The sequence below is a fragment of the Paraburkholderia sediminicola genome (assembly GCF_046026855.1).
Classification (GTDB): Bacteria; Pseudomonadota; Gammaproteobacteria; order Burkholderiales; family Burkholderiaceae; genus Paraburkholderia; species Paraburkholderia sediminicola_A.
In genome coordinates this window covers 57,500-115,170 of sequence record NZ_JAQQET010000003.1, presented here as the reverse complement: position 1 = coordinate 115,170, position 57,671 = coordinate 57,500, and the positions used below count along the sequence as shown (strand labels likewise).

At 61.9% G+C, this 57,671-nt stretch carries 46 protein-coding genes and 1 pseudogene (2 of these 47 running past the window's edge); 35 read left to right on the top strand and 12 right to left on the bottom strand.

All coding sequences use genetic code 11. The features are described from left to right. From PQR40_RS04465 to PQR40_RS04445, 5 genes are all read left to right on the top strand, one after another. Positions 1-98, top strand: partial view of a porin gene (locus PQR40_RS04465; RefSeq protein WP_408508498.1) — the end only. It extends 973 nt beyond the left edge of the window; only the last 98 of its 1,071 coding nucleotides appear in the window; its start codon lies beyond the left edge, outside the window; the stop codon is at positions 96-98. A 104-nt stretch (positions 99-202) separates the two neighbouring features. Continuing rightward, positions 203-1,702 carry an FAD-dependent monooxygenase gene (locus PQR40_RS04460; protein WP_408508497.1) on the top strand — a complete coding sequence of 500 codons (1,500 nt, stop codon included), beginning with the start codon at positions 203-205 and terminating at the stop codon, positions 1,700-1,702. Positions 1,703-1,706: 4 nt separating this feature from the next. Continuing rightward, positions 1,707-3,044: an amidohydrolase family protein gene (locus PQR40_RS04455; protein ID WP_408508496.1), complete on the top strand. Its 1,338-nt coding sequence runs from the start codon at positions 1,707-1,709 to the stop codon at positions 3,042-3,044. Between the two features lie 11 nt (positions 3,045-3,055). Then, positions 3,056-4,030 carry an alpha/beta hydrolase gene (locus PQR40_RS04450; RefSeq protein WP_408508495.1) on the top strand — a complete coding sequence of 325 codons (975 nt, stop codon included), beginning with the start codon at positions 3,056-3,058 and terminating at the stop codon, positions 4,028-4,030. Positions 4,031-4,100: 70 nt separating this feature from the next. Further along, positions 4,101-4,745 (top strand): hypothetical protein, encoded by a 645-nt coding sequence (locus PQR40_RS04445; protein WP_408333425.1) that lies wholly within the window; start codon positions 4,101-4,103, stop codon positions 4,743-4,745. A gap of 49 nt (positions 4,746-4,794) precedes the next feature. Here the strand turns inward: PQR40_RS04445 and PQR40_RS04440 are convergent, their stop codons facing one another. Next, positions 4,795-5,661 carry a LysR family transcriptional regulator gene (locus PQR40_RS04440; RefSeq protein ID WP_408508494.1) on the bottom strand — a complete coding sequence of 289 codons (867 nt, stop codon included), beginning with the start codon at positions 5,659-5,661 and terminating at the stop codon, positions 4,795-4,797. A 217-nt stretch (positions 5,662-5,878) separates the two neighbouring features. Here PQR40_RS04440 and PQR40_RS04435 point away from each other — a divergent pair, with 217 nt between their 5' ends. The 3 genes from PQR40_RS04435 (at position 5,879) to PQR40_RS04425 (ending at position 8,923) form a co-directional block, all read left to right on the top strand. Next, entirely contained in the window at positions 5,879-6,085 is a 207-nt protein-coding gene (locus PQR40_RS04435; RefSeq protein WP_408227424.1) for a hypothetical protein, read from the top strand. Between the two features lie 49 nt (positions 6,086-6,134). Continuing rightward, positions 6,135-8,303, top strand: coding sequence for a phosphocholine-specific phospholipase C (locus PQR40_RS04430; RefSeq protein ID WP_408508493.1), 2,169 nt, complete (start codon positions 6,135-6,137; stop codon positions 8,301-8,303). 116 nt (positions 8,304-8,419) lie between these two features. Next, positions 8,420-8,923, top strand: a complete 504-nt coding sequence (locus PQR40_RS04425) for a M48 metallopeptidase family protein (protein WP_408508562.1) — start codon at positions 8,420-8,422, stop codon at positions 8,921-8,923. 26 nt (positions 8,924-8,949) lie between these two features. Here the strand turns inward: PQR40_RS04425 and PQR40_RS04420 are convergent, their stop codons facing one another. After that, the gene (locus PQR40_RS04420) at positions 8,950-10,380 is read right to left on the bottom strand and encodes a spinster family MFS transporter (protein WP_408508492.1); all 1,431 of its coding nucleotides are present in this window, start codon (positions 10,378-10,380) and stop codon (positions 8,950-8,952) included. A gap of 433 nt (positions 10,381-10,813) precedes the next feature. Here PQR40_RS04420 and PQR40_RS04415 point away from each other — a divergent pair, with 433 nt between their 5' ends. Then, positions 10,814-11,908 carry a porin gene (locus PQR40_RS04415; RefSeq protein ID WP_408227415.1) on the top strand — a complete coding sequence of 365 codons (1,095 nt, stop codon included), beginning with the start codon at positions 10,814-10,816 and terminating at the stop codon, positions 11,906-11,908. A gap of 42 nt (positions 11,909-11,950) precedes the next feature. Here PQR40_RS04415 and PQR40_RS04410 read toward each other — a convergent pair whose 3' ends face one another. Both PQR40_RS04410 and PQR40_RS04405 read right to left on the bottom strand, forming a co-directional pair. Further along, the gene (locus tag PQR40_RS04410) at positions 11,951-13,006 is read right to left on the bottom strand and encodes a LysR family transcriptional regulator (protein WP_408227412.1); all 1,056 of its coding nucleotides are present in this window, start codon (positions 13,004-13,006) and stop codon (positions 11,951-11,953) included. 30 nt (positions 13,007-13,036) lie between these two features. After that, the gene (locus PQR40_RS04405; protein ID WP_408227409.1) at positions 13,037-14,020 is read right to left on the bottom strand and encodes an AraC family transcriptional regulator; all 984 of its coding nucleotides are present in this window, start codon (positions 14,018-14,020) and stop codon (positions 13,037-13,039) included. A gap of 212 nt (positions 14,021-14,232) precedes the next feature. Between PQR40_RS04405 and PQR40_RS04400 the strand changes: the two genes are divergently transcribed. Together PQR40_RS04400 and PQR40_RS04395 are read left to right on the top strand one after the other, a co-directional pair. After that, positions 14,233-15,339 (top strand): NAD/NADP-dependent octopine/nopaline dehydrogenase family protein, encoded by a 1,107-nt coding sequence (locus tag PQR40_RS04400; RefSeq protein ID WP_408227406.1) that lies wholly within the window; start codon positions 14,233-14,235, stop codon positions 15,337-15,339. Next, positions 15,336-16,331, top strand: a complete 996-nt coding sequence (locus tag PQR40_RS04395) for a 3-hydroxybutyryl-CoA dehydrogenase (protein WP_408227403.1) — start codon at positions 15,336-15,338, stop codon at positions 16,329-16,331. The genes PQR40_RS04400 and PQR40_RS04395 overlap by 4 nt, the downstream gene beginning before the upstream one ends. 70 nt (positions 16,332-16,401) lie before the next feature. On the opposite strand, the gene PQR40_RS04390 is transcribed toward PQR40_RS04395, so the two are convergent. Then, entirely contained in the window at positions 16,402-18,726 is a 2,325-nt protein-coding gene (locus PQR40_RS04390) for an FdhF/YdeP family oxidoreductase (RefSeq protein ID WP_408508491.1), read from the bottom strand. A 169-nt stretch (positions 18,727-18,895) separates the two neighbouring features. Here PQR40_RS04390 and PQR40_RS04385 point away from each other — a divergent pair, with 169 nt between their 5' ends. The 4 genes from PQR40_RS04385 to PQR40_RS04370 all read left to right on the top strand — a co-directional run bounded on the left by PQR40_RS04385 (position 18,896) and on the right by PQR40_RS04370 (position 22,695). Then, positions 18,896-20,329 (top strand): aminotransferase-like domain-containing protein, encoded by a 1,434-nt coding sequence (locus PQR40_RS04385; RefSeq protein WP_408333407.1) that lies wholly within the window; start codon positions 18,896-18,898, stop codon positions 20,327-20,329. A gap of 42 nt (positions 20,330-20,371) precedes the next feature. Next, positions 20,372-20,680, top strand: coding sequence for a winged helix-turn-helix domain-containing protein (locus PQR40_RS04380; protein ID WP_408391781.1), 309 nt, complete (start codon positions 20,372-20,374; stop codon positions 20,678-20,680). 292 nt (positions 20,681-20,972) lie between these two features. After that, positions 20,973-22,103 carry a BMP family ABC transporter substrate-binding protein gene (locus tag PQR40_RS04375; protein WP_408391784.1) on the top strand — a complete coding sequence of 377 codons (1,131 nt, stop codon included), beginning with the start codon at positions 20,973-20,975 and terminating at the stop codon, positions 22,101-22,103. Between the two features lie 43 nt (positions 22,104-22,146). Next, positions 22,147-22,695, top strand: a complete 549-nt coding sequence (locus PQR40_RS04370; RefSeq protein ID WP_408391787.1) for a nucleoside deaminase — start codon at positions 22,147-22,149, stop codon at positions 22,693-22,695. 96 nt (positions 22,696-22,791) lie between these two features. On the opposite strand, the gene PQR40_RS04365 is transcribed toward PQR40_RS04370, so the two are convergent. Further along, on the bottom strand, positions 22,792-23,355 hold the full coding sequence (locus PQR40_RS04365; protein WP_408391822.1) for a lysozyme inhibitor LprI family protein: 564 nt from the start codon (positions 23,353-23,355) through the stop codon (positions 22,792-22,794). A gap of 333 nt (positions 23,356-23,688) precedes the next feature. On the opposite strand from PQR40_RS04365, the pseudogene PQR40_RS04360 reads away from it, so the two are divergent. Continuing rightward, positions 23,689-23,931: pseudogene (locus tag PQR40_RS04360) on the top strand (SH3 domain-containing protein); the annotation flags it as partial. A gap of 253 nt (positions 23,932-24,184) precedes the next feature. Then, the gene (locus tag PQR40_RS04355) at positions 24,185-24,565 is read left to right on the top strand and encodes a hypothetical protein (protein WP_408508568.1); all 381 of its coding nucleotides are present in this window, start codon (positions 24,185-24,187) and stop codon (positions 24,563-24,565) included. 137 nt (positions 24,566-24,702) lie between these two features. Here PQR40_RS04355 and PQR40_RS04350 read toward each other — a convergent pair whose 3' ends face one another. Then, positions 24,703-25,311, bottom strand: a complete 609-nt coding sequence (locus PQR40_RS04350; protein WP_408508561.1) for a LysR substrate-binding domain-containing protein — start codon at positions 25,309-25,311, stop codon at positions 24,703-24,705. Positions 25,312-25,333: 22 nt separating this feature from the next. Here PQR40_RS04350 and PQR40_RS04345 point away from each other — a divergent pair, with 22 nt between their 5' ends. From PQR40_RS04345 to PQR40_RS04305, 9 genes are all read left to right on the top strand, one after another. Next, positions 25,334-25,516 carry a hypothetical protein gene (locus PQR40_RS04345; protein WP_408227385.1) on the top strand — a complete coding sequence of 61 codons (183 nt, stop codon included), beginning with the start codon at positions 25,334-25,336 and terminating at the stop codon, positions 25,514-25,516. 113 nt (positions 25,517-25,629) lie between these two features. Continuing rightward, on the top strand, positions 25,630-27,939 hold the full coding sequence (locus tag PQR40_RS04340) for a putative bifunctional diguanylate cyclase/phosphodiesterase (RefSeq protein WP_408508490.1): 2,310 nt from the start codon (positions 25,630-25,632) through the stop codon (positions 27,937-27,939). Between the two features lie 242 nt (positions 27,940-28,181). Continuing rightward, the gene (locus PQR40_RS04335; RefSeq protein WP_408227379.1) at positions 28,182-28,370 is read left to right on the top strand and encodes a hypothetical protein; all 189 of its coding nucleotides are present in this window, start codon (positions 28,182-28,184) and stop codon (positions 28,368-28,370) included. 186 nt (positions 28,371-28,556) lie between these two features. Then, complete coding sequence (locus PQR40_RS04330; RefSeq protein WP_408391799.1) at positions 28,557-29,957, top strand: FAD-containing oxidoreductase; 1,401 nt, start codon at positions 28,557-28,559, stop codon at positions 29,955-29,957. A 148-nt stretch (positions 29,958-30,105) separates the two neighbouring features. Further along, the gene (locus PQR40_RS04325; RefSeq protein WP_408391802.1) at positions 30,106-30,423 is read left to right on the top strand and encodes a hypothetical protein; all 318 of its coding nucleotides are present in this window, start codon (positions 30,106-30,108) and stop codon (positions 30,421-30,423) included. Between the two features lie 120 nt (positions 30,424-30,543). Next, positions 30,544-30,930, top strand: coding sequence for a DUF488 domain-containing protein (locus tag PQR40_RS04320; protein ID WP_408227370.1), 387 nt, complete (start codon positions 30,544-30,546; stop codon positions 30,928-30,930). Positions 30,931-31,585: 655 nt separating this feature from the next. Further along, positions 31,586-35,482, top strand: coding sequence for an autotransporter outer membrane beta-barrel domain-containing protein (locus PQR40_RS04315; RefSeq protein WP_408508489.1), 3,897 nt, complete (start codon positions 31,586-31,588; stop codon positions 35,480-35,482). 272 nt (positions 35,483-35,754) lie between these two features. Continuing rightward, entirely contained in the window at positions 35,755-36,330 is a 576-nt protein-coding gene (locus tag PQR40_RS04310) for a TMEM175 family protein (RefSeq protein ID WP_408508488.1), read from the top strand. Between the two features lie 98 nt (positions 36,331-36,428). Next, positions 36,429-36,917: a metallophosphoesterase family protein gene (locus PQR40_RS04305; RefSeq protein WP_408508487.1), complete on the top strand. Its 489-nt coding sequence runs from the start codon at positions 36,429-36,431 to the stop codon at positions 36,915-36,917. 143 nt (positions 36,918-37,060) lie between these two features. Here the strand turns inward: PQR40_RS04305 and proP are convergent, their stop codons facing one another. After that, complete coding sequence (gene proP, locus PQR40_RS04300) at positions 37,061-38,575, bottom strand: glycine betaine/L-proline transporter ProP (RefSeq protein WP_408227358.1); 1,515 nt, start codon at positions 38,573-38,575, stop codon at positions 37,061-37,063. A gap of 435 nt (positions 38,576-39,010) precedes the next feature. On the opposite strand from proP, the gene PQR40_RS04295 reads away from it, so the two are divergent. After that, positions 39,011-39,328, top strand: a complete 318-nt coding sequence (locus PQR40_RS04295; RefSeq protein ID WP_408227355.1) for a hypothetical protein — start codon at positions 39,011-39,013, stop codon at positions 39,326-39,328. A gap of 10 nt (positions 39,329-39,338) precedes the next feature. Here PQR40_RS04295 and PQR40_RS04290 read toward each other — a convergent pair whose 3' ends face one another. Both PQR40_RS04290 and argA read right to left on the bottom strand, forming a co-directional pair. Further along, a complete protein-coding gene (locus PQR40_RS04290) occupies positions 39,339-39,614 on the bottom strand; it encodes an oxidative damage protection protein (RefSeq protein ID WP_082855080.1) in 276 nt (91 codons plus the stop codon). Between the two features lie 56 nt (positions 39,615-39,670). After that, positions 39,671-41,059 carry an amino-acid N-acetyltransferase gene (gene argA, locus PQR40_RS04285; protein ID WP_054043361.1) on the bottom strand — a complete coding sequence of 463 codons (1,389 nt, stop codon included), beginning with the start codon at positions 41,057-41,059 and terminating at the stop codon, positions 39,671-39,673. 23 nt (positions 41,060-41,082) lie between these two features. Here argA and hrpA point away from each other — a divergent pair, with 23 nt between their 5' ends. Continuing rightward, positions 41,083-45,342 carry an ATP-dependent RNA helicase HrpA gene (gene hrpA, locus PQR40_RS04280; RefSeq protein WP_408508486.1) on the top strand — a complete coding sequence of 1,420 codons (4,260 nt, stop codon included), beginning with the start codon at positions 41,083-41,085 and terminating at the stop codon, positions 45,340-45,342. Between the two features lie 235 nt (positions 45,343-45,577). Here hrpA and PQR40_RS04275 read toward each other — a convergent pair whose 3' ends face one another. Next, positions 45,578-48,676: a YadA-like family protein gene (locus PQR40_RS04275; RefSeq protein ID WP_408508485.1), complete on the bottom strand. Its 3,099-nt coding sequence runs from the start codon at positions 48,674-48,676 to the stop codon at positions 45,578-45,580. A 621-nt stretch (positions 48,677-49,297) separates the two neighbouring features. Here PQR40_RS04275 and PQR40_RS04270 point away from each other — a divergent pair. From PQR40_RS04270 to PQR40_RS04255, 4 genes are all read left to right on the top strand, one after another. After that, on the top strand, positions 49,298-50,317 hold the full coding sequence (locus PQR40_RS04270; protein WP_408333386.1) for a YVTN family beta-propeller repeat protein: 1,020 nt from the start codon (positions 49,298-49,300) through the stop codon (positions 50,315-50,317). Between the two features lie 46 nt (positions 50,318-50,363). Next, the gene (locus PQR40_RS04265; protein WP_408227343.1) at positions 50,364-51,365 is read left to right on the top strand and encodes a sterol desaturase family protein; all 1,002 of its coding nucleotides are present in this window, start codon (positions 50,364-50,366) and stop codon (positions 51,363-51,365) included. Positions 51,366-51,548: 183 nt separating this feature from the next. After that, the gene (locus PQR40_RS04260; protein WP_408227340.1) at positions 51,549-52,379 is read left to right on the top strand and encodes an EI24 domain-containing protein; all 831 of its coding nucleotides are present in this window, start codon (positions 51,549-51,551) and stop codon (positions 52,377-52,379) included. A 30-nt stretch (positions 52,380-52,409) separates the two neighbouring features. Further along, the gene (locus PQR40_RS04255; protein ID WP_408227337.1) at positions 52,410-53,240 is read left to right on the top strand and encodes a competence/damage-inducible protein A; all 831 of its coding nucleotides are present in this window, start codon (positions 52,410-52,412) and stop codon (positions 53,238-53,240) included. Positions 53,241-53,501: 261 nt separating this feature from the next. Here PQR40_RS04255 and PQR40_RS04250 read toward each other — a convergent pair whose 3' ends face one another. After that, positions 53,502-53,966 (bottom strand): rhodanese-like domain-containing protein, encoded by a 465-nt coding sequence (locus tag PQR40_RS04250; protein ID WP_408227334.1) that lies wholly within the window; start codon positions 53,964-53,966, stop codon positions 53,502-53,504. A gap of 439 nt (positions 53,967-54,405) precedes the next feature. Between PQR40_RS04250 and glnA the strand changes: the two genes are divergently transcribed. The 3 genes from glnA to ntrC all read left to right on the top strand — a co-directional run. Then, the gene (gene glnA, locus PQR40_RS04245) at positions 54,406-55,821 is read left to right on the top strand and encodes a type I glutamate--ammonia ligase (protein ID WP_408227331.1); all 1,416 of its coding nucleotides are present in this window, start codon (positions 54,406-54,408) and stop codon (positions 55,819-55,821) included. Between the two features lie 202 nt (positions 55,822-56,023). Next, entirely contained in the window at positions 56,024-57,166 is a 1,143-nt protein-coding gene (gene glnL, locus PQR40_RS04240; RefSeq protein WP_408227328.1) for a nitrogen regulation protein NR(II), read from the top strand. A 115-nt stretch (positions 57,167-57,281) separates the two neighbouring features. After that, positions 57,282-57,671: the beginning of a nitrogen regulation protein NR(I) gene (gene ntrC, locus PQR40_RS04235; protein WP_408227325.1), read on the top strand. Its footprint extends 1,128 nt past the window's final position; 390 of the gene's 1,518 nt are visible here — the first part of the coding sequence; it begins with the start codon at positions 57,282-57,284; the stop codon falls past the right edge of the window.

Sequence of the window (57,671 nt, the reverse complement as noted above, 5' to 3'; positions counted from 1 at the left end):
TAGCAGGCAGCGGACAACTGGCGGTGCTTCGAAACCAGGCGCCGGCGTCGTCGTCACGACAACTCGAACTCGAGGCCGGGATGACGCATCTTTTTTAAGTCGAGTGGCCCGTTCGGCGCTTTCGTCACATAGGCGCGGCCGGGCTCGGCATTACAGGATCGCGATGCAGGATCCAAATTCACAAGGCAGATGGAGAAATACGATGCAGTGGGATGTCATTGTGGCCGGCGGCGGTCCGTCGGGCCTAACGGTTGCTGCGGAACTGGCGGGAGCGGGCGTCAAAACGCTGGTGCTGGAGCGACGTACCGAAGGTGTCCAGTCACGCGCCGGCACGATCCTGCCACGCGTGCTTGAGTTGTTCGATGCGCGAGGTATTGCGGACAGGTTCATCGAGAAAACGCGCAAGATTGCGGAGTACCCATTCCGTCCGTCCCATATCTGGGCGGGCTTCCATCCTATCGAATGGAAGTATCTGGAAACGCGCTTTGGTTTCACGTTGGGCCTGCCGCAGAACCTGACCGAAGAGGTGCTGTGGGATTGGGCGGTGGAAAGCGGTGTGAAGGTGCAGCGCGGCGCCGAAGTGCGGGACGTCCGCCAGCATGCAGACAGTGTTGAGGTCGATGTGGCCGATGCCTCTGGTGTCATCTCGACGCTGCGCGCGCGATACCTGATCGGCGCCGACGGCGGCCGCAGTACCGTGCGCTCGAAAGTAGGCCTGCCGTTCGAGGGGCGTTCCGGCACATTCCGCGGCATCGTGCTCGACGCCGAATTGAAAGCACCGTGGCCGGGCGGACGGATCAATGTCGATAACGAAATGGGCTGGGTGCGCGGCTACACCTTTGGCGAGGGGATTACCCGATTCAATATCGTGCATCGTGATCGCCGCCATGCGCCGAAAGACGAGCCCGTTACGCTCGAGGAAGCACTGCAGTGTATTCGTGATGTGCATGGTACCGATTACGGCATCGAGAAATATCGCTGGGCATCACGATTCGACGACCAGATGCGCGCGGTGCCGAGCCTGCGTCAGGGACGTACTTTCCTCGTGGGCGAATCCGCGCGTATTCATTACCCGGCAAGCGGCGTGGGCATGAATTTCTGTTTGCAGGATGCGTTCAATCTCGGCTGGAAACTCGCCAACGTTATCAACGGCGTCGCGGATGTGGCTACGCTGGACACTTATGACACGGAACGTCTTCCCGTCATGCATGCGTTGCTCGATAGCGTGAAGGCGCAGTGCGTGCTGCAGTTTAACTTCGAGCCCGAGGCGGTGGCGCTCAAGCGTCGGATGCAGGAGCACATCGTTCCGTTGCCTGATGTGCAACGCAAACTGGTGCTGGAGCTATGCGGTCTGGAAGCGCCTTATCCGTGCGACGCGGATAGCCATCCGTTGACGGGCCTGCGTTGTCCCGATTTCGACCTCGTGTTGCTTGACGGACGTTCCGTCGCGGTGACGGAGACTTTGCGAAGCCGGCACTTCGTGTTGCTGGATCTCGAAGGATTCAGCCGCCAGTTCGGGGCACTCGATGTGTCCGGGCTGCCGGTCACGGTATTGCCGGTGCGTGCCGCGCATATCCCCGCGTCGATGGATGGTGTGAAAGCACTGCTGGTCCGTCCGGATGGATACGTGGCATGGGCAAGCATGGAGGTGGCGCGTGCCGGCGAAGCCGAAGCGCAAATCGGCAAATGGCTCAAGCGGTGACATCATGAACGAACCACGAATTCTGCTGACAGGCGGCTGGATCCTGAGTATGGATCCGGCTATCGGCGACCTGCGTAAAGGTGACATCCTCGTCGAGGGGACGGACATCATTGCCGTCGAGCCCCACATCGACGCTCCCGATGCCGGGCATGTCGACGCGCGTGGCATGATCGTGCTGCCTGGGTTTGTCGATACGCATCGCCACACGTGGCAAACCTGCGTGCGCCATCGCTATGCGGATATCGATCCGCAGATTTACTTCGCCGAGATGCTGGGCGCCAAAGGCGCCGCGTTCCGGCCGGAGGACGTCTACATTGGTACGATGCTCGGCGCCGTTTCCGCGCTGGACGGCGGCATCACCACGATGCTCGACTGGTCGCACGTGCAGAACACTCCGGAACATTCGGACGCGGCTATTCTAGGCCTGCGTGATGCGAACATTCGCGGCGTGTTTGCCCACGGCTGGCCGCTGGTGGACGGTGCTTCGTGGATGTTCGACAGCCAGCGTGGCCACCCCGATGACATCCGGCGCCTGCGCGAGCAATTCTTCTCGTCAGACGATCAACTGCTCACGCTGGCCATGGCGGCACGCGGCCCCGAAATGGCGTGTCGCGACGTCTGGCTTGCTGATCTGCGACTCGCCCGCGAACTCGACATCCGCTCGACCGTCCACATGGGCGCGTACGCGCGCAACGCGTCTGTGAAGGCCATTACGCAGATGCATGACGCCGGTGTATTGAGCGACGACCTGACGTTCGTGCATTGCTGCTTTTGCGGTGCGGATGAGATTGCGATGATGGCCGATGCCGGGGTCAGCGCTTCGCTCGGCGTGCATTGCGAATTGAATGCTCAGGGCATCGGCGACATTCCGCTAGATCGACTGCTGGCGGTTGGCATCCGGCCCAGTCTGAGCGGCGACACCGAAACAAAATGCTCAGGCGACATGTTCACGCAGATGCGGCATGCGTTCGCCTATTACCGCTCGTGGATGGGGGGCAACCATTCGAGCGTTCCGAATGCACCGGCCACGCTGTCGATGCGCGACGTGCTTGAATTTGCCACCGTCGCGGGTGCGCGAGCGAATGGTCTCGATCACAAAGTCGGTTCGCTCACGCCGGGCAAACAGGCCGACATCATCATGATCCGCTGCGACGACCTCAATCTCACGCCGGTTTCCGACGCGGTGGGGGCTGTTGTGCTGGCCGCCCATCCGGGCAACGTGGACACGGTCTTTGTCGCGGGGCGGGCTGTGAAGCGGCATGGCCACATGCTGGATGTCGACCTCGACGCGCTACGGCAGCGCGCGCTGGCGTCCCAACAGTACATTCTCGGATTGCAATGAGAGACGCCGCCATGCCTTTACCGCTCGATCCTGAACTGGCTGGCATTGTGTCGGCCATGCGTGCCGCTAACGCACCGCCGCCGTTTTCCGGCACGCCTGAGCAAGCGCGTGAGCGGATGCGGCGCGCCATCATGGCGGCGCGCGAACGGTCTGCGTTACCCGTCGTCGGCGTGGTCGAAGATGCGCTTGCCGGGTTCGACGGTGCCCACGTGCCGGTGCGTGTCTATCGTCCGCAAGATGCGCAACCTGGGTTGGCGACGGTGGTGTTCTTCCACGGCGGCGGATTCGTGCTCGGCAGCGTCGAGTTGATGGACGACATCGCACGCAAGCTATGTCGGGACATGAACGCGGTTGTGGTATCTGTCGAATACCGGCTGGCGCCGGAGTACCCGTTTCCTGCCGCCCATGATGACGCGTTGACGGCCACGCTATGGGCCATTCGCAACGTCGCGGCACTGGGGGGCGATGCGTCGCGCGTCGCGGTGGCAGGGGAGAGCGCGGGTGGCAACCTCGCTGCGTCGACTGTTCTGACACTGCGCGATCGGGGAGAGCGTCTCGCGGCACAACTGCTCGTGGTGCCCGGTGTCGATCTGGCTCGTGATACCTCGCGGATCGAAGCGAAACAGAGCGACTTCCCGATGCTGTCGCCGTCGGATCTGCGGGATATTTCGCGGCTTTACATGGGGGCAAACTCGGCACAGGCGGGGATGTTTCCGCCATCGCCGTTGCACGCAGCGGATTTTGCAGGGTTGCCGCCCGCGGTGATCGCCGTTGCCGGGCACGACCCGCTTTGCGAGGAAGGACTCGCCTATGCGGAACGTCTTGGCGCGGCCGGCGTTCCGGTGCAGGTGCACCGATTCGACGATATGTTCCATCCATTCTTTGGGTTCTTCGATGCTTCGGCAGCGGCGTGCCGCACGAATGACGAGATTTGTCAGGGCTTTGCCGCGTGGCTCGATCAATACGCGTTGCCTGTCGCCCGGTGAAAGAGACACCTCAAGCTCACGATTAATGTAAATTGGTCGTACTTGAGAGTGCCTTTCAGCGGAGAGACCCATGAAAAACGGAAAACCAAAACGGACGCGTCAGGATGCGGACAATCTTTTCCCCGACCTGCAGCAAAGCGGCACCCATCTTGCGAGCCGGCCTGACAACCCGTTCGGAGAAAAAGTATCTGAGCCAATCGCTCGACGTGATCGTGACGAGGCATCGTTGTGGAAAGATAATCTCGTCACCTTGCCGACAGCGATCGAGTTGCCTCCGGGATATCAGTCGGTGCCGCACGTGCGCCAGGCGATGGAGAAGGCATGGCGTATGAAATGGGTCAGGGAAAGCGGCAATGAGGTCGTCGCAGAATTTCCTGAGGGCTGGGCGGCCATTCGGCCCCCGAGCGGCGCAGTGGAATTGAGGGACGCGACCGGCGTGGTCCGAGCCGTGTACGGCTGGGCAGAGGATGCTGAAGTGAGACTACTGCCGCGGTATAGGGTCGAATCGCAGGCGAACAGCTCGAGCGGTCTCGGCAGCCTGGTCGTGCGTGATCGCGAGAACGGAAACATTCTTGAGAGGTCGTCGATCTGGTCTGCTCAGACCGGGACAAACCACCCCGATTGGGCGAGGCTTTCGGCATGGCTGGACAAGCAGTATCCTGGCCACCGCGATCCACTGCGGCTGTGGGCGGATTGCGAAGACAACCTCAGTTGAATTCTTCTCATCGAGAGTCCGGCTCCCAAAGAAGCCGTTCCGTACGAAATCAAACGCTGCTATCTCGTGCGATGCACGCAAGAAAAGCGGCAATTGCGGGACTCTGCCCGCGTTCTTTCAGGTAATAGATGTATTCGTCGATCGTCGTGCGTACGCCGCGCAAGCCAAGCACGCACAGATCGGGATGTTTTTCGACCTCGCCGAGCGGAAACAGGCTGCCGCCGATCCCACGCAGGATCGCTTCCCGAATGGCCTCCCGGCTGCCGATCTCCGCGACTCGCGGTGGCGCGACCCCCGCGGCTGCAACGATCTCTTCAGTGCGCTGACGTGTCACCGAACCATCTTCGCGCATCAGCAGTCGCACCTCGGCCAGCATTGACGCATCGATCTCGGTGAAGCGCGCCAGCGCATGCGTGCGGTGGACGACCAGCACCAGTGGATCCGTTGAAATCACACGCCGCGCCAATCCTTCAGCAGCGTTGAGTTGCGAGGACACCGCAAGATCAATGCGGAATTCGTGTAGCGCATTGAGCATTTCTTCCGAATTGCCGATCCGGCAGGTCAACTCAATTGTCGGATAGGCCTCCGAAAAGCGGCCGATCGCATCCATGATGTAGTACGGCCCGGTCGCCCCGAGCCGCAGATGACCTTCGAACAAGCCGCCTGCATTACGCAGCGTCGTCCCGGCCTGCGCTTCGAGGTCGATCATTTTCTGGATCACTGGCAAGAGCTTGACGCCTGTCTCGGTCACTTCAAGCCTGCGTCCACTCCGATAGAACAACTCCGCACCGTAGGTCTGTTCGAGTTGTCTGATCTGCGCCGCGATGGTCGGCTGACTCAGGCCGAGATGCCTCGCTGCGCGCGTGATGCTGCCCTGTTGCACGGTCGCGTGGAATGCTTTCAGCTGATCGTACAAACTCCGTCTCCTTCATTTTCACAACCCCTCAGCTTAACGGCGCGTTATGTCGAGCATGTGAAACGGTCTCTATCTCGACGACCGCAAAGGTTTGCGTTGCCACCTTTACCCCAGAAAGCTTGGGTAGCTACCCAGGAAACCTCGGGGAACTGGTCAAGTCCGCGACATGTGCGGCAAGTACTAATAGGGGTGTTCTAAACGACTGGACCATTCAACCATGCACAGACTCAGATCGGCTGCGCTCTGCGCGGCTTTGCTCCTCACGGTCGCGCTGGCGGCTTGCGGGGACGGCAGCAGCGGTTCGTCGGCCGCGCCTGCCGCTAACAGCCAGACGCCCGCTTCTGACGCAAATGCACAGGAGCCATCGTCCGGCACGCCCGTCGTGCATTGGGCGCCGGATTCTGGCGCGAGCGCCGCCAACTGACCCGTGAATCGGGCCCTGCATCGCCTCTTCCCACATCACCAGGTTTCTCATGTCCTCTAAAAACAGACGCGACTTCCTGCGCCTTGCCGCGACGTCGGCCGGTGCGCTTGCCACTTATGCAGGCTTTCCCCCGGCGATCCGCAAGGCGCTCGCCATGCCCGCGGCATCGCGCACCGGCACGATCAACGACGTCGAGCACGTCGTGATCTTCATGCAGGAGAACCGTTCGTTCGATCACTATTTCGGTGGCATGCGGGGTGTGCGCGGGTTCAACGATCCGCGTCCGCATCTGCTGCCCAACGGCGCACCTGTGTGGCAACAGCCGCCCGCCACGGTGCAAACGCAACGCTACAACGCGCGCGGCCTCGATCCAGCCGCGCCGTACGTGATGCCTTTTTATCTCGATCCGGCGCGGACGAGCGAATTCCAGCCGGGCACCGATCACGGCTGGAGCAGCGGCCACCTCGCGTGGAACGGCGGGAAATGGGATCAATGGGTCAACCAGAAGCAGGACGTGCTGACGATGGGCTACCTGAAGCGCCACGATCTTTCGTATCACTACGCGCTCGCCGAAGCGTTCACCGTGTGCGACTCGTACTTCTGCTCAGTGAACGCCGATACCGCGCCCAATCGTATCTATCTGTGGACGGGCACTATCGATGCCCGCAACGCGTACGGCACGAAGCCGAACGGTCCAGGCCTCGGCGAGCGGGACGGCACGAATGGCTATACGTGGACGACCTATCCGGAGCGGCTCGAAGCGAACAACATCAGCTGGAAGCTTTACCAGGGCGGTACAGGAATTCCAGGCGATCCAACGGATAACTTCACTGACAACTCGCTGGAATTCTTCGCCCGCTATCAGGTGCAGGAGGGTGCGAGCGGCCCGCTCGTCGACAAGGGCGCATCCCAGCACACGCTCGCCGAATTCAAGTCCGATGTGCAGAACGACCGTCTGCCGCAGGTATCCTGGATCGTGTCGCCGTATAAGTACAGCGAGCACCCTGCGGCCTGCGCCACCGACGGTGCCTTCTTCATCAACATGATTCTCGAAGCGCTCACGTCCAACCCCGACGTCTGGGCAAAGACGGCGTTCTTCATCAACTACGACGAGAACGATGGGTTGTTCGACCACGTCGTTCCGCCGATGCCACCTACGACGAGCGGCGTCAACGGGCAGGGCATCGTGTCGGGCGATCTGCTCGCGAGCCTCGGTGACGAACTGCTCGATCTCGACAAATACCCTGGCGAAAAGAGTCCGCTCGTACCTGGCGCGGATCCTGGCGGCATTCAGCCGATCGGCCTTGGAACACGCGTGCCGATGATTGTCGTCTCGCCGTGGACTAAAGGCGGATGGGTCTGCTCGGAGGTCTTCGATCACACATCCGTGCTGCAATTTCTCGAAGCGCGTTTTGGCGTCGCGGAGCCGAACATCAGCAAATGGCGCCGTGCGGTGTGCGGCGATCTCACGTCGGCGTTCGACTTTTCCGGGCGTCCCGATACCGAGGCGGTGAGTTTCACTGTGCCGCAGCACATCTCTTCATCTGGGCTGGCGTACCAGGTGCCGGCCCAGCAGACGATGCCCGTGCAGGAACCCGGAACGCGGCGCGCCCGCGCACTGCCGTATGAAATGTACGTCAACAGCCGCGTCGCGGGGCATGACGGCAAGGTGTGGCTCGACTTTGCCAATACCGGCGATGTGGGCGCGGCGTTCTACGTCTATGACCGCCTGCGTCCAACCGACACGCCGCGCCGCTACACCGTTTCCGCGAAGGACAGGCTGTCGGATTACTGGAGCACGTCGGCATTGCAGGGCGCCTACCATCTCGCGGTGTACGGGCCGAACGGCTATCTATGCGAGTTCCAGGGCAATACGAAACTCGCGACGGATGGCCGGCATGCAAATCCGGAAGCGCGTATTGGCTACGACGTGCGAAACCGGCACATCTATCTGGAGGTGCGCAACAGTGGCAATGCGACGTGTCATGCGATGGTCGACAACGCGTATGGCCACGGCCGCGGGCGGCACTACACGTTGCGACCTGGCGAAACGGTTCAGGATCACTGGGAGTTGAGTTCGAGCCATGGGTGGTACGATCTGACGATTTCCGCCAGCACAACCGGAGGGGATTCGACGGACCCGGTCATGCGGCGCTTCGCGGGTCACGTCGAGACCGGGCGGCCGAGCAGGAGCGATCCCGGTCCGGGCAGAGGGTGACGCTGCGATAGCGTAGACCGACGTATGGCATGGCGGCTGAAGATAGTCGGCGGCCATGCCACTCACCTTGTGCTGGTCGCGACGCCCCCGACCCTTTGCGACCAGCAAAAATCACCATGCAGCAATTGAAATACCTAATCGGCTATCCAGCGTCTCTGCAGGAAAAAGTCCAGAAGCTGATTGCCGACGAGCAACTCGGCGCTTATCTAAGCGCGAGGTACCCCGGCACGCACGCAGTGCAAACAGACCGGGCTCTGTACGAGTACTGCGCAGAGTTGAAGCGCGAACACCTTCGCACGGGAGCCGCGATTGACAAAGTCACCTACGACAGCAAGCTCGACGTCGTGCGCCATGCTCTCGGCCTTCACACGAGCATCTCGCGCGTGCAGGGCGGCAAGCTGAAGGCAAAAAAAGAAATCCGCATTGCGTCGCTATTCAAGGACGCCGCGCCGGAATTCCTGAAAATGATCGTTGTACATGAACTCGCCCATCTGAAAGAAAGCGACCATAACAAGGCGTTTTACCGCCTCTGCGAGTTCATGCAGCCGGGCTACCATCAGATCGAATTTGATCTGCGCTTGTATCTGACGTACCGCGATCTGAAGAAAAGCCAGACCTGAGCGGTAAGCACGTGTTTCGCTACGTATCAGGTTCGTGTGGTTGCGAGCGGCGCCGTACGGGCGGCATACGCGACCTCTGCTGCAGCTTGATCCACCGCCGCGCCGGTTGAATCCGCGTACGCCTGTTCGCGTGCCAGGCTCAGGCGGAACTGCCTGCAGCCGAACCACAACAGCACGGCGGCCAGCAGTGTGGCGACCAGGTTGACGATGGACATCGAGTTGCCGACGGCTTTGGGCGAGCCGAACACCTTGTCGGTCAATAACGCAACAAGAGTGGTACCGATTCCGAGCGCGATCAGGTTCGAGACCAGCAGGAACACCGCTGAAATCTGCGCGCGCATCTGATTGGGTGCGAGGGTTTGCATCGCGGCAGTCGAAGTAGGCATCGGGAACGACGCAAAGAACATCGCGATCACCAGTAGCCCGAGAGAAACGGTCAGGCTGCCGACCTGCGTGAAGACGACCGCCGGCACCAGCATCCCGATTGCGCCAATGAAGCCAGCGAGCATCGGGCCGTCTGCGCGGCCTTTCTTCATCAGCCAGTCGTTGAGCCAGCCGCCGCAGAACACGCCGACGGTATTCGCGATCAGCAGGATAGTGCCGAGCGTGTAGCCGGCTTCGACCGGCGTAAGCCCGAAGCGGCGGATGTAGAACGCGGGTGTCCAGCTCATCAGGCAGAAGAGGGTCATCGCGTAGAAGGAAAAGCCGAGGTAATGGCAGAAGAACGTCTTGCCATGTTTGCGGATGAAGCGCAGCGAGTCGCCCATCGACACACGCTTTGCCTTGCCGGCGCCGTCCTGCATGAGCCCCTTACGTTGGGGATCGCGCACGGTCAGGATAAACAGCAGGGCTATAAGAAAGCCAGGCAGCCCGACGATGAAAAAGGTCAACTGCCACGAGCGCACGTCGCCGACGAGCGGCAGTGAGACGGTGGTCATCTGTTTCAGCAGGTTGATCACGTACCCGCCGATCAGGAATGCGATCCCGCCGCCAATGAACGATCCGAGGGAATAGATGCCGACTGCGCGCCCCAGCTTTTCCTTGGGAAAGTAGTCGCTCAACATCGAATACGTTCCCGGCGAGAGCGCGGCTTCGCCCACACCGACGCTCATCCGCGCCAGAAACATGTGAAGGAAGTTCTGGCTGACGCCGCAGACAGTGGTGGCCAGACTCCATAGCGCGATGCCTGTCGCGATGATGCGCGGCCGCGCAAAGCGGTCGGCGAGATAGGCGAGCGGCATGCCCATCACCGCGTAGAAGAGCGAAAACGCGAAGCCCTGCAACAGGCTGAACTGCGTATCGGTCAGATGCAGATCCTTTTTGATCGGCTCGATCATCAGCGCAAGCACCTGCCGGTCGATAAAGGAAAAGACATACGCAAGCATGCAGATCACGACCACATACCATTCGTAGGTATAGCGCTTGCCCGCAGGTTTGCTGCGTGTTGATACGGTCATCTGGGTTCTCCGGGAATCGGTGTTCGACGGCGCATGGCAGCGCGCGTATGCGCACGTCCTGCATGAGAAGAGTCCGCTACGGTGGCGTTCCGGAGATGCAGCGTACGTAAACAAAATTCCGAAACCTATGCGCAATACCTGCACGCACACGGCGGCATTCCCCTGGGAAGCTAAGGCTTTTCCCAGGGTGAGTCGCTAAAAGGCCCGCCACATAAGGCGCCGAGGAGCGCCATGCGGTGTGCGAGGCACATCATTCGTGCGGTCTATAAGTGTTATATGCATGAGTTGATCGACGCTCGAAATTGGTCTTCCTAGACTCGCTTCGTTTTCCGCTCGATCAAACGAAGTCCTTAGGGAAGGCGGGAAACACAAGCGCCGCAGCGTCCAAATCCGCTCGGCCCATAAAAATCAGACTCTCGCCGGGACCACAGGAATGATTAACTGGAAATGGTGCGCGCCGCTGCTATGCGTCGCAGCGACGCCCGCGCTGGCGCAATCAAGCGTGACCTTGTATGGACGTATTGATACATCGATCGAGTACACGAATTTCGGCCCCAACCACGTAGTGCGGATGGGCAGCGGCGATATCTTCGCGACGCAATGGGGCTTGAAGGGCAGCGAAGATCTCGGCGGTGGCTACCGCGCGATCTTCAAGCTTGAAAACGGCTTTAGTTCGGCCAACGGCACGCTCGGCAACAACGGCGCGCTGTTCGGGCGCGAAGCGTGGGTCGGACTGTCCGGGCCATTCGGCGCCATGCAGGCGGGCGTCAACTATACGATCCTGCATACCTCGTTCGTGACGTACAGTCTGCCTGGAGACGGCGCCGGGCTTGCGTGGGGCAACGCGGCGAATAACTTTGTCGGACCCGCATTCCTGCGCGTGAACAACTCCGTGAGGTACACGTCGCCGCGTTTCGGCGGGTTCCTGCTCCGGGCGATCGCCGCGCGCGGTGCAAATGGTGCGCAGAATGTGCCGTCGACGCTCGGAGACACCTATGGGGCGTCGCTCAACTACCTGAACGGCAATCTGTCGATCGACGCCGACTACATGCAGCAGACCTTCAGCCCGGCTAGTGCGGCGACGCTGAACGCGAACAGTCCGACGGCTGCCGGCAATTACGCGCTCGGCGGCGTGTCGTACGACTTCGGCTTCTTCAAACCGGCATTCATCTACATGCGCCATCGCGGTGGACCGGACGTCGCGGCCGGCGTGAATGCCACCAGTTCGAATCCGCACAGCGATCTGTTTGAACTTGACGCAACCGTGCCGGTGGGGCGGTCGCAGGTTCTGCTGAGTTACGGCCATTATCGGAAGGTCGCCGACAGTGGAGGCAATGCGGATTCGTTTGGCGTGCGCTACGACTATCCTCTGTCGAAGCGCACGGTGCTCTACACGGGCGCGGCCATGATCCGCAACGGCGCACATGCGACGTTCACGGTCAACGGCGCGGCGGGCGGCGGGGTAGCCGTGGCCAAGCCGGGCGCTACCGCGAGTTCGGTGGTTGCAGGCATCATGACGGCGTTCTAGGCGAAGCATCCGCTTCCGCTTCAAACGCCGAATGTGACGCGGCTAGTCGCTGTGCAAGCCTTCCGGGTTGAGATTGAGCGGCGCGCCGAGCCAACTGTCGAATGGCTCGGCGGTGCCGATCCTGAAGAGTTCCATCAATAACCCGCGTAGCCAGCGGTGGCCGGGGTCGGCATCGAAACGCCGATGCCAGTACGCGTTGACGGGCCACGTGCCTGCATCGTCGATCTCGAAGACGGCGGACTCGCCGAGCGCGGAGAAGGCACGCGCCACGGTACGCGGCAGAATCAGCGCGTAATCGCAGCGGCTAAGGATCGCCGGCACGACCATGAAGTTCGGCACGGCGATCCGCACGCGCGCCGTCAGGTGATAACGTTCGAGCAATTCGGTCGATTGCGGGTGTGACGTGACCGCGATGAAATGCAGCCCTGAGGGTACATTCGCGCCCAATGTGTAGTGTTCATCCAGTTCGAGTCGCTGTGCCACGCGCCGCGCCATCAGCAGTACGTACCGTTCATGGAGGAGTTCACTGTGGTAAAAGTGGCTTGATGCGTGCGGGAAATGCCCAAGGGCAAAGTCGATGCGGCCGGATTCGAGCGCCACGTTGAACTGGCTGTCCTCAATGTGATGGGTTTCGACCATCACGTCCGGCGCACGGGCGCTGAGTTCGCGCATTAGCGTCGGCAGAAATGCGCTTTCTGCAAAGTCGCTCATATGCAGGCGAAACACGCGTCGCGAGGTGGCTGCGCAGAATTGCGCGCCTTCATCGAGCATGTCCTGGAGGATGCGCAGGACGCGGTCGATCGAGCCCGCCAGGCGCTGCGCACGCGGCGTTGCTTCGACACCGCCGGGTGTGCGCACGAACAGCGCGTCACGAAACACAAGCCGCAGGCGGCTCAACGCATGGCTGACGGACGGCTGCGTCACACCCAGGCGTAACGCCGCGCGCCCGACGTTCTTCTCGACGTGTACCGCGTGAAACGCTTTCAGCAGGTTGAGGTCGAGATCCTGCACGCGCGGCGCGTCGCCGGCATCCATGAAGGCTCGTAGGTCGTGCGCAGGCGGCGTGACGTCAGAGGGGGCAGGGGGATTGGTTGGCATGAGGTCGTTAGGCGTTTTGCGAACACCGGGTCAGTTGCACATCCGGCGCTTCGCGGTTGCCGATGGCAGACAGCCGAAGCGTCGCGCATAAGCCTTCGCGAAATGCCCAAAGCTGTTCACGCCATGTTCAATAAGGATGTCGGTCACCGATCGTTCCGGCCCGGCCTGGAGTGCGCGATGGACTGCCTCGAGCCGTCGTTCGCGGACATAGCCACCCGGCGACGTATTGAGAAACTGGCTGAAGCCGTTTTGCAGCGTGCGCGCCGATACGCCGGCTGCACGCGCCAGCGTGTCCATGCGGAGCGATTCGTCGAGGTGCGCGTGGATATAGTCGCGCGCGCGGCGCACGTGGGCCGGCAGCGGCGCGGAGGATTCTTTCGCAAGCGCCGCGCTGTATGAGTGAGGAAGCTGGCTGAGCAGCACCGTCATCAGCCACTGCGTGAGATCCCGGCCAAAAATCCGTTCATGTGCCGGCGTGTCGAACTGGTCGCAGAGATCGCACAGGTAACGCAGCGTCGAAAAAAAGACCGTCGTGCCGGTATGTGCGCCGTCCACCGCGAGGTCGAACACCAGCGGCTGTCTGACGCTGTCGTTGAGCATCTCGGCGAGCTTGACTTCAAGTGCCTGCCGGTCGATACGCAGCAGCAGGTTGCGGCATTCGCGATCTGTGACGATGCGGCTCACACGCGCAGGCGACGACACGCTCAGACCACCCGCGCGCAACGAGACGCGCTCGCTGCCGGATTCCAGCGCGCATTGACCGCTTAGCGTGGTGCGAAACAGATAGTGATCCCCAATATCGCCCGCGTCGATGTGCGTTTCGCTGCCGTAGTGGAGTTCCAGAAGCGTCGCCTGATAGAGGGCGACACGGTACAACTCCGCGTTGAGCGGTCCGCGATCCGCGACTTCCATTCTGTGTGGGCACAGCACCTGCGACACCTCCCGTTCGATGTCCTCACGCGCGTGCGAAGCGATAAGCCGGTTACGGGTCTTGCGTGAAATCGCGATGTCCATTCGTGGCCTCGAGCCGTGCAGTAGGTAGCGCGCTCATGATGCGATGACCATATTGTTCGCGCAAGAACGGGGCGACCCGGATGGCGAATTGTTCATCGCGCGTCCTGGTGCGCAGCATCGAGTTGCCGGATTTGAATGCGGATTGCGCGGCGTGAAGCGTTTTTGTGCGGGTGGGCACGTACTCTGGCAGCCATCGAACAAGGAGAACTGTGATGAATGTCAGCGTACTGGGCGGCGGCCACGGCTGCTATGCGGCCGTGATCGACCTGTTGGAAAAGGGCCACCGGGTGACGTGGTGGCGACGCGACACGAGCGCCGCGGCGCGACTGCGCGAAATTGGCGCGTTGAATGTGAAGGATTTTCGGGGCGAACGGCGTGTGCCGCTTGGCGAGGCGCAGGGCGCAGTGCGCCTCGTCGACGACCTCGCTGAGGCGGTACAGGGCGCACGGTTAGTCGTTATCCCGTTGCCGTCCACAACGCACGAAGCGCTGGCGGCGCAACTCGCGCCATGCCTCGCGGACGATCAGGTCGTCTTCCTGCCGCCGGGCACGTTCGGCAGCTATGTGTTCGCGAAGGCGATGCACGAGGCCGGCAACACCAGCAAGGTGGCATTCGCCGAAACAGGCACGTTGCCGTATCTGGCTCGCAAGCACGGTGAAGACAACGTCGTGGTGAGCGCCTATGCAACCCGATTGCCGACCGGCGTGTTCCCCGCGCGGTTTTCCGGCTGGGCGTTCCCCGTGCTCCAGGATGGCTATCCGTCGGTCGAACCCATCGAGGATGCGCTGAGTGGCGCGTTGATGAACGCAGGGCCGGTGATTCACCCGCCGCTGATCATGATGAATGCGGGGCCGCTCGAACATTTCGACGCCTGGGACATTCACAACGAAGGCACCCAGCCTTCGATCCGCCGCGTGACGAGTGCGCTCGATGCCGAACGTATCGCGGTTCGCGAAGCGCTCGGCTACGGCGCGCCGCACTTTCCGCTCGCAGACCACTACGCCAGCGAGGGCGATGAGTGGATGTACGGTCGAGGCGCGCACGGCAAGCTGACCGACAGTGGCGACTGGCGCGAGGACATCGATCTGAAGACGCACCGCTACATGCTGGAGGACACGCGGCTCGGCCTGTCGTTTCTCGTCTCGGCTGGACGGTGGGCCGGCGTGCCGACACCCGTGGCCGAAGGCTTGCTGAATGTGGCGAGTGCGGTGTCGGAACGCGATCTGTATGGCGAAGGCCGTACGCTGGAGCAATTGGGCATCGCTTCGCTTTCGCGAGAAGCGATGACGGCCCTGCTTGAACGAGGCTTTGCGCAATGAGTGCGGCCGCTGCTATCCAGCATGTCCATATCCTTGGCGCGGGACGCATGGGCCAAGGCATCGCGCTTGCGTTCGCGTACGCGGGGTTGCACGTCACCCTGATCGATTTCAAGGATCGCGACGCAGTGGCCCGTATTGCATTCGCCGCGGCAGCGCGAGGCGACATCGCGCGGCAGTTGCAAACGCAGGTGAGCGTCGGCCGTATCACGGATCCGCAGGCGGCCGAGGCGATGGCTCGCATCGGCATCGTGGATCGCGAGCGAGCGCGCGCCGGGCTTGCTGCGGGCGAGATCGTCTTCGAAGCCGTGCCGGAAGTCATGGAGGCCAAGCAGACCGCATTCGCATGGTTGTGTGAACACGTGGGCGCTGAGGTGCTGATTGCGTCGACCACGTCCACTTTTCTCGTGACCGAACTGCAGCAGATCGTCGCTCATCCGCAGCGGGTGCTCAACGCGCACTGGCTCAACCCCGCCCATCTGATGCCGCTCGTCGAGGTGAGCCGCAGCGACGTGACGAGTGAGGCGGCCGTGCAGCGCGTTGTGGCGTTGCTGCGCAGGGTTGGCAAGGTACCGGTGGTGTGTGCGCCGTCTGCCGGTTACATCGTGCCGCGCATTCAGGCGCTCGCGATGAACGAAGCCGCGCGCATGGTCGAGGAGGGTGTCGCCAGCGCGGAAGATATCGACATCGCTATCCGTACGGGCTTCGGCCTGCGTTTCTCGGTTCTGGGTCTGCTGGAATTCATCGACTGGGGCGGTTGCGACATCTTGAACTATGCGTCGCACTATCTCGCACGCGCAATCGATCCGCGCTTTCTGCCGGCGAAAATCGTCAGCGACAACATGCGCGAAGGCCGTGACGGACTGCGCAATGGGCGCGGTTTCTACGATTATGCGGACGTTGATGTGCCCGCATATCGGGAAAAGCGGCTTGCTGAATTCGGACACGCGCTGGATAGAATGGGGCTTTTGCCAGCATTCAACGCTGCCATTTGAGGCTGAGGGGGCCAACGTGAATCAGGTGCGGAGCTTCGGGCGGCACCCGCCAACTGTGACGCAAGACCCCTCACGCAGCAGCCGCCTCCACCGCCTCCATCACCGACGCCGTCAGCAACACCGGAATCGACTTCGAAGTCGGCGTCCCCGCGCCATCGGCGATCGACGAGAGCGGCACCAGCGGATTCGTCTCCGGATAGTAAGCGCCGAGACACCCGCGCGGAATGTCGTACTCCACTAGCAGGAACCCAGCCGCGTGACGCTCGATCCCATCGGCCCACACGCTCGTGATATCCACGCGCTGGCCCGCAACGAAGCCGAGCATCGCGAGATCGTCCTTGTTGACGAACAGCACGCGCCGCTGTCCATACACGCCGCGATAACGGTCGTCGAGGCCGTAGATCGTCGTGTTGTACTGGTCGTGTGAACGTGTCGTCATCAAGGTCATCAACCGCTCGCCATGCTCTGCGCGTGCCTGATGAATCGGCGTGTCGATATCAATCGCATGCACCAGGAATTGCGCTTTGCCGCTCGGCGTTTTCCAGATGCGATCGCGCGAGGCGACGCCGAGGTGAAAACCGCCCGGGTGCTTCAGGCGCTCGTTGTAATCGTGGAAGCCATCGATCACTTTCGCGATGCCGTCGCGAATCAACGCGTAGTCGGCCGTCTGTGCGAGCCAGTCGACCTTGTCGCTGCCGAGCGTGGCGCGTGCCATCCGCGCGACGATCGCAATCTCGGACAAAAGATTTTCCGAGGCCGGCTTGTTCATGCCGTACGAGATGTGCACCATGCTCATCGAATCTTCGACGCTCACGCCTTGCGCCACACCATTCTGCAGATCGATCTCGGTGCGGCCGAGTGTCGGCAGAATCAGCGCGTCGCGGCCATGCACGAGATGGCTGCGGTTCAGCTTGGTCGTGATGTGCACGGTCAACTCGCACGAGCGCATCGCTTCCCACGTGCGCGGTGTGTCCGGCGTCGCGATCGAGAAGTTGCCGCCAAGCCCGATGAACACCTTCACCTTGCCGTCGAGCATCGCCTGGATCGTGTTGACGACGTCGAGGCCATGCTCGCGCGGCGGCTCGAAATCATAGACTTCGCCGAGCCGGTTGAGAAACTCCTGAGTCGGTCTTTCTTCGATGCCGACCGTGCGATCGCCCTGCACATTCGAGTGCCCGCGTACCGGGCACAAGCCCGCGCCGCGGCGGCCGATATTGCCGCGCATCATCATCAGGTTCGACAGGATCTGCACCGTCGGCACCGAGTTCTTGTGTTGCGTGAGACCCATGCCCCACGTCGAAATCACGGCGCGGCCCTTCACGTAGATGTCGGCGAGCTTCAGCACGTCTTCAAACGGCACACCCGATTCGGCGACGATCATGTCCCAGCTTTCGGCACGCAAATCGTCGGTGAACGCATCGAAACCGACCGTGTGTTCGGCGATGAATGCGACGTCGAGCACGCGTTCCAAACCTGAGGCCAACGCTTCGTCGTCGAGTTCGATCACGCGTTTGGCGACGCCCTTGATCAAGGCGAAATCGCCGCCGACTTTCGGCCGGATGAACACGGAGCTGATCTTCGTGCTACCCATCGTGATCATTTCCACCGGGTGCTGTGGGCTTGCAAAGCGCTCAAGGCCTCGCTCCTTCAGCGGATTGATCGACACGATGGTCGCGCCGCGCTTCGCGCACTCGCGTAGTTCGCCGAGCATGCGCGGATGGTTGGTGGCCGGATTCTGGCCGAAGATCAGGAGCGTATCGGCGTGTTCGAAGTCGTCGAGCGTGACCGTGCCCTTGCCGATGCCGACCGTATGCGGCAAGCCGCGGCTGGTCGCTTCGTGGCACATGTTCGAGCAATCGGGAAAATTGTTGGTGCCGTACATGCGCACAAACAACTGATACAGGAACGCGGCTTCGTTGCTGGCGCGGCCCGAGGTATAGAAGGCGGCGCTGTCGGGATTGTCGAGCCGCAGCAGGTGATCCGCGATCAGGTCGAAGGCTTCGTCCCAGCCGATCGGCACGTAACGGTCGCGCACAGCGTCGTAGACGAGCGGATCGGTCAGGCGGCCGTGTTGTTCCAACTCGAAATCCGACTGCGCCATCAGTTCTTCGACCGTATGTTGCTCGAAGAACGCCGGCGTCACGCGCTTGCTGGTCGCCTCGGCGGCCACGGCCTTGACGCCGTTTTCGCAGAACTCGAAGGTGGACGCATGTTCGCGATCCGGCCACGCGCAACCCGGGCAGTCGAACCCGTCCGGCTGATTCTGTTTGAGCAGCATGCGGTAGTCGCCGCCCGTCACCTTTTCCTTGAGCAGGTTGAGGGCGACGTATTTGAGCGCGCCCCAACCGGCGGCGGGGTGCGTGTACGGTTCGATGCGAGCTTCGGGTTTCTTCATGATCTTGCCGCAGGATGTGGCTTGGACGAGGCTTTTATGCCGATGCGTGGAAGCCTACTGTGTTCCAAAAGCAGCGCAGCATACAGAAAATCGGAAAGCGGAGGAGTACAGTTGCAGGGATTTGTCATAGACTGACGTTCCCGCCCACGTGTTCGTTTGAGCCAGGTCCTTGAAACTGTACGAAAAACTCGCCGATGAAATGACCGAAGCCGTGCGCCGCGGCGTTTTCGCGGCGGGCGAGCGGATTCCGTCGGTGCGGCAGGCGAGCCAGCAGCACGGTGTCAGCATCAAGACCGTGTTGCACGCGTATGCGTTGCTGGAGAGCCGGGGGATTGTCGAGACCCGTCCGCAGTCGGGGTATTTCGTGCGTGACGCGGCGGCGACGGCCGCGACGTTCGACGAGCCGCGTCTAAGCCGCCAGCCTGCGCCCCAAACACCGCCAGTGGCCGCCGCGGTCGACGTAAGCCGCCTCGTGCTGTCGACCCTGCGCAGCATCCGCGCGCACGACGCCGTGCCGCTCGGCTCGCCTTATCCCGATCCGTCGCTGTTCCCGTGGCGGCGCATCAACCAGTACGCGAACGCGATTGCCCGGCGCCATGCGAGCTGGAACCTGATCGACGACTTGCCGCCCGGCAATCCCGAGCTGATCCGCCAGATCGCGCGGCGCTATGCCGAGAACGGCGTGCCCGTGGATCCCGACGAAATCATCATCACGCTCGGCGCGACCGAGGCGATCAACCTCAGCTTGCAGGCGGTCGCCAAACCGGGCGACACAGTCGCCGTCGAGTCGCCGACCTACTACGCGATGCTGCACGCCATCGAGCGTCTCGGCATGCGCGCCATCGAAGTGGCGACGCATCCGGTCCATGGCATCGATATCGAGGCGTTGGCCCAGGTCATCGCCAGACAGAAGATCGCCGCGTGCATGGTGATGCCGAACTTCCAGAATCCGCTCGGTTTCCAGATGCCGGACGCGCGCAAGCAGCAACTGGTCGAACTGCTCGCCGCGCACGAGATTCCTGCCATCGAGAACGATGTCTATCAGGAGCTGTACTTTGGCGAGGCGCGGCCATCGACCTTGAAGAACTACGACACCAGGGGGCTGGTGCTGCATTGCGCGTCGTTTTCGAAAAGCCTGACCGCGTCGTACCGGATCGGCTGGGCGATGCCGGGGCGCTACCGCGCGCAGGTCGAGAAGCTGAAGTTTCTCAACACGCTGACCACGCCCTCGGTGCCGCAAGTCGCCGTCGCCGATTACCTCCGGCAGGATGGCTACGACCGGCATCTGCGCCACGTGCGCAAGCTCTACCGCCAGCAGGCGAGCATCATGACGGCGATGGTGCAGCGGTTTTTCCCGGCGGGCACGCGCATGTCGACGCCGCAAGGCGGTTACGTGCTGTGGGTGGAGTTGCCTGAACGTGTCGATTCGATGCGGCTCTATGAGGCGGCGCTCGCGCGCAGCATCACGATCGGGCCGGGCATGATGTTTTCGATGCGCGACGACTTTCGCCACTTCATCCGGCTTAATTACAGCTATCCGTGGACGGCGCAGACCGAGGCGGCATTGAAGACGCTGGGCGAACTAGTGGCGCACATGGCTTGATGGCGCCTGGCAGGGCATGGGAAAAGCGAGGAGACATTCACAATGGAAGACGACGAACTCGATCCGGTACTGGTCGCCATCCTGACGCAGTTGTGGCGCGCGTGTCAGGAAACGCCTGGCGGCGCGTGGTCGCTCGCCAAACTTTCCAGGCAGGCGGATGTGCCGATGAGCGGCTTGCGGCGACAGTTGACGGCACTCGTCGACGGCGGTCTGGTGGACACCACGTTCAACGAGGAAGGCACGGGCACGGCGCGCTTGAGCGAGACCGGCCAGGCTTTGTGCGCGGACTTGTTCGGCGAGGGCGACGCGCCTGACGAAGAGCCGGCAGACCCGCCGCCCCAGGTTCATTGAGTTGCAAATGCGCGTAGCAGATGAATCCGGCGCGAGGAAGACGGCTGCGCCTTCAGCATCCGGATGCGGTGCGCGCCTGCCGTACCACGTTGCCGATGTACTCCTTCGAAGATATCGATCACGGTTCCTGGGCACCAAAATACCGGATTCGTTATGGGCGGGATAACGAATAATAATTTTTCCGCTGAAATTGACCTTCGAATATGGCCCTCTATGCTGGAGCCGTGCCCGGGCGTGTCCCGAGCGAGCGCTGTGGCAGGCACCTCACCTTGAAACCATCTTCGGAGAATTCATGAAAACAAAGTTGGCGCGAGCGCTGCATCACTCATTGCGCATCAAAACCGTCCGGACTGCTCTCGCCGCAGTACTCGGCGCGACTCTGGCGTTCAGCGCCGCGACCGCAGCCGCAGCGACCGCGCAGCCGCTCGGTATCGCCTTCGTCTACCTCGGTAATCCGGGCGATGCCGGTTGGACCTACGCGCACGAGCAGGGTGTGAAAGAGGTTGAGGCGAAATTCGGTGACAAGATCAAGGTGACACGCGTCGAGAACGTGCCGGAGTCGGCCGATTCGGAGCGCGTGTTTCGCGATCTGGCGTCCAAGGGCAACAAGATCGTGGTTGGTTCGAGCTTCGGTTTCCAGGATTTCGAGCTGAAAGTCGCCAAGGACTTCCCGGACGCCGTGTTCGAACATGCGACCGGCTACAAGAAGGCCGCCAACTTCGCCACCTATGACGTGCGCACGTACCAGAGCGCCTACCTGGCCGGTCTGGTCGCCGGTTATACGACGAAGTCCAACACGCTCGGCTTTGTCGGCTCGGTGCCGGTGCCGGAGGTGGTGCGCAACATCAACGCGTTCACGATGGGCGCGCGCTCGGTCAACCCGAATGCGCGGGTGAAGGTCGTGTGGATCAACAGCTGGTTCGACCCGGGCCGCGAAAAGCAGGCCGCCGAGACGCTGATCGGCCAGGGCGCTGACGTGCTGATCCAGAACACCGATTCGACTGCGACCATGCAGACGGCCGAACAGAAAAAAGTGCATGCGTTCGGCTGGGATTCCGACATGAAGAAGTTCGGACCGAATGCACAGTTGGGCGCATGCGTGAGCAACTGGGGCGTGTATTACACGCATCTGGTGCAGCAGGTGATGTCGGGTACCTGGAACAATTCGCCGGTATGGTGGGGGCTGAAAGAGAAGGCGATCGATCTGGCCAACATCAACACGGACGCGGTGTCGCCGGTGGCGCAAAAGGCGTTGAACCAGAAGCGTGACGACATCATCTCGGGCAAGTTCAACCCGTTTGCCGGTCCGATCGCGGATCAGTCCGGCGTGGTGAAGGTTGCTGCCGGCAAGTCGTTGAGCGATGCGGAACTACTGCGTTTGAACTGGTTCGTGCAGGGCGTGGACGGTTCGCTGCCGAAGTAACGAATTGATTGGTTTGCCTAACTATTATTCAAGGAGATTGCACGTGAGCCTTACCGTCCCGACCGGTGCCGATGCTGCTGGAGTGGCGGCGACCTATCCGCCGCAGGGTTTAACGCCGACGCACGAGCAGATTGTGCGGCATCTACGGCATTCGAGCCGGGTGGCCGAGCGGGCGACATTGCTGGGGCACCACCCGTTCGGCGCCGTGCTGGTCGGCCCGGATCAGGAGACCGTGTTGATGGAGCAGGGCAACGTCGACACGGTGAATCATGCCGAGTCGGTGCTGGCTCGCGTGGCGGCGTTGAATTTCACGCCGGAGTATTTGTGGAGTTGTACGTTGTACACGTCAGTCGAGCCCTGCTGCATGTGTGCCGGCACGATGTATTGGGCCAACATCGGCCGCGTCGTGTTTGGCATGACTGAGAAGCGCTTGCTGGAGGCGACCGGCGATCATGCCGAGAATCCGACCATGAGCGTGGACTGCCGCTATGTGTTCGACCATTGCCAGAAACCCGTTGAGGTGATCGGTCCGGTGGTCGAGGTGGAGGGCGAGGTGATGGCGGTTCAGCGGAGATTCTGGAGCGGAAGGTAGCGCTTTATCTCCGCATCACTGACGTCTCTTCGCCTGCGGCGTGCAAAGCATGAAAAGTAAAGTCCAACACCGCAGGCAAACACAAAACCCCCAATCTCACCGTGCCGGGCCGGCCTCCACTGGCGCGAGCATGGCGAGGCCACAGAACCAGTCGCCGCCGTGCGGCTTATATTTCCACTGACTGTTGTTCTGCTTGATCACAGTGGAGCACTGGTCATTCACAACGATCCCGGGATTCGCGGCGGTGCATTGAAGCATCGCCGTTTCGATTTGTTGTAGCGCGGGCATCACGGCCTTACGTTGAGTGTCCGGTTTGGCCGGCGCATCTGGCGTTTCCATCTGCATGCTTTCGATCAGCCGTTGCAGTTCTTCGATCCGCGTCGTATACCACGTCCCCAGGCATGCCTCATCGCGGCAATTCGCTTCCCGCCACGCCCACTTGCTGTCGCTATCGGTGAGGAAGGCGCGACGGTTAATGACGCGCCGCCGTGCTTTCCAGTACAGTTGTCCCAGTGTGTCATCGAGCTTCGAGAGCGCGGGGTCGTTGCAGATCATCCGTTCGGTGAGCGAGCGTCCCCGATGGCAGTCGAAGCTGGTAGCGTGAGCGGGTAGATGCGTGAGCATCAGTGCGGCGACAAGGATGGGGCGAAAAATTTTCATGGTGGTCCCGCCAGTGCAAGGGTTTTTCATGCAATGGATGATCGGCCGAGTTGCCGGAACGCAGACGCCCGAAAACAGCGTGAGTTCGGCTGGGTGATTACCAAATCTTGCTTTGTGCGAGGCGGCACTGGAATGGGTAGGGCAAGCCCGTAGGCATTTGCCGGGCGGTTTCAGGCATGTGCATTGCAGGTGCGGATGAGTAGGCACCCTGGCCGCGACACCGCTTGAGGCGACGGGCCTGGCCCGACGCATTCCCACGTGCATGCAGATGGGCACACATGCGGGCCATAGCGGCAGGCACGCAAACGCGGGACGTAAAAACGGGAGAAAAAAATGAAACAGCACCTCGTTCGATGTATGTACGTGGCGGTCGGCTTGCTGTCACTGCCAGCAGTGGCTTCTGCGCAATCGCAGGCTTACACGAACAGCACGGTCAATGTGCGTGCCGGGCCTGCTTCGGATTACCCGGTCGTGACGCAGTTGCCAGGTGGCGTGCCGGTTAGCGTGATGGGTTGCATCAGCAATTACGAATGGTGTGACGTCGCTGCTCCGAATCTGCGCGGTTGGGTCTATGCGGGGCGGCTCAGCTATCCCTATCAGGGCAGCAATGTGCCGGTGATGAACTACGGCACGGTGATCGGGCTGCCGATCGTGACGTTCTCGATCGGCGCCTACTGGGGCAATTATTATCGGGGCCGGCCGTGGTACGGCCAGCAATCGCGCTGGGCGCATCATCCGCCCCCGCGACCGCCGAGACCCGGTGCCGGACGGCCACCAGGGGGCCGTCCGCCGGGGAATGTGGGTGGGCGTCCGCCACCGGGTAACGCAGGTGGACGACCGCCAGGAGGTCAACCGGGTAACGCGGGAGGACGCCCACCAGGAGGTCAGCCAGGGAACGCGGGAGGACGACCGCCAGGAGGTCAACCGGGTAATGCAGGAGGACGCCCACCAGGAGGACAGCCAGGGAGCGCGGGTGGCCGTCCGCCAGGTGGCCAGCCGCCGGGTAACGCTGGAGGCAGGCCACCGGGTGGTAATGGCAATGCAGGAGGCCGCCCGCCGGGTGGCAATGGTGGTGGCCGCCCGCAAGGTGGCGGTGGCAGACCCCCGGGTGGCGGAAAAGACGGCGGTGGAGGCGGAGGTAACCGGCCACCGGATCAGCGTGGCTAATCCGCATAACGGCACCGGTGGCGAGGGGGCAGGGGCAGGATAAGGCACCTCGACTCGCCAGAGCCTGCGCCTGATTCGGGTTTCGCAGCGCCGCGAGGCGCGTGCGGAACCCGCCTGACGCGCCCGCTCTAGCTTCGTCGCCGTCCTCACGTTGGGGACACGCCGAGCCGTCGCTCCTCTTCAGTACGCCGCGTTCAAAAACGCCGAACTAACCGCGCGCAAGGTTTCCTGCGAGCGCGGGTCGCTAAGCCGCGTATGCAGCACCACTTTCGAGTTTGGCAGCGGCGGCAAGCCGAGTTGCTCGCCGACCTCGACCGTTCCCGCCGGCGCCACGCGCTGCGCCAGCGCGGCCACGGCGAGCCCGGCGCTCACTGCCACGCCAACGGCCATCACGCCGCCGCCGACGAACACCTCGGTCCACGTAATCCCGGCAGCATCGAGCGCGTCTGTGGCAATCGCCCGAATCCCACACGGCGCGGCGAGCGTCGCCAGCTTCAGCGGCTGCCCCTCGCGATGTTGCCAGCCCGGCGCCGCGAACCAGCCTAGCCGCTCCTCCGCCAGCAGTTGCCCATCGCGGCGATCACCCTCGCGACGGCCGATCGCCGCGTCGATTTCACCCCGCTCGAACCAGGCAAGTACATCGCGTGACGCAGCAATGCGTACCTCGATGACGAGCAACGGATCGTAAGCCGCGAGCCGTCCCAGCAGCGCCGGCAGATTGGGCCCCGCCACGTGGTCGCTGATGCCGAGCTTGAGCCGGCGTTCCGGCGCATCGGTAGTCTCCGCCAGCGCCCGCTCATGAGCGGGCGGTGTGTCTAACAGCAGGATGAGCGAAACCGGTTCGACAGCGACGCTGGCGGCCTCTTCTCCGTCAGCGCCGCTCGATGCCCGGGTGGCGCTGGCCGCCCACCTGACAGGGCTCGCGCTGACGGCCGGTGCAATCGTGGGATTCGCCGTATTAATGGTGCTGTCGCTTCATTGGCTGAATAGATAGCTGGACGGCCGTGCACTTCGCCCTATGCATCGCGATTAAAATGCGCCGGTCTCGCGTAAACCCCGGTGCGCCGCGTACACTAACTTGCCGATGTGGGGTTAGGGGGCGCACAAATGACACGCGATGCGACGTCAGATACGACGATGGGAGCAACGCCTGAGGGCACCCGCTACCGGCCAAATCTGGCCGAGGGTGTGCTGGCGTCGGAGCGTACGGTATTGCGGCTGATTACCCGCAATACCCCGCTGCCGGAATTGCTCGATGAAGTATGCCGCCGCGCGGAAGCGCTGCTCGGCGACGGTGCGTCCTGTTCGATCCTGTTGCTGGATGCCGACGGCGTGCACGCGAGAGTGGGTGGCGCGCCTTCGCTGCCGGCGCACTTCAGCGCCGCGATCGACGGTGCCGCGATTGGCCCAGGGGTAGGGTCCTGCGGCACCGCGATGTACGAGCGGCGCATGGTCGCCGTCGAAGATATCGAAACCGATCCGCTGTGGGCCGATTTCCGGCACCTTGCGTTGCCGATCGGCTTGCGCGCGTGCTGGTCGATGCCATTTGAAAACGATGCCGGCACGGTGCTGGGCGCGTTCGCGGTCTACCATCGCACGTCGCGCCGGCCGAGCGCCGAAGAAGAGGCGATGCTCCACGACATCAGCCACAGTGTCGGTCTCGCCGTTCATCAGGACGTTATGGCGCAACGCCTCGCGCACAGCGAGGAGCATCACCGGCTGGTCGTCGACCATCTCAACGAAGGCATCGTCGTGCAGTCGCGCGAGGGCGTGGTGCTGGCCTGCAATCCGAGTGCGCAACGCATTCTGCGGGCGAGCACCGATCTGATCGGCCAGGACATTCTGACGGTCATGGTGCGCGCGTATCACGAGGACGGCTCCGCCGTCACCGACGCAGATCGTCCGACCGCTCAGGTGCTTGCAACCGGCACACCCTTGCTTGGCATCACGATCGGTCTGGAACTGACCGACGGCGAGGTCATCTGGATTACTGAGAATGTCGTGCCGATCATCAAGCCGGGCGACAGCGAACCCGGTTCGGTGCTGATCTCGTTTACCGACATCGGGCCGGTGCGCGAGGCGCAACGGCAGCTCAAGTTTCTGGCCACTCACGATCCGCTCACCGGTCTCTACAACCGCGCCTACCTGGCCGAGCGGATGCGCGATCTGTTTGCGCCGGGTGGGGTGGCCGGGATGGGCGAGCTGGCGCGGGTCGCCGTGCTATTCGTCGATCTGGACGGTTTCAAGAAGGTCAACGACACCGCCGGTCACGAGGCCGGGGATGCGCTTCTATGCAGCGTGGCGGAGCGGTTGTCGGCGTGTGTCGCGCGGAACGACACGCTCGCGCGCGTGGGCGGCGACGAGTTCGTGATCGTGGTCTGCGCTTACGAAAACACAGGTCATCTGATCGCGCTCGCCCAGCGCATTCTCGACATGATCGCGGTGCCGTTCGCGGTGGCGGACAACGAGTACTACATGGGTGCGTCGATCGGCATCAGTCTGTTTCCCGAAGACGGCCAGGACGTGCCCACGCTGATGCGCAATGCCGACTCGGCGATGTACCACGCGAAACAATGCGGGCGTAACAATTTTCAGTTCTTCACGGTCGAGCTGAATCAGCATCTGCAACGCCGCTTCATGATCGAGCAGGCGTTGCGGCGTGCGCTCGCTACCAACGAACTGAGCCTCGTGTATCAGCCGATCGTCGACAGTCAGTGCGGCCGCACGATCGGCGCCGAAGCGCTGCTGCGCTGGTACAACACCGAATTGGGCAATGTTTCGCCGGTGGAATTCATCCCCGTGGCCGAAGACGCCGGCCTGATCGTCGAGATCGGTTCCTGGGTGCTGGCGCGGGCCTGCGAGCAGGTCGCGCAATGGCGGCGCACGCTGGCGCCCGAGTTGATCGTCGCGGTGAATCTGTCGCCGCGCCAGTTCAAAAACGGGCTCGTGGAGCGGATCGAGCGTTGTCTGGAGCAGTCCGGGCTTGAGCCGGAGGCGCTGGAACTCGAGATTACCGAGCGGCTGTTGATGAGCGACAGCGACGCCGTATTGCCGATGCTGAGCGCGTTGAGCGCGATGGGCGTGCGGATTTCCGTCGACGATTTCGGTACCGGCTATTCGTCGCTGTCGTATTTGAAGCGGTTTCCGCTGCATAACCTGAAGATCGATCGTTCCTTCGTCGCGGGCTTGCCGGATCATCGCGATTCGATCGCGATCACCCAGGCGGTGGTGGCGATGGCCCATTCGCTAGGCATGAATGTCACGGCTGAAGGCGTGGAGACCGCCGAGCAGGCGGCGTTTTTGCGTGGGATCGCCTGCGACAAGCAGCAGGGGTATTTTTATAGCCGGCCGGTTGGGGCGAGTGCTTATGCGCGTAGTTTGTGTGACGCTCAGATGGGGCTGGCCGGGGCGTCATGACTGCCCTGACGTTTCCGGCCACGGCCGCAGGCAGGCGCTGGCGTAGCAAACCCACTTCGCCGGGCGGGTTAATCCAGCAAACAGACCCCTCTGCCGCGGGCATCCAGACTTGATTGTTCAGTTTTGCAAACAAGTGCCTTCGCGTTCCCGGTATTTATCCGCGCCCCCTGTTTCCCTAAAATTCTCCCATCGAATATACATTCCGCGCTGCGCCGAAGCGGCCCCGCGCGATGGGAGCCGTTATGCCAGCCCTGATTCAAAACCAGCTTTATCGGCCATCGGTGATCCTGCCGATGGTCGCCCTCATGCAGGTGATGGTGTCGCAGGATTTCAACCTCGGCCAGGTCGGCTGGGTCGTCGCGACGCGCGGCGCGCAGGCCGCACTGCAACGCTCGCGCGAATTGATCTGCGCCGTGCACTGCCACGCCTGAACACAATCGGGCGCGATTTTCATTCAATCGACTGGCGCCGGTCCCCCGGCGAGACGAAAACAGATCGCACGCCGGCGCGCGGAGCTCACGGAGCGCAGCAGAATCAACGAGGAGGGGCGACAAAGGCAACACGCGGCGCTGAGGGTAAGATGCTACGACCAGCACCCCAGCCTCGGGAGATCTGCCATGCCACAGCACTTCGACGCAGTCGTGATCGGCACGGGACAAGGCGGTGCGCCGCTTGCTGTCCGTCTTGGTGAAAGCGGCCGTAAAACCGCGGTCATCGAACGCGCGGCCTTCGGCGGGACCTGTGTGAATGTCGGCTGCACGCCGACCAAGTCTTATGTGGCCAGTGCCCGCGCGGCCCACGTGGCGCGCCACGCCGCGGAGTTGGGCGTGCAGGTGAGCGGCGCGGTCAGCGTCGATCTGGCAGCGGTCAAGGCACGCAAGGACGGGATCATCGGTCAATCGCGCGACGGCGTCGAGAAATGGCTGCGCGGCGCGGATAACGTCACCGTCTTCAACGGCCACGCGCGCTTCACCGGCGCCCATACGCTCACCATCAGCGGCCCGGACGGCGCAGTGCTCGATGAGCTCAGCGCTGACGAAATCTTCATCAATACCGGCACGCGCGCCGTTGTGCCGCCGCTCGAAGGGCTCGAGCGAATTCGCTACTACACCAACTCGAATCTGCTTGATCTCACGGAATTGCCGGACCATCTGGCGATTGTCGGCGGCAGCTATATTGCGCTCGAATTCGCGCAGATATTTCGCCGCTTCGGCAGCCGGGTGACCGTGCTGGTGCGCGGCGAGCGCGTGCTCACGCGCGAGGATGCCGACTTTGCCGACTCCGTGCAGAAGGTGCTGGCGCGCGAAGGGGTCGAGTTTGTCTTCGGCGTGCAACCCTCGCGGGTCGAGCCGCATCCGCATCACGAGAACGAGGTGTGCATCGGCTTTGAGCAGAACATTCCCGCGCTCGAGGCGTCGCACCTGCTGTTCGCCACCGGCCGCGAACCGAATACCGACGACCTCGGCCTCGACGCCGCCGGCATCGCGACGGACCGTCACGGCACGATTCCCGTCGACGGTCAGTTGCGCACCAATGTGCCGGGCATCTGGGCGATCGGCGACATCAACGGACGCGGCGCCTTTACTCACACCTCTTACGACGATTTCCATATCGTCGCGGCCAATCTGCTCGATGGCGGCGCGCGCAGCGTCGACACGCGAATCATGGCGTACGCGGTGTTCGTCGACCCGCCGCTCGCGCGCGTCGGGCTCTCGGAAGCCGATGTGCGCAAGGCCGACCGCGACGCGCTGATCGCCACCATGCCGATGACGCGGGTAGGCCGCGCCCGCGAACGCGGCGAGACCGACGGCTTCATGAAGGTGCTGGTCGACGCGCAGAGCAGGCAGATTCTTGGCGCGGCGATCCATGGCATCGAAGGCGACGAAGCGCTGCACACGTTCATCGACATCATGACGGCCGGGGCGCCGTATCCTACCTTGCAGTACGCCATGCATATTCATCCAACCATCAGCGAACTGGTGCCGACTTTGCTCGATGGACTCAAGCCGATGAAATAGACGGCGTACCCGGCGGTAAACCGGGCGACGTGGCGTGTGCTGTGGGCGAAACGCGCTGCGAACCGGTTGCCGGGCAATGACCAATCGCTGAGATCACGTCGCCATAACGGGATTACACTCGAACTGGGACGTATCCTGGAGCAAAATCATGATCAATGCCGACCCTAAAAGCACTTTTCACGGTCTTCCGTTGACCCCGGAACAGGACGCGGAAGTCAGACATTACATCAAGAAGCAGAAGCAACAGGGCGCGGAGTGGGACACGCCAGAGCTGGCGGCCATGCTTCGAGACATGCTGGAACCCCCGGGTGATGATGACGAGGAATTCGATCCCGTTTTCGACGAAACGAAAGCAGCCGCGGAACGTGCGGCGGCTTCGATCGACGAGTCGATGGACCCGATTGAAGCCAGCGAAGAGCGGAACGCGGCTATGGAAATCGAGGCCATGAAGGGCAAGAGGCGTTGAGCCTGCATGACGGAGCGACAGAACGACTGGCGAGCCGCGCTTATCGATCCGGCGATCTTGCACGGAGTAAGGACTTCGTGGTTCTATCCGGCAGCAGCCGATCAGTCATCAGGGGAAAACATGAGCATTAGCATCGTCCAGCTAGGGTCTCCGAGGGCGGCCGACGAAGGGGTGCGTATCGGTACGGTTCGGCGACCGCCGCGCGGCGTACCCCGGACGGAATTCGCCACTCGCGACTACTACGATGTGTGGCTGCCTAATCTGTCGCCTGATGCGGAGTTGGTGAAGGAAGCAAAGGCGGTCGCCAGTGACGCTGAGTGGGCCACGTTTGCGAAAAAATTCCGGACGGAAATGAATGGTGGCGATGCCAGCAAGGTGTTGGATCTGCTTGCCACATTGTCAAAAACGACGCACTTTTCCGTCGGTTGCTACTGCGAGGACGAAAGCCGGTGCCATCGCAGCATTCTTCGTCAGTTGTTGCACGAGCGGGGTGCGCTGATAAGGTGAAGCACGTGTACGCGGTCGGCTTCAGCGATGGTGTGATCGCCATCATCATCACGATCTTGTGCTCGAGTATGAACGAGCGGCAGTGAGCCTACGGTATGGTTTGCAGTTCACCTGGCTGCTTGACAGATGGCGGAATGACCGCGCGCTGCGTATGCGCCTTTACGATGACCGGCGCGCATCTGGGGTATGCGGACAGGCGCAAGCGGGATAATCGCGCGCGCCTGGAACACTATTTTCCAACAGCAAATCTGCTATTCAAGCTGTGGACAAGCTGTGGATTGATTTCAATTTTTAGTTTGATGCTTAACATCACTTTTTCGGGAATTTAGCGTATCCACGCATTACGAAACCCGAGTCGATATCCACTTTTGGCATTACCGTGCCGCAGTAGAATTTCCGATAGCTTATTTTCCAAATTCATTGCCTGGTCACCGTGGATTCCATGATTCAGGCTTTCAGCCGGTTCCAATCCGCGTTCCCTCCAGAGTGTCGGGCGTGTGACGGCTCGTGTATCCTCTTGCTAACAGGCCGTTCATCGAAATAATCCGTTTTGACCTGATCTGTGTGGCCTTTGAAAACAATTTCAATCATCGAAGGGACATAAATGAATCGGATCCACCGTGTCATACATGAACGCTCGTCTGATTCTATGCAAATGGCATTTGAAGCCGTCTGGCCGAAAGATAGCCATAAAACCGGTCAAACCGTCACTCACGCCACCAGGCTAATTGGCCGCGGCGGCGTCGCTGAATCTCGCGACAAACCTCTTCTCAGACCCATTAGCGCCAGCATTCTGTTAATTGGCGTCAGTGCGGCCGTCAGTACAGCACAGGCGCAAACCATTTCATTCACGACAAACTCGACCGTCGACATAGGCAATTCGACTACCGCTGTCACCAGCCTGCTGGTTAGCAATAATGTCACCGGCACGCTCAATGGGGTGGGCGGCACGCTGGTGTATTCGGGCGGACCCTTCCGTCTCGGCGGAACGGCTAACGGCACACAGCAGACGTTAAATATGTCGGGCCTGAGTAATTTCATTTCCGGCAATGCGACGCAAGCGTTCAGTGTTAGCGGGCAGATAACGGCAGTGGGCGGGTCGGGTAACACGAGCGGTAGCATGACCCTGGCGGGCAGCAACACCATTACGGCAGCCACGTTCGGCGTGGGCGATTTCAATCGCAGCGTGTCCAATTTCTCAACTAACACCGGAACCGTGCTGCTCGGGCAAAGCAATACGATCAACGCGGATCAGGTTGTGATCGGGAGCAGCCAGGCAACCGGTACTCTGGCCTTCCAGAGTGGGAGCAACGGCGGGACGCTCGTGCTCCGGGGAACCGATGGCAGCAGTCCGGTCGGCACCTGGAATATCGCCGTGGGCGTATCAAGCAATTACACCGGTAACAATGGCACTGTGGACCTGAGCCGAGGTTCATTGGACGCGAAGATAGGCAATCTGCTCATTGGTTCAGCTGGATATGGCTCGCAATCGGCCATCGGCAGTTTGAGCATGGGAGCCGGCACACTCAATGCCACGTCCGTTACTCTCGGCCAACGCAGTTCCACGGTTGGCGCCGGTGCCGCCCAAGGAACATTGACGATTGCCGGCGGCACCGTATTGACGCAGAGCCTGACACTCGGCGACTTCTCCGGCACCACCGGCTCGGCAACTGGCACGGTCAACCTGAACAGCGGCGCTACGCTTCGTGCCCTGTCGATTCAACCCGGTGCGGGTAGCGCAACCCGGACGATCAACTGGAACGACGGCACGCTCGGCAACTATGCCGACGGTGGCAACATGACGGTGTCGGGTGCGCAGATCCGTTTGTCCGATAGCGGTACGCACACGTTCCAGATCGACGGCGCCAATGCGCTCGCAACGGTGAGCTCCACGCTGAGCAATGCAGGCGGTGCAGTGACTGGCGGAACGTTGGTCAAAGCTGGGACTGGGACGCTCGCGCTGACAGCGGCGAACACCTATAGCGGTGGCACCACAGTGACCGGTGGACTGGTCAACTTCCAGAACCTGTCCAATCTCGGGACCGGAAATGTCACGCTCAATGGCGGAGGTCTCCAGTGGGCGAGCGGGGTCGCTGCGGATGTGTCTGGCCGCCTGAATCCGCTGGGCCAGAACGGCGGGGTTTTCGATACCAATGGCAACGACGTCACGCTCGCTACAGGCCTGACGGGAACCGGCGGCAGCCTGGCCAAACAGGGCGCAGGCGTTTTGACACTGACGGGCAACAATACCTACACCGGCGGCACGGTGATTGGCGCCGGCACGCTGCAGCTCGGCAACGGGGGCCCCAGCGGCAGCATCGTGGGCAACGTGACCGATAACGGCACGTTTGTCATCGATCGCTCCGATACCGTGACCCTGCCGGGCGTGATTTCCGGGACTGGCAGCGTGAATCAGCACGGCTCGGGTACCGTCATTCTTGCCGCGGACAATACCTATACCGGTGGTACGACGATCAGCGCCGGCACGCTCCAGGTTGGCAATGGCGGCACCGCCGGGAGCATCGTCAGTGATGTAACCGACAATGGCGCGCTTGCTTTCAACCGCAGCGATACGCTGACCTACGGCGGCGCGGTGAGCGGCACAGGTTCGCTGGAACAGGCGGGCACCGGCACCTTGATCCTGACCGGCAATAACACTTACACCGGCACCACGACGATCAGCGCCGGCACACTGCAGCTCGGCAATGGCGGTGCCGGCGGCAGCATCGCTGGCAACGTGAACAATGACGGCGCGCTGGTATTCGATCGTTCGGATAGCCTGGTTTATGACGGAACCGTCAGCGGGACCGGATCGGTTACGCAAGCGGGTAGTGGCAAGGTGGTTCTCAATGGTGTGCAGACTTACAGCGGTAACACGAATATTGTCGGCGGCACGTTGGTCATTGGCGACAGCGCGCACACCGGCGCAGAACTGGCAGGAGGCGGACAGGTCAACATCGCGGCCGGGGGCGCATTCGGCGGCTACGGGAAGGTGACGGGTCCGGTCGTCAACGACGGGCTGATTGGCGTGGGCAATGCGCTGCCGGCCCTGGCCAATGGCCCTGATGCCGTTTTTACCGTCGCAGGCAATCTGGATAACGGTGGCACGATTACCATGGTCAATGGCTTTGCTGGCGATCGCATGGCCGTGATCGGCGGCACGTACACGTCCAACGGTGGACGGCTGCTGATCGAGACCGTGCTCAATGCAGGGGGCGCAAGTTCTCAAACCGATACGCTGGCAGCCCAGTCAACTGCCGTTGGAGCAGGCGGTGCGACCAGCATTACCGTTCAACGCATAGGCGGCACGGGGGCGGTAACCGACCAGAACGGCATCCAGGTCGTGCAGGTGGCTGATCCGAGCCGCTCGGCGAGCGGTGCATTTACTCTCAATGGCCGCGTGGTAGCCGGCCCCTATGAATACCGGCTGTTTCAGGGCGGGGTGAGCGATCCTGCCGACGGTCAGTGGTACCTTCGTTCCGAGCAGCCCACGCCGACACCCACGCCGACACCCACGCCGACACCCACGCCCACGCCGACGCCCACGCCGACACCCACGCCCACGCCCATGCCGACACCCACGCCGGCCAAACTACTGAGGCCTGAAGGGGGCGTCTATCTTGGCAACAAGTACGCGGCGCAAACCATGTTTCTGAACACGCTGCATGACCGCTTAGGTGAGCCTCAATTCGCCGAGCTTGATAAGCCCGACGGCAGCGCCCGGCTTGCTGATGGATGGGCGCGCGTTGTGGGCACGAGCTTGCGTAGCGACGCAGCTGGCGGTCAGCTGACTGTGAGAACGCAGGGGGAAGTGCTACAGGCGGGCGGCGACGCAGCGCAATGGTCCGTGTTGCAGAGCGGCGACCGTCTGCATCTGGGCGTGATGACCGCCTACGGCAACATGCGTACGAACTCGAGCGCGGACGGCAACCCTTTCAATGCGCATGGCACCGTGAACGGCTACGCGGTCGGCACCTACGCCACATGGTTCGCTAACGAAAAGGACCGGCTCGGCGCTTATGTCGACAGCTGGGTCCAGTACGGCAACTTCGACAACCGGGTCGAGGGCGATCTGCTGCCAGGCGAAAAGTACAGCGCGCATAGCTGGACCGGTTCGCTTGAGGCGGGCTACGCGCTGAAGCCGTTCGGTAATGATTGGGTGGTCGAGCCGCAGGGGCAACTCATCTACATCGACTACAGTGCGGGCACTCATACGGAAGTCAACGGGACTGACGTCGCGGACAACAGCTCAGGTGGGCTCGTGACCCGCCTGGGCGCACGCATCTATCGGGATTTTGCGAGAGATAGCGGCAAGACGATTCAGGCGTCGTTCGAGGCCAACTGGTGGTACGCCAACCGCAAAAATGCGGTAGCGATGGACGGTGTGAACGTTCCGCTCGATGGGATTGCGAAAAGCACCGGGGAAATCAAGGCAGGGGTGCAATACCGCTTCGCTCATCGGTGGCAAACCTGGGGTAGCGTGGCGTGGGCCTTTGGCGGCAGCGATTACCAGCGTCTGACCGGTATGGCAGGCGTGAAATACGCCTGGTAGCGGTTTCTCCGTGCGCCGCCAACGCAGGTCATCGCGTTTTGCGTGTTCTTCTCGCACGGCGATGCGCTGGGCGGCCCGATATTGACGCGGTGGTCCGCGTTCATGAGCCACCGCCCGCATCGACAAATCGAGTGGTCATCGCCGATAATTGCCGTCGGGCTTGCCAGCGTAAGCATGCTGGCATGCTGCGCGCGGTGCTCGCGCAAGGACCACGTTCCCGGCACACGCGCATTTCCCTCTCAACCGCCGCTGCACGACCAGGAAACCAAACGATGGGCAAGGGACGCGTCGAAGCTTTCAGCGATGGCGTGATCGCCATCATCATCACGATCATGGTGCTCGAGTTGAAGGTGCCGGAAGGCTACGACCTCGCTGCGCTGCGCCCCGTGATCCCGGTGTTCTGCGCCTACGTGCTGAGTTTCATCTACGTCGGCATCTACTGGAACAATCATCATCACATGTTCCATGCCGTCCAGAAGGTCAACGGCGCGGTGCTCTGGGCCAATCTCCATCTGTTGTTCTGGCTGTCGTTGCTGCCGGCCGTCACGCATTGGGTCGGCGAAAACCATCTGGCTTCGTGGCCGACCGCGCTGTACGGCGCGGTGCTGTTCATGTCGGCGATTGCCTATTTCATTCTGACTCGCGTGCTGATCCGCGAGCACGGCACGGAGTCGACGATCGCGAAAGCGCTCGGCAACGACTTCAAGGGCAAGGTCTCGGTCGTCATCTATCTGGCGGGGATCGTGCTGGCATTCGTGCAGCCGTGGCTCTCGGCTGCGCTCTATACGCTGGCTGCGGCGTGGTGGCTGGTGCCCGACCGGCGCATCGAGCACCTGATGGAAGCGTAAGCATGTTGCTTCGCGCGAAGCGGCCTGTGCAGACCTTGACGCGGGAGCTTGCCGAACAGCAGTCGGCAGACTGAGGCCGTTTGGCAGATACTGGCATCATGACTTCGCGTACCCAAAGCCCCCCAGCCGCCCGGATCGGTCTGATCTCCGACACGCACAACCTCGTGCGCCCTGAAGTCCTGCAGTACCTCGCAGGCTGCGATGCGATCATCCACGCGGGCGATATCTGCAATCAGGCGGTGCTCGATGCACTTGCGCAGATCGCACCAATCACAGCCGTGCGCGGCAATAACGATATCGAAGAACCGGTCGCGTCGTTGCCGACACACGTCAAGCTCACAGTGCAACAGGTGACGATCCTCGTCGTGCATGACATCGCCGACGTGGGCGACGACCCGCGTCGTGAAGGCGTCGACGTGGTCGTGACGGGGCACTCGCATAAGCCTGCGATCAGCGAGCGCGACGGTGTGCTGTTCGTCAATCCAGGCAGTGCCGGACCGAGGCGGTTCAAGCTGCCGATTTCCGCCGGCATGCTAATTATCGAAGGCGCGCATGCAAGTGCGACGTTCGATTCTCTGGTGACATAAAAAACGGGCCGGCAAAAATCTGCCGGCCCGTTTTCGGACACGCTAACGCGAATTACAGTGATTGCTTGCCGCCGCCTCGTTCGCCCCTTACGGCGGGCGCTACGGGTACGACTTCGGGCGGCCAGCTACCGCGCAACCCAGGATCAGGCACGCGCCGTAGCCGCAGCAGCGTAACCTTCATCCATCTCCGCCGCCTCACGCTCGCCGCGCAGTACCGCATGCGCTTCCGCACGCGTTGCGACACACGGACCCGAGCCGAGCAGCGGCTTGCGGGCCGTTTCACGCAACGCGAACACCGACACGATCCCGATCAGCGACGCGCCCATCAGGTAGTACGCGGGCATCATCAGATTGCCGGTGCTATTGACCAGCCATGCTGTCACGAGCGGCGTTGTCCCGCCGAACAGCGACACCGAAATGTTGAAGCCGATCGCGAGCGCACCATAACGGATCTTCGTCGGGAACAGCGCCGGCAGCGCCGACGGCATCACGCCGGTAAAGCACGACAGCAGCACGCCGAGAATCATCAGGCCGCCGAACACGGGCAGCACCGTGCCCATGCGAATCAGCAGCAGCGCGGGAATCGACAGCGCGAACAGGCCCACGCAACCGAACAGCATCACCGGCTTGCGGCCGATCGTGTCGGACAGACGGCCGGCGGCCAGCGTCATCGGCATCATCAGCACCATCACGAGCAGCACGAGGAAGAGACCATGTGTTTCGTTGAAGTGCAGCGTGGCTGACAGATAGCTCGGCAGATACGAGAGCGCCATGTAATCGGTGACGTTGAAGATCAGCACGAGGCCGACGCACAGCAGAAGCGGCTTCCATTGCTGCATGAGCAACTCGCGGAACGATTGTTTCGGGAGCGCCTTGTCTTCGGCTTCACGTTGTTCTGCCTGCTTCTTGAACGCGGGCGTTTCTTCGAGTTTCATCCGGATGTACAGACCGACCAGACCCAGCGGCCCCGCGATCAGGAACGGCACGCGCCAGCCCCAGGAAAGCAGCGCGTCGTTCGACAGCGTTGCCGTCAGGACCGCGACCGTACCTGCGCCGAGCACATAGCCGATCAGTGTGCCGAACTCGAGGAAGCTGCCCATGAAGCCGCGGCGTTTGTCCGTCGAGAATTCGGCGATGAAGGTGGCGGCGCCGCCGTATTCGCCCCCCGTCGAAAAGCCTTGCACCAGGCGCGCGACCAGCAGCAACACGGGCGCGAAAATGCCGATCGTCGCGTAGCTCGGAATCAGGCCGATCGCGAAGGTGCCGAGCGCCATCATGATCATGGTCATGGCCAGCACGCGCTGACGGCCGATGCGATCGCCCAGCGGCCCGAACACCATGCCGCCGACCGGCCGCACGAGGAACGCCGCGGCAAACGTGCCGAAGGTGGCGATCAACTGGGCGGCCGGACTCGCCGACGGGAAGAACACTCGGCCGAGCGTGACAGCGATATAGCTGTACACGCCGAAATCGAACCATTCCATCGCGTTGCCGAGCGCCATGGCGCCGACGGCCCGCTTGAGGAGAGATTTGTCGACGACGGTAATGTCGTCGAGTGAGAGGCGTTGTTCTTCTTTGTGATGTCGCCAGAAGCCGTTGCTGGAAGCGGTCAAGGTGAAAACTCCAATGACTGCGACGAAACTCATGAAAATGCGCATGAACGTTCCGCCACGGGTGCTGGGGAAGTGCAGTTTCGCGAGCAGAGCGATGGCGTCTCTTTCGCCCGAGGACAAAAGAAGTGGGCGCGAAAAAGAAAATAAAACGCCCGTGCCTCGCGAACGATTCGCGAAAAAACACTCGTCTAGATTGTGCTGACTGTTGCATCTGCGTGGCCGTGGAAGGGGGGCAGATGCATGAGGACGCTGGGGTGGCTGAAAGCTGGCCCATGCGCCGCTGGAAGGCTCGAAACGAAAAAGGCCGGCGCTGGATCGCCGCTCATGGGATGAGATCCGGCGGGGAAACGACCGACAAGCCTTCTTGTATAAAAACTGTCCAATTCAGCGTGGCGGCGTACGGGAAAAGACACGACGGGCCAGCTTGAGAGAACGCGAATGAAGGTGAAATGCTGTTGGAACGATGAACATGATAGCACGATGACCGAGGATCGTGCAAACCAGGTGTGCGCTCAGAAGCCCGGGGAGGGCAGTCAATCCCTTGCGTGGTGGGGAATCCAGCGGATTGCGGCGGTATGGAAAGGAGGCTTAAAAATGGCCGGAAATGGTCCGGTTAGTGAATTTTGCCAAGGAGTGACAGTAGTGAAAGGCGCAACGGGAAGCCGGTGTATCGAGCGGCTCAAGGTTCGACGAAAACGTGCCGTATCGAGCGGCGAAAGGCGCGACCAGACAGGCGAAAAAAAACCGCGCACGCGGCGCGGATTCTTCATACGGCTGATCGCCAATACTGGGGCGTAGCCGAAAACGCTTATTCGGCTGCCGGCGGCACGTAACCCTGCGCCGTATCCGCGCCTTCGCCGAAGAAGAACTTTTCGGTCTGCTTCATCAGATACTGACGTGCGCGCGGGTCGGCCATATTGAGGCGGTTTTCGTTGATCAGCATGGTTTGCTGCTTCAACCAGGCCTGCCAGGCTTCCTTCGAAATACTTTCGTAGATCCGCTTGCCGAGTTCGCCCGGTAGCGGCGGGAAATCGAGACCTTCGGCTTCCTTGCCGAGCTTCGCGCATTGAACCATACGAGTCATGCTGTGCTTCTCCTTTAATCGATGTGGGGGCGGGCAGTCGCTTTATATGGGGACGCTCAGAGCTGTTTCATCAGCACGAGCGACTTGCGCTGCCAGTTATAGAGTCGGCGGCGGTCTTCAGGCAGGTCGTCGACCGTGACCTTGACGAAGCCGCGCTTGAGGAACCAGTGTTCGGTGCGCGTGGTGAGCACGAAAATGCGGGTGAGGCCGCGTGCCCGCGCGCGTTGTTCGATGCGCTTGAGCAGGCGTTCGCCGTCGCCGGTGCCCTGCGCTTCCGGCGCGACCGTGAGGCACGCCATTTCGCCGATGCGCTCCTGCGGGTACGGGTACAGCGCCGCGCAGCCAAACAGCACGCCATCGTGCTCGATCACCGAGAAATGGTCGATGTCCCGTTCGATCTGGTGGCGGCCGCGCCGCACCAGCGTACCGTCGGATTCGAGCGGCTCGATCAGGGAGAGAATGCCGCCGACGTCGTCCGGCGTGGCTTCGCGCAGGCTTTCGAGGTTCTCGTACGAGATCATCGTGCCCACGCCATCGTGCAGGAACAGTTCGAGCAGCAGGCTGCCGTCGAGCGCGTAGGGGATGATGTGCGCCCGCGCCACGCCGCCGCGGCAGGCGCGGATCGAATGTTTCAGATAGAAACCCGCGTCGCCGGTGACTTCGCCGCTTTCATGCAGCTTGTAGGCGTCGTCGAGCGACAGTTCGCGAACCAGTACGGGTCCGTCTTCGCCGGTTTCCATCAGGCCCGGCGTCTCGGTCAGGAACACGATCTTGTCGGCGCGCAGCGCGATCGCCGCCGCCGAGGCGACGTCTTCCATCGACAGATTGAATGCCTCGCCGGTGGGCGAGAAGCCGAGCGGCGACAGCAGCACCAGCTTGCGGCTCGCGAGCGAATGGCGGATCGAATCCGCGTCGATCTTACGCACCACGCCGGTGTGGGCAAAATCGACGCCGTCCAGAATGCCGACCGGGCGCGCCGTCACGAAGTTGCCGGACACCACGCTGATGTGCGCGTGCGCCATCGGCGTGTTCGGCAAGCCCTGACTAATCGCCGCCTCGATATCCAGACGCACTTCGCCGGCCGCTTCTTTCGCGGACTCCAAAGCACGCGCGTCGGTAATGCGCATGCCGTGCGAAAACTCGGATTCCACGCCGTGCAGGCTCATCTGCTCTTCGACCTGCGGCCGCGAGCCGTGCACCAGTACGATCTGGATGCCCATGGCCTGCAGCAGCGCGATATCGGACACGAGCGCATTCAGGAGCCCCTGATGCACCACCTCGCCGCCGAAACCGACGACGAACGTCTTGTTACGGAACGCATGGATGTAAGGGGCGACTGAGCGCATCCAGTCGACGAATTGCGCGTGCTGTGCGAGGTCTTCCGTTGCTCCGGCGGGGGCCGGAACGCTCGCGGGCGCGGGGACGAGGTCGGTTTGGGAATTCATGCCGGGGATTATAATGCGCCCCCATGTCGAATGTACCCAAAAGTCCCGCTACGGCGAACGAGAATGCGGCGCCGGCCGCCGATCAGGCGAAGCCTGGCGACGCTGCGCGCCGCGAAGCGCCAGACGCCAACCGCAACGCGCCGCGCACGGCGCGCGAGCCGCGACGCACCGCGGAAGGCGCGCAAGCGTCGGCGCAGAAAAATAATCCGCCGCGTGAGGCGCGCCGCGAAGCGGGCGCGCCCGCGCGCAAATCACCACAAGCAGGTGATGCTCAAGGCGGCCAGCCCCGCCGCGAACCGCGCCCGCCGCGCGTTCAACGCGTCGTCGAACCGAACCCGATTCCGCCGATCACCTTCCCCGAAGCGCTGCCGGTCTCCGGCCGCCGCGAGGAGATCGCGCGCGCTATCGCGCAGAATCAGGTCGTGATCGTGTGCGGCGAGACCGGTTCGGGTAAAACAACCCAGTTGCCGAAAATCTGCCTTGAACTCGGTCGTGGTCTCGGCGCGGGCGGCACGGGCCTGATTGGCCACACGCAACCGCGCCGGATCGCGGCTTCGGCGACGGGCCGCCGCATTGCCGAAGAACTCGGCACGCCGTTCGGCGAGGTGGTCGGCTACAAGGTGCGTTTTACCGACAATCTGTCGCCGGGCGCGTCGGTCAAACTCATGACCGACGGCATTCTGCTCGCCGAAACGCAGACCGATCCGCTGCTGCAGGCCTACGACACGCTGATCATCGACGAAGCGCACGAGCGCAGCCTGAACATCGATTTCCTGCTGGGCTACCTGAAGGAAATCCTTGTCAAACGGCCCGATCTGAAGCTGATCGTGACCTCGGCGACGATCGACGCGGATCGCTTCGCGCGTCATTTCGGCAGCGACGAGAAGCCTGCGCCGGTGATCGAAGTGAGTGGCCGGCTCTATCCGGTCGAGATGCGTTATCGGCCGGTCGCGGAAGACAGTCCGGCGGTGAAGTCGGCGGAAGGCGCTTCTGCATCGTCGTCGCGTGAAAGGCCGAAGACCCAGCGCGAAACGGATCGCGATCTGATGGAAGCGATCGTCGATGCGGTCGACGAACTGTGCCGCGAAGGTCCCGGGGACGTGCTGGTCTTCCTGCCCGGCGAGCGCGAGATTCGCGACGCCGCCGAAGCGCTGCGCAAGCACCATCCGCCGCATACGGAAATTCTGCCGTTGTTCGCGCGCTTGTCCGCCGCCGAACAGGAGCGCGTGTTCCGCACCTCGAACGCGCGCCGCATCGTGCTCGCGACCAACGTCGCCGAAACCTCGCTGACGGTGCCGGGGATTCGCTATGTGGTCGATACCGGGCTCGCGCGTGTGAAGCGCTACTCGTATCGCAACAAGGTCGAACAGTTGCAGGTCGAGTCGATCTCGCAGGCCGCCGCGAATCAGCGGGCAGGGCGCTGCGGCCGTGTTGCCGATGGCGTGTGTATCCGTCTGTATGAGGAAAGCGACTACCAGGGCCGCGTGCGCTTTACCGATCCGGAGATTTTGCGTTCGTCGCTGGCGTCGGTGATTCTGCGGATGAAGTCGCTGCATCTGACTGCGATCGAAACCTTTCCGTTCATCGAGCCGCCACCCGGCCGCGCCATCGCCGATGGTTATCAACTGCTCAACGAACTGGGCGCCGTCGACGATGACAACCAGCTCACGCCGCTCGGCCGCGAACTCGCGCGCTTGCCGCTCGACCCGCGCGTCGGCCGGATGATTCTCGCCGCGCGCGATCAGCAGGCGTTGAGGGAAGTGTTGATCATCGCCAGTGCATTGTCGGTGCAAGATCCGCGTGACCGGCCGATCGAAGCGCAGGAGCAAGCTGACCAGGCACATCGCCGGTTCGCCGACGAGCGTTCCGAGTTCCTGCAATGGCTGAAGATCTGGAACTGGTTTGAAGAAGCGATCGCGCACAAGAAGTCGAACCGGCAGTTGCAGGACGAATGCCGCAAGAACTTCCTGTCGCAACTGCGCCTGCGTGAATGGCGCGACGTGCACTCGCAACTGCTCACGGTGGTGCGTGAGCACGGCTGGCGTCTGAACGAGGCCGAAGCGACCTTTGAGCAGATCCACCTCGCATTGTTGACCGGCTTGCTCGGCAACATCGGCTTGAAAGCCGACGACGAGCCGTATTTTCTCGGCGCGCGCAGCATCAAGTTCTACCTTTGGCCTGGCTCGGCGCTGGTGAAGAAGGCTGGGAAGTGGGTCATGGCCGCGGAACTGGTTGAGACGAGCCGTCTGTACGCACGTTGCATCGCGAAGATCGAACCGGAATGGATCGAGAAGATCGGCGAGCATCTTCTGAAGAAGTCATTGTCCGAGCCGCATTGGGAAAAGCGCGCGGCACAGGTGTCGGCGTTCGAGCGCGCGGTGCTGTACGGCTTGCCGATCTATCACCGGCGGCGCGTGAGCTTCGGCAAACAGGACCCGGCTCGGGCGCGCGAGTTGTTTATTCGCGGTGCGCTGGTGGAAGGCGAGTTCGATACGAAGCTTGCGTTCTTCGCGCACAACCGCAAGCTGCTCGCCGATATCGAGCAACTGGAACACAAGTCGCGCCGTCAGGACGTGCTGGTCGACGACGAGCTGATTTTCGGCTTTTACGATCAGGCGTTGCCGCAGGGCATTTACACAGGCGCATCGTTCGAGCGCTGGTATCGCGACGAGGTCAGGAAGAGCGGCCAGTCGGAGGACAAGCTGCGTCTGCTGTATCTGTCGCGTGACGATCTGATGCGGCACGAAGCCGCCGGCGTGACGACCGACCTGTTCCCGAAGCGCACGACGATGGCGGGCGTCGAGATGGCGCTCACGTATCACTTCGAACCCGGTTCGCCGCGCGATGGCGTGACGCTCGCGGTGCCGCTCTACGCGCTGAATCAGGTCGACGCGCGCCGTTGCGAATGGCTCGTTCCGGGCATGCTGAAAGAGAAGGCGCAACTGCTGCTGAAATCGTTGCCGCAGAAGTTGCGGCGCCATTGCGTGCCGCTGCCTGAGTTCGCGGCGGGTTTCGTCGATCGGCATAGTGGTCCGCGTTTCGGCGCGGGCGGTTTGCTCGAATCGCTGATTGCGGACATTCGCGAGCAGACCCAGGTCGCGATGAAGCAATCGGACTTCAAGCTCGAAACGCTGACGCCGCATCTGTTCATGAACTTCAAGGTCATCGACGAGCACGGGCGGCAACTCGCGATGGGCCGGAATATGTCGCAACTGCGCGCCGAGTTGGGCGGTCAGGCGCAGCAGCACTTCCAGAAAATTGCGTCCAGTGCGGCTGGGGCGGCGTTGGCGGATGCGGGCGGCGGTAGCGTAGCGGTTGGCTCGCAGGCATCCGGCTCAGCAGGCGCGAGCGGTGCGGCGCCGCGGGGCAAGGGCGTCGCTGCGGCCGGTCCAGAAACAGCGTCGCAAGGCGGCGGTGCACCGGCTACCGCGCTCTACGAAAAACTGACGACGTGGAATTTCGGCAAGCTTCCCGAGTTGCTGGAAATTCGCCGCGGCGGGCAGACGTTGTTCGGCTATCCGGCGTTGGTGGATCGCGGCACGCATTGCGACGTCGAAGTATTCGATTCACCGGACGAAGCCGCGCGCATCCATCGCGCGGGATTGCGGCGCCTCTTTGCGTTGCAGTTGAAGGAACCGATCAAGTATCTGGAAAAGAATCTGCCGGGTTTGCGCGAAATGGCGATGCAGTTCATGCCACGTGGCACGCAGGAGGCGTTGCGCGATCAGCTGATCGATACCGCGCTCGACCGCGCGTGTCTGCAAGACCCGCTGCCCGCCGATGACGTCAGTTTCCATACGCGCCGCGACGAAGGCCGCAGCCGCCTGACGTTGTTGGCTCAGGAAATTGCCCGCCTCGTCGGGCAGATTCTCAGCGAATACGCGACGGTGACGAAAAAGCTGGTGCAGGCGAAGTCGTTCACGGCCGCGCATGCGGACATGCAGAACCAGCTGGATGCTCTGATCGGCAAACGCTTCGTGGTCGATACGCCGTACCCGCAGTTGGCGCACTTCCCGCGCTATCTGAAAGGAATCGCGCTGCGCATCGACAAGCTGAAGGCAGACTCCGCGCGCGACGCCCGTCAGTTCGCCGAATTCCAGCCGCTCTTGCAGAACTACCAGCGCGCGCTCGCGCAACGCGGTGGCGTGCTGGACACGCGTCTGTCGGAGTTCCGCTGGCTGCTGGAAGAATTGCGGATTTCGCTGTTCGCGCAGGAGTTGCGTACACCGATGCCGGTTTCGGTGAAGCGTCTGTACAAGGTGTGGGAATCGATGCAGCGCTGAGCGGCGATTGGGACGGTGCGCGGTTCGCGCCCGCCCCAATTGGGCAGCGAGCGTGGAGAGGCGCAACGCCTTTGCAGCGCGCATAAAAAAGCGCGCGACACCGTTCCTTTTGAGAATGACATCACGCGCAAAGGGCGCGGATCTTCCGGACCCGCGCCCGCTCGCTGCTACTACAAGTACAACGCTGTTGCATCGCGGTGACTGGCTCGGGTCGAGCCAGTCACGCTGTTTTGCCTTACCAGTGCATGCCGGCGCCGACCGACGCGCCGAACTGACCACGCGAGTCGGAGGTGCCTTGCACCTTGTAGACCCATTTGCCGGTTTCCGACAGTTGCGATACACCAATTGCAATCGCCGACTGGCCGCCATACGTGCCCGCAGCCATTGCCACCATGCCGTGACCCGGCAACACGGCTTGCGGTAAGCCAGCCGCCGCGAGTGCCGTCGCCGTACCGCCGTATGCATCGCGGCGAGCCGAGCGGATCTGGTCGTCGGTGTAGCTGTTGGCCTGACCGACCGCGCCGCTCATGCTCTGCTGCAACTGGTTGACGTTGACCGCGTCCGTGCCTTGCACGCCGGCTGCCACGTTGGTGATCTGACGCTCAGCACCCGCCGCGCCGACCGACACCGTGTTCGCCCGATCCGCGACAGAGCCTTGACCCAATGCCACCGAGTTGTCCGCGCTGGCATTGGCGTTTGCGCCGAGTGCTGTTGCGTTGTTTGCGCTTGCAACCGAATTCGCGCCGATAGCGACAGCGTTGGTACCCGTGGCTTGTGCGTTCGCGCCTGATGCGACGGAGTGCGTACCGGTTGCCACCGCGCCTTCGGTATCGCGATTGCCTTCGGCGCTGAAGAACGGGTTGGCCGAGTTGACGGTAATGTTGCTGACCGCGCCGTTGATGGCCGCGTTCAACTGACCGAGGTTGACCGCGTCGTTTGCATCCACGCCGTCGGCGACATTGTGGATCGCGGTGCCCGCGTCGCCGCCCAGCGTGACGCTGTTCTTGTTGACCGTGCCATCGGCGTTCTGGTCGTACATGACCGCGCCGTCGAGTTTGGCTGCGGTGGCGGCGCCCTGGTCGCTGACGGCTTTCAGTTGGGCGACGTTGACCGCGTCGGTGTCGGCGGTGCCGGCTGCGACGTTGGTGATCTGACGTTCTGCGCCTGCTGCGCCAACCGATACGGTATTTTCGCGATCAGCGACTGAGCCTTGACCGAGGGCGACTGAATTGGCCGCAATAGCGTTCGCCTTGTAGCCGAGGGCGGTCGAGTTGTCGCCCTGCGCCGTGGAGAGCGTGCCGACAGCGGTGGAGAAATCGCCTTGTGTTTGCGAACTTGTACCAGCGGCAAAGGATGCTTTGCCTGACGCTTCGGCGAAGCTGCCGATCGCGACGGCGTGATCGCCGCTTGCGATCGCATCGTCGCTACCGTCATTGGCGCCGTTTGCCTTGAAATAACGCGATGCGCCGGCCGTGGCGGCCTGCAACTGGCTGACGTTGACGGCGTCGGTGGCCTCGGTGCCGGCTGCGACATTGGTGATCTGGCGTTCGCTGCCCGCCGAGCCGACGGAGACAGTGTTTGCACGATCTGCCAGCGAACCTTGGCCCAAGGCGACAGACCCTTCCGCGGATGCGACTGCGCCTTGCCCCAGAGCAACGGAGTCGGTGGCGCTGGCCGTTGAAAAGGCGCCGAGCGCGACACTGCCAAAATCGCTGGCGGTGGCGCCTGAGCCCAGTGCGACCGAACTGTCGCCGCTGGCTTCGGCGTGCAGGCCCACGGCGGTTGCGGTCAAGCCGCTAGATTCGGCGAGGTTGCCGATCGCGACTGCCCCCGTCGTCGCGGCGCTGGAGTTCGCACCCAGCGCTATTGCGCCGTTGCCTTCAGCGTCGGCAAGCGTGCCGACAGCGACGGAGTAATCGGCGATTGCCATGGCTGTCGCACCGCCTGCGAACGAACCGACGCCGGATGCCGATGCGTTGCTCCCCACCGCAGTGGCAGCCGTGGTGCCCGCCAACGCCTTGCTGCCGATAGCGACTGATGTCGTGCCGAGCGCTTGCGCGTCGTCCGAGCCGTCGCTGGCGCCAGTTGCCTTGAAGTAACGTGATGTAGTGGCGGTGGCGGCAGCCAGTTGGCTGACGTTGACGGCGTCGGTGGCCGCAGTGCCGGCCTTCACGTTGGTGATCTGACGCTCGCTGCCCGCAGCGCCGACGGAGACGGTGTTTGCGCGGTCGGCCACCGAACCCTGACCCAATGCGACTGAACCGTCTGCGCTGGCGTCGGCATAGTTGCCGAGTGCGACGCTGCGGGATCCCGTCGCGGACGAATTGCTACCGATCGAAGTGGAGACCTGACCGTCGGCGACGGAATCGATCCCCACCGCCGTCGCAAGTTGACCATTCGCCGCGGCGCTTGAGCCGATTGCGACGGAACCAAAGGCAGTGGCGCTGGCGTTCGCTCCTGCTGCAACCGCGTTCGTACCGCTGGCGGCTACCGCGTCGTCCGTACCATCGTTGGCGCCGTCGGCTTTGAAGTAGTGCAGGGTGCTGCTTTTGGCGACAGCGTCGACCTTGCCATCGACCGCGCTGAGTTGGCTCACGTTGACTGCATCCGTCGCGGCCGCACCGGCTGCGACATTCGTGACGCGGCGTTCATTACCTTGGGAGCCCACCGAAACTTCACCTGTTGCGGTAGTGCCTGCGATTGGCGCAGACGTTGTACCGTCCAACAGTTTCGGTGCATAAGCTGCAGCACCCAGATCTGCGGCCGCGGTCGAGTTCGCACCCAGCGCGACGCTGTTCTCTGATGTGGCCTGCGAGTTGTACCCCAGCGCGACCGAGTTTGCGCCATTCGCCACGCTATATGCGCCGACTGCGGTTGCTCCGGCTGCAGCTGATGTGGCCCAGCCCCCGAGGGCAATACCGGATTCGTTCAATGCCCATGCTGCCGTGCCGGCCGAAACAGCACCTTGGCCCATTGCGTGCGCGTTGCTGCCGAACGCAATGGCGCCTCCAGCGGTTGCCATTGCCCCATAGCCGACGGCAGAGGAGCTGTCACCTAAAGCTTGGGCGTTAGCGCCGGCCGCGACTGAAGCCTGTTCACTCGCCATCGCGCCGCGATCTACGCCGTTAGCTGCCGGCGTGGCCACGAAGTGATCTGGCGTTGTCTGTGCGTGCGCGATCGATGCAGCACCCATCAACGCAGCCCCAGCCAACACCACCTGCGCCATCGCCAGCTTCCGCGCCGTGCCGCGCTTCGTCTTCGACCGTGCCGTTTCCGACGTGGCTACCCACGTTCCCGTTGCTTCACACCAAACCGATTTGTAAATCTTGTTCATGTTTTTAGAAAACTCCGCGGAATTACGAGCGTGGACAGTGCGTGAAAGCATTTTGATTCGGAGGGAATGTCATCGCCCCCAATATGTCGCGCACAAAATAAAACATGTCGACCGCGGTTTCTCCGTTGTCCGTTTTTTCGTGTCCTGCTGAATTTTTCGCGCGTCCGAATCGCATGCGTCACGCTCTTAAGTCCACAGGATTAAGTGCATGAGCGATGATCGGCGGGATTGTCAGGCGTGGCGGGGAAGGGGCGGAATAAGCCAATTCCTAAACGATTAAAAATAAATAATACATTGTAATTTAATTTGATTAAATGTTATTTGAATGTATAAAATTAGGGGATGTAAAGATAAATCTTAGTTTGTCTTATTTGATATTTAAAAAATTAAGAATGTAATAATCCGTTATTTTGATTAAAATAGTGGCATTGAGAAAATCAGATGAGGATTTTCTTACGCGAAGCTGACCTTATGTCAGCAGTGCGGTGGAATGCGCTGACAGTCTCGTGCCCGCATTCCGCCTGTTTACCGTTTTCCCCCACGGGTCATACCCGCATCCACGTCAACCGCGTGCCCCGGCAAACGTTCTACAATGATGGTTGTTCTCCGAAGTGAGTTTTCATGCGTAAATTTTTTCTTCCCGGCTTGACTGCCACGTTCGCCGCAGGCGTGGCGCTGGTCGCCGCCGCAGGCTTTTTTTCTCCGGCGGCCCACGCCAATAACGTGATCGTGCTCAATTCAGGTGAAGCCACGCTGAGCCTGATCGACGAGGCGACCCGCCAGGTCGTCGGCACGGTGCCGACGGGCAAGGAACCGCATCACCTGATGGCCACGCCGGACAATTCGTCATTGATCGTCGCCAACTCAGTGTCGAACAACCTGATGTTCGTCGATCCGAAGTCGGGCCAGGTGCAGCGCTGGGTCGAAAACATCGAGGATCCGTATCAGATCGGCTTTTCGCCTGACCGTAAGTGGCTCGTCACCACCGGGCTGCGTCTGGACCGTCTCGACATCTATCATTACGACGGCCAGAAGAATCAGATGGCGCTGGCCTCGCGTCTGCCGCTCGCGGTGATGCCGAGCCACATGGCGTTCACCAATGACAGCAAGACGGTTTTCGTCACGCTGCAGGTTTCGGGCGAACTGGCCGCTATTGATCTGGCCACGCAAACCGTCAAGTGGAAGATGAAGGTCGGCAAGGTACCGGCCGGCTTGTGGATGACACCGGGCGAAAAGTACCTGCTGATCGGCATGACCGGGTCGGATTACGTCGCGGTGGTCGATTGGCGCAACCAGAAAATCGTCAAGACGATCCAGACAGGCAAGGGCGCGCATAACTTCCGCTCGCTGGCTGACGGCAAGCATGTCGCGGTGTCGAACCGTGTCGCGAGCACCATCAGCATCATCGACGAAGACACGCTCACCAACGTCGGCGACATCACCGGTTTGATGCCGGGGCCGGACGACATGGAACTTTCCGCCGACAAACGCTATCTGTGGGTTACCTTCCGCTTCGCGAAGCACGTCGGCATCATCGACCTGAACACGCGTAAGCTGATCCAGACGATTGCCGTCGGCCGTTCGCCGCACGGTATCTATTTCTTCAATCGCGCGCCGGTCACGGCGCCGAACGGCGCATGATGCGGTAATCAGCGAACCGTCAGGAATGAAGTAACAGGCCAGTACCATGTTCCATCTGATTTTTTCTTCACTCGACAGCTTCGTCTCGGCCCTGCAGACGCTGCTGTATGTCGACGTGGTGCAGCCGTTGCTGTTCCGCTTCAATCTGATGGACTACGACGAAGATACCTACGACAGCCTGTATTGGGTGATCGTCGGCGTCGTCGAGGTGCTGGCGATGTACGCGGTGCTGCGCCCGCTCGAGGCGCTACGCCCGGTGGAGCGGTGGGAAAACCGCAAGGCCGTGCGGGTCGACGTGATCTATACCTGGATCGCCAAGCTCGGCATCCTCAACCTGTTCTTCTTTTTTGCGCTGCAGCCATTCTTCGACACTGTTCAGGCCTGGCTGCGTCTGCACAACATCGCGAACATCGAATTCGACAATCTGTGGCCAGGCGTCACCACGCAGCCGCTCGTCACGTTTGTGATGTATCTGCTCGTGCTCGATTTCGCCGGTTACTGGTACCACCGGTGGGAGCATCGCATCGGCGTGTGGTGGGAACTGCATGCGGTGCACCACAGCCAGCAGCAGATGTCGCTATGGTCCGACGACCGTAACCATCTGCTCGACGATCTGCTGCAAGCGTCGTTCTTCGCGGTGATCGCATTGGTGATCGGCGTGCCGCCGTCCCAATTCGTTGTGCTGGTGGCAATCACGAACCTGGCGCAGAGCGTGCAGCACGCAAACATCCGTCTGTACTTCGGCTGGCTCGGCGAGCGCCTGCTGGTCAGTCCGACTTTCCATCGCCGTCACCATGCGATCGGCTACGGCCACGAAGGCCTGACGTACGGTTGCAATTTCGGTGTGCTGTTTCCGTGGTGGGACATGTTGTTTCGCAGCGTGTCCTGGAGCCGGGAGATGGAGCCGACCGGCATCCGTGACCAACTCGAAGGCCGGCGCTACGGTGACGGTTTCTGGGCGCAGCACTGGCTCGCCTTCGTACGCATCGCCGGACGTCTTTCGCCGAAGCGACGCCGCGCCGAAGGCAGCGACGCCGCGCCAGTTTGAGCATTCTTCCTCCCACGCTGCCGGTTTTCCCGGCGGCGCGTCACGTGGTTTATCCTGTCCACGTTTGCGCGCACGTTCCTGGTTCGTTTTCCGATCCGCATTCCGATCTGTTTGCCGGATCCTTCGCCTGTTCGTCGCGCTGTTCCCCTTATTCCATCGTTTCGTTCACCGGCACTGGCACGTATGAATGATCTGTTGCGCTCGTTCGGACGTGCGCTCGCAAGCGCGCTCCACCCGCGCATGCTCTGGCTGACCTTCCTGCCGTTTCTGGGGGCGACGCTCGGGTGGGGCGTGATCCTGTGGTTTTCCTGGCAGACGCTGATCGGCGCTACCCGCACGTGGCTCGAAAGCTGGTCGTTCACGATCACGCTTTATCGTCTGTTCGACTGGCTCGGTTTTTCAGCGCTGCACACGGCGATCGCCCCGTTTATGGTGATTGCAATGGCGATTCCGCTGATCGTTGTCACGGTATTGCTGTTGATCGCCACGCTGTCGATGCCGGCCGTGATCCGCTTTCTGTCGGCTCGGCAATTTACCGGACTCGAAATGCGCCACGGCGGAACGTGGTACGGTAGCCTCGGCCAGGCGTTGTGGACCACACTGGTCTGCCTCGTGCTGCTGATCGTCACGTTGCCGCTGTGGTTGGTGCCGCCGTTCTTCGCGCTGATTCCGCCGCTTCTGTGGGGCTGGCTGACGTATCGCGTAATGAGTTACGACGCGCTCGCCTTGCATGCCACGCGTGAAGAGCGGCGCGAGCTGGTGCGGCGCTTCCGGCTGCCGCTGCTGTTGATCGGCATCGCGAGCGGACTACTGGGCTCGCTGCCTACGCTGTTGTGGGCGTCGTCGGTCTGGTTGATCGTACTGTTCCCGGTGATCACCGCGGTGACGATCTGGATTTACGCGTTCATCCTCGTGTTTTCGGCGCTGTGGTTCGGCTACTACTGTTTGCGCGCGTTGCAACGCATGCGCGCGGAAGAGCACGGTCCGCGGCACGCGGCACCGGTTCCTTACTGATGAATTATTGACTAAGCGAAAGAGGCGGCAATGGCATTTGGCGTCATCATCATCGGCGACGAAATCCTGTCGGGCAGACGCATCGACAAGCATCTGCCGAAGGTCATCGAATTGCTGGGCGCGCGCGGGCTGTCGCTCGGCTGGGCGGAATACATCGGCGACGAGCCGGAGCGCATCACGGCAACGCTGCGGCGCACGTTCGCATCGGGTGACATCGTGTTTTCCACGGGCGGCATTGGCGCCACGCCGGACGACCATACCCGCCAGTGCGCGGCAGCCGCGCTTGGCGTGCCGCTCGAACTGCATCCGGAGGCCGCGACGCTGATTCAGGAGCGCATCCGCGATATGTATCCGGCGAACTCGGCTACGCCGCTTGATCTGGCTTCGCCGGAGAACCGGCATCGTCTGAATATGGGCACGTATCCGCAGGGCGCATCGATCATTCCCAACGGCTACAACAAGATCCCAGGCTTCTCGATCAAACAGCACTACTTCGTGCCGGGTTTTCCGGTCATGGCGTGGCCGATGATCGAGTGGGTGCTGGATACGCAATACGCTCATCTGCACCACGCGATGCCGCACGCTGAAAAGTCATTACTGGTCTTCGAGTTGCCGGAGTCGCGCCTCACACCGTTAATGGAAAAGATCGAACACGATTTTCCGGGCGTGAGGGTGTTCAGCTTGCCGAGCGTGGGCGATGCGGAGCGCGGCGGTGTGTATGCGCGGCATCACATCGATCTGGGTGTGAAGGGCGAACCGGAAGCGGTGGCAGCGGCCTTCGTGAAGCTGCGCGAAGGCGTGCATCTGCTGGGCGGCGACATTGTCGAGCTTGAGGCGGCCGCGGCTAAACCGCGCAGTTGATCAGCCCAACACGCCAGACTTTGTTCGGGTGCACTCGCGCCCCGTGGCTAGCTTATTAAGACTCAATGCATCATCGGCCTGTCACATGCAGCGCCGACGATGCGTCTAATCGTTCCTCCCATCGTCTTGCGGCACCCTCAAGTGTTCTTATGCGCCGGCTTGGACGCGCGGCCGGCGAAAGTACCCTTGCCGCGCCGATAGCAGTACGCGCACGCAGGCGCCGCTGCAGCGGGCAGCAACGTTCAGGCCGCCAGCCAGCACTCAGGCGCCAATCCACGGCAACCCGCGAAAGCACCAGCCTGACACCGTCTTCCGATGCCCCTGGCCGTCCTTATCGCCCTCGAAGCCTTCCAGCAGGTCATACGCCTTGGTAAAGCCGGCCTGGGCGGCGGCGATCGCGGCGAGCTTCGACCGCGCGGCGCTGCGGCACAAAAACAGCACGGGTGTATCGGGCGAGGCCACCTGGCTGAGTTGCTGAAGGAATTCCTGGTTCGGCACGGCGCCCGGATAACGCGTCCACTCCACATGCGCGTATTGCCCGTCGCCCATAACCGGCCGGCCGACCCAATCGAGTTCGGCGCGGGTGCGCACGTCGACGAGACGCGTGCGCGGATCGAGTTGCAGCAGTTCGAATGCTTCGGCGGGCGATACCGCGCCCGCATAGGGCAACTGGTTCTCGGTGCGGCGCTTGTCCGCCTGGGTGTACAACTGTTCGAGCGTGCTCATGAGCGCAAATCTCCTTCGGACCAAATGACCATTCTAGCGCGCGGCGGGCAGGGAGCATGCCGTTCAGAGGGGGCGTCTCGGCCGTGTGGAGCGAGGAGGCGGGCGCCCAGTAATGGTGCGTTTTTGCGAGAATGCACCAAAATAGAGATGTCAGCAGTTGCGGATTTTGCGAGCGCACTAATTCGGTGCGTAGCGCGACACAAAGATTTCAGGGCTGCATGCTGTTCGGTGCGCTCATTCCCCGCAAATGCGCGCGCAGTGCGGTTTTGCGCCGGGTTGGCGCATGCATGGCACAGAAGCTGCTTTATTGGTGCCGATCGATTTGCTCCAGCAGGCTTTTATGTTCGCCCTCAACGATACAGGGGTGGACGGGCCGGAGCGGGTCAGCTAGATTGGGCGGCGGCTGAATCCGCCGAATTCGTTAATCAGGAGATAGGTTATGAGTAAATCCGTGGCCGACGTCATTCAACTCGTCAAAGACGAAGACGTCAAGTTTGTCGACTTCCGTTTCACCGACACGCGCGGCAAAGAGCAACACGTTTCGGTGCCGGTGTCGGCATTCGATGAAGACAAGTTCGAAAGCGGCCATGCGTTTGACGGTTCGTCGATTGCCGGCTGGAAGGGCATCGAAGCATCGGACATGTTGCTGATCCCGGACGCGAACACCGCCTTTATCGACCCGTTCTATGAAGAGTCGACCCTCGTGCTGACGTGCGACGTCGTCGAACCGGCTGACGGCAAGGGCTACGAACGCGATCCGCGTTCGCTCGCAAAGCGCGCTGAAGCGTACCTGAAGAGCACGGGTCTGGGCGACACGGCCTTCTTCGGTCCGGAACCGGAATTCTTCATTTTCGACTCGATCAAGTGGGGCACGGATCAGTCGGGCACGTTCGTCAAGATCGGTTCGGAAGAAGCACCGTGGTCGTCGTCGATGGACTTCGAAGGCGGCAACACCGGCCACCGTCCGGGCACGAAGGGCGGCTACTTCCCGGTCGCTCCGGTCGACACGTTCCAGGACATCCGTTCGGAAATGTGTCTGCTGCTCGAACAGATCGGCATCCCGGTCGAAGTGCATCACCACGAAGTTGCGGGCCAGGGCCAGAACGAAATCGGCACGAAGTTCTCGACGCTGGTGCAACGCGCCGACTGGCTGCAGCAGATGAAGTACATCATCCACAACGTCGCGCACACGTACGGCAAGACGGCAACGTTCATGCCGAAGCCGGTGGTCGGCGATAACGGTTCGGGCATGCACGTTCACCAGTCGATCTGGAAAGACGGCGCGAACCTGTTCGCAGGCAATGGTTACGCAGGTCTGTCGGAATTCGCGTTGTTCTACATCGGCGGCATCATCAAGCATGCTCGTGCGCTGAACGCGATCACGAACCCGTCGACGAACTCGTACAAGCGCCTCGTGCCGCACTTCGAAGCACCGGTGAAGCTGGCTTACTCGGCTCGCAACCGTTCGGCATCGATCCGCATTCCGCATGTGTCGAACCCGAAGGGCCGCCGTATCGAAACGCGTTTCCCGGATCCGATGGCGAATCCGTATCTGTGCTTCTCCGCGCTGATGATGGCGGGTCTGGACGGCGTGCAGAACAAGATTCACCCGGGTGAAGCTGCCGACAAGAACCTGTACGACCTGCCGCCGGAAGAGGATGCAAAGATCCCGACCGTGTGTGCCGGCCTCGACCAGGCGCTTGACTCGCTGGACGCGGACCGCGAATTCCTGACGCGCGGTGGCGTGTTCACGGACTCGATGCTCGACGCGTACATCGAACTGAAGACGGGCGAGTTGCAACGCTATCGTCAGTCGGTGCATCCGATCGAATTCGAAATGTACTACTCGCTGTAAGCGGCAATGGCGCTTCGCCCTTCAAATGGCGAAGCGCTTTGCCCGACGCTCGCGATCGGTCACAAAGGGACGGCGGCGCCGTCCCTTTTTTGTTAGACCCGAATTCGTTTGCAGCGTAGGGGCAGCAATAAAGCAGAACAGTAGGCAGCGCAATAAGCGGTACACCTGATTTATCACCATCTCCTATCGGCCAGACTGCAAGATGGTTCTGAAGAATCTGATGAAGGCAAGAAAAGGGCACGAGCAGACGCTCTCGGACGACGCCCAGTTGGTGAGTTCCGGGTTGTTGCCGGGCTTCGAGGCATTACCAACGGTCGTGCTGGTGCTCGAAAAGCGCACGCTGCGTGTGGTGTTTGCGAACCCGTCGGCGGAATCGATGCTGGAGCTTTCGCGAAAGCAACTGACGCAGATGGCGTGGCAGGACATTTTCTCGAATGCCGACGAACTGGTCGCCACGATTTCCGCGATCGCCGCCCACCGTTTTCACGCCACGCATCTGGACGCCGTACTCGAGCGTCCCGGCCACGAGCCGCTGCATGTGCATGCGATCGTCGGCTTTCTGGAGAGCGCGCAAGACTATGTGCTGCTCGAATTATTCGAAAACGAGCGGCATTTACGTTCCGACCGCGAGGAACGCATCAACGATCTCACGGCCGTCAACAAACAACTGATCCGCAATCTCGCGCACGAGATCAAGAACCCGCTTGGCGGGATTCGCGGCGCGGCGCAACTGCTCGAGTTTGAACTCGGCGAGCGCGAACGGGACGAGTTGCGCGAGTACACGCAAGTCATCATCAAGGAATCGGACCGGCTGCAAACGCTGGTTGATCGCTTGCTGGAGCCGCACCGTCATCCGCATATCGTCGGTGACGTGAATATTCACGAAGTGTGTGAGCGCGTGCGTCAGGTGATTCTCGCGGAGTTTCCGCGCGGTCTCACGATCGAGCGCGATTACGACGTGAGCGTGCCGGACCTGCGTGGCGACAAGGAGCAACTGATTCAGGCGCTCCTGAATATCGTGCGCAATGCAGCCGAAGCGCTGCGTGAACGCATCTCGCAAGGCGACGCGCGCATCGAATTGCGCACTCGCATTGCGCGCAAGATCACCGTGTCGAAACGTTTATGTAAGCTGGCACTGGACTTGCATATCATTGACAACGGCCCTGGCATTCCCGAGGAAATCCGTGACCGCATTTTCTATCCGCTCGTATCAGGGCGGGAGGACGGTAGCGGTCTCGGTTTGACGCTCGCGCAGACCTTCGTGCAACAACACGACGGACTGATCGAAGTGGAAAGCCGGCCGGGCCATACCGAGTTTCAGATTCTGCTGCCGCTCGACTGCTAACACCAAACGCACCGTGAGAAAACGCCGGGCCGCCCCAAGTTTTCTCACCCCCTTCGGGGGGCCTGGCGCGAAGCGACAGGTTTGGGGGCGCTCTTAAGACTTCTGACCGACCTATATGAAGCCGATCTGGATAGTAGACGACGATCAATCGATTCGCTGGGTGCTCGAAAAAGCGCTCGCCCGCGAAAACTTCGCGACGCGCAGCTTCGCGAACGTGCGCGAGGCTTCCGCGGCGCTCGATCACGACAGCCCTCAGGTGCTGGTGTCCGACATCAGGATGCCTGGCGGCTCGGGTCTCGAATTGCTGCAAACCGTCCGTGAGAAGGTGCCGGGTTTGCCCGTCATCATCATGACGGCGTTCTCGGACCTGGACAGCGCGGTTGCCGCGTTCCAGGGCGGGGCGTTCGAGTACCTCGCCAAACCGTTCGACGTCGACAAGGCGGTCGAGCTGATCCGCCGCGCGGTCGACGAAAGCATGCGTGGCGAACAGACGTGGGACGACCGC

Coding starts and splice junctions, on each gene's coding strand:
- hrpA (WP_408508486.1), top strand. CDS start 41,083: ATGTCGAATGTACCCAAAAGTCCCGCTACGGCGAACGAGAATGCGGCG.
- PQR40_RS04450 (WP_408508495.1), top strand. CDS start 3,056: ATGCCTTTACCGCTCGATCCTGAACTGGCTGGCATTGTGTCGGCCATG.
- PQR40_RS04445 (WP_408333425.1), top strand. CDS start 4,101: ATGAAAAACGGAAAACCAAAACGGACGCGTCAGGATGCGGACAATCTT.
- glnA (WP_408227331.1), top strand. CDS start 54,406: ATGAGTAAATCCGTGGCCGACGTCATTCAACTCGTCAAAGACGAAGAC.
- PQR40_RS04460 (WP_408508497.1), top strand. CDS start 203: ATGCAGTGGGATGTCATTGTGGCCGGCGGCGGTCCGTCGGGCCTAACG.
- PQR40_RS04425 (WP_408508562.1), top strand. CDS start 8,420: ATGCAGCAATTGAAATACCTAATCGGCTATCCAGCGTCTCTGCAGGAA.
- PQR40_RS04340 (WP_408508490.1), top strand. CDS start 25,630: ATGACACGCGATGCGACGTCAGATACGACGATGGGAGCAACGCCTGAG.
- PQR40_RS04315 (WP_408508489.1), top strand. CDS start 31,586: ATGGCATTTGAAGCCGTCTGGCCGAAAGATAGCCATAAAACCGGTCAA.
- PQR40_RS04365 (WP_408391822.1), bottom strand. CDS start 23,355: ATGAAAATTTTTCGCCCCATCCTTGTCGCCGCACTGATGCTCACGCAT.
- PQR40_RS04405 (WP_408227409.1), bottom strand. CDS start 14,020: ATGGACATCGCGATTTCACGCAAGACCCGTAACCGGCTTATCGCTTCG.
- PQR40_RS04420 (WP_408508492.1), bottom strand. CDS start 10,380: ATGACCGTATCAACACGCAGCAAACCTGCGGGCAAGCGCTATACCTAC.
- PQR40_RS04455 (WP_408508496.1), top strand. CDS start 1,707: ATGAACGAACCACGAATTCTGCTGACAGGCGGCTGGATCCTGAGTATG.
- PQR40_RS04430 (WP_408508493.1), top strand. CDS start 6,135: ATGTCCTCTAAAAACAGACGCGACTTCCTGCGCCTTGCCGCGACGTCG.
- PQR40_RS04265 (WP_408227343.1), top strand. CDS start 50,364: ATGTTCCATCTGATTTTTTCTTCACTCGACAGCTTCGTCTCGGCCCTG.
- PQR40_RS04250 (WP_408227334.1), bottom strand. CDS start 53,966: ATGAGCACGCTCGAACAGTTGTACACCCAGGCGGACAAGCGCCGCACC.
- PQR40_RS04325 (WP_408391802.1), top strand. CDS start 30,106: ATGATCAATGCCGACCCTAAAAGCACTTTTCACGGTCTTCCGTTGACC.
- PQR40_RS04435 (WP_408227424.1), top strand. CDS start 5,879: ATGCACAGACTCAGATCGGCTGCGCTCTGCGCGGCTTTGCTCCTCACG.
- PQR40_RS04255 (WP_408227337.1), top strand. CDS start 52,410: ATGGCATTTGGCGTCATCATCATCGGCGACGAAATCCTGTCGGGCAGA.
- proP (WP_408227358.1), bottom strand. CDS start 38,575: ATGCGCATTTTCATGAGTTTCGTCGCAGTCATTGGAGTTTTCACCTTG.
- PQR40_RS04310 (WP_408508488.1), top strand. CDS start 35,755: ATGGGCAAGGGACGCGTCGAAGCTTTCAGCGATGGCGTGATCGCCATC.
- PQR40_RS04320 (WP_408227370.1), top strand. CDS start 30,544: ATGAGCATTAGCATCGTCCAGCTAGGGTCTCCGAGGGCGGCCGACGAA.
- PQR40_RS04290 (WP_082855080.1), bottom strand. CDS start 39,614: ATGACTCGTATGGTTCAATGCGCGAAGCTCGGCAAGGAAGCCGAAGGT.
- PQR40_RS04410 (WP_408227412.1), bottom strand. CDS start 13,006: ATGCCAACCAATCCCCCTGCCCCCTCTGACGTCACGCCGCCTGCGCAC.
- PQR40_RS04375 (WP_408391784.1), top strand. CDS start 20,973: ATGAAAACAAAGTTGGCGCGAGCGCTGCATCACTCATTGCGCATCAAA.
- PQR40_RS04415 (WP_408227415.1), top strand. CDS start 10,814: ATGATTAACTGGAAATGGTGCGCGCCGCTGCTATGCGTCGCAGCGACG.
- argA (WP_054043361.1), bottom strand. CDS start 41,059: ATGAATTCCCAAACCGACCTCGTCCCCGCGCCCGCGAGCGTTCCGGCC.
- glnL (WP_408227328.1), top strand. CDS start 56,024: ATGGTTCTGAAGAATCTGATGAAGGCAAGAAAAGGGCACGAGCAGACG.
- PQR40_RS04390 (WP_408508491.1), bottom strand. CDS start 18,726: ATGAAGAAACCCGAAGCTCGCATCGAACCGTACACGCACCCCGCCGCC.
- PQR40_RS04330 (WP_408391799.1), top strand. CDS start 28,557: ATGCCACAGCACTTCGACGCAGTCGTGATCGGCACGGGACAAGGCGGT.
- PQR40_RS04335 (WP_408227379.1), top strand. CDS start 28,182: ATGCCAGCCCTGATTCAAAACCAGCTTTATCGGCCATCGGTGATCCTG.
- PQR40_RS04275 (WP_408508485.1), bottom strand. CDS start 48,676: ATGAACAAGATTTACAAATCGGTTTGGTGTGAAGCAACGGGAACGTGG.
- PQR40_RS04295 (WP_408227355.1), top strand. CDS start 39,011: ATGACCGAGGATCGTGCAAACCAGGTGTGCGCTCAGAAGCCCGGGGAG.
- PQR40_RS04260 (WP_408227340.1), top strand. CDS start 51,549: ATGAATGATCTGTTGCGCTCGTTCGGACGTGCGCTCGCAAGCGCGCTC.
- PQR40_RS04270 (WP_408333386.1), top strand. CDS start 49,298: ATGCGTAAATTTTTTCTTCCCGGCTTGACTGCCACGTTCGCCGCAGGC.
- PQR40_RS04305 (WP_408508487.1), top strand. CDS start 36,429: ATGACTTCGCGTACCCAAAGCCCCCCAGCCGCCCGGATCGGTCTGATC.
- PQR40_RS04395 (WP_408227403.1), top strand. CDS start 15,336: ATGAGTGCGGCCGCTGCTATCCAGCATGTCCATATCCTTGGCGCGGGA.
- PQR40_RS04400 (WP_408227406.1), top strand. CDS start 14,233: ATGAATGTCAGCGTACTGGGCGGCGGCCACGGCTGCTATGCGGCCGTG.
- PQR40_RS04380 (WP_408391781.1), top strand. CDS start 20,372: ATGGAAGACGACGAACTCGATCCGGTACTGGTCGCCATCCTGACGCAG.